Source organism: Arthrobacter sp. Z4-13, assembly GCF_054792705.1.
On sequence record NZ_CP096459.1, the window covers coordinates 1,309,474 to 1,366,945 of the forward strand.

A 57,472-nucleotide genomic window follows, 5' to 3' on the forward strand; every position below is an offset into this window, starting at 1 on the left:
GCACGGCTTCCATGACTTCAAAATTTCGGTTAAGCACAACGATCCCGTGATCATGGTGGCGGCTTACGAGATGCTGGCAGAACAAGGCGACTGGCCGCTGCACCTCGGCGTCACCGAGGCCGGCCCGGCGTTCCAGGGAACCATCAAGTCCGCCACCGCCTTCGGTGCGCTCCTGTCCCGAGGGATCGGCGACACCATCCGCGTTTCCCTCTCGGCTCCGCCGGTAGAGGAAATCAAGGTGGGCAACCAGATTCTCCAGTCGCTCAACCTGCGTCCGCGAAAGCTGGAGATTGTCTCCTGCCCGTCCTGCGGCCGCGCCCAGGTGGACGTGTACACACTCGCCGAGCAGGTCACTGCAGGACTTGAAGGCATGGAGATTCCGCTGCGGGTTGCCGTCATGGGCTGCGTTGTAAACGGTCCCGGTGAAGCCCGCGAGGCTGATCTTGGCGTTGCTTCCGGCAACGGCAAGGGCCAGATCTTTGTGAAGGGCGAAGTCATCAAAACTGTGCCCGAGAGTCAAATTGTTGAGACACTGATCGAAGAGGCCATGCGTATCGCGGAAGAGATGGGGGAGGCCGATGGCGAAGATGCTGTCAAGGGTAGCCCCGTGGTTAGCGTCTCGTAAGGACGTCCCCGACCCTCCGGGAATTTCCGTCCGCACGCTGGACGGGACGGATACTGCCGCGCTTCGGCATCTGGCACAGCAGGATCCGGTGACCAATGTATTTATCCTCGCCCACCTGCGGGCTTCCGGCACCGCCGCACCCACCAGCGGCGGCGCCGGCGTCATTGGCGTCTTCGACGACGGCGTCCTGGTAGGTGCGTGCTGGGCAGGGGCTAACCTGGTTCCGGTCCAGTTGGACCCGGAGTTTGCCGGAGCCGTGGCCGGGGCGGCCAACAGGTCCGGACGCCGTTATGCCTCCGCCTTCGGCCCGGCCCAGTCAGTTCTTGCCCTCCATGCTGAACTGGTGGAATTGGGCCACCGGGCCCACGAAGTGCGCGCCGAGCAGCCCCTGATGACCATCGAGGGCCCGTCGCCGATCACGCCGGACCCCGGCGTTGGGCCCGGAAACCTTGCCGACTTTGACCGCATCCTTCCTGCCTGTGCCGCCATGTTCGAGGAAGAAGTGGGTTATTCCCCCTTCCTGGGTGGCAGGGAGTTCTACAGCCGCCGGGTGGAAGGACTGATCCGCCAGGGCCATTCCCTGGTTCACCTCAACAATGCCCGTGAAGTGGTGTTCAAGGCCGAACTCGGTGCCGTCACTTCGGAGGTCACCCAGATCCAGGGTGTCTGGATGAATCCGCTCTACCGGGGCCAGGGCCTCAGCTCCGGATACATGGCCGCCGTAGTAGAGCAGGCCCGGAAGATCGCTCCCGTCACCAGCCTCTACGTCAACGGCTTCAATGTGCGCGCCCGCGCGACCTACGAGCGGGTCGGCTTCCGGCAGGTGGGGACGTTCGCGACAGTTCTTTTTTAGCCGGCGGTTGCCTCTCGAAAACTTGTCATGGGGGGACCGACGGGCTTTCGGCACAGACACTACAGGCACTTGAATTGGACATCGAGCGGATCTACCGCATGCGGCTCCTGTGCGGACACCCTCCTGAAGCAACCGTCAAAGATCAACGCTGTCGGCATTTTCTTGACCCGACTGATCAGCCCTGCGGATGAATCTTTTGGCTTCCGGGTGGAGATTTGGCAGTTTCGGCGAAACCGGCTGGTTCGGCTGGATACTGTGGCAGGCATGGAATCAGTTTTGAACTTCGGACGGCGTTGGGGCGCACCCGTGGCGGCTGTCGTGTTCTTCGCCTTGTGGTGTGTTGCTGAAGCCGGGCGCATGAGTGGCATTGGACCTGATGGGGTAGTGAATGACGCAGGCTTGTTCAGCTGGTCCGGAACGTGGCCGCTCGTGCTGATGACCTTGGCCATTGCTGTGGCCGTGTGGCAACCATTGGTTTCTTTGGCTTTGGTGACAGCGCTTCTCGCAGGGCAATTGACGTCTGATATCCCGGCGATGTACGCGAATCACTGGCCTATCTATTTCGGGTCCTTTATCGCGCTCGGGTTTACCGTGTGGACCGCGGGGCGCCGCATGCGGATAACCGCGGGACTGGCGAATCTTGTGTTTGCGGGAATCATGACGTTCCTGCTGATTTCATGGAGGTACGGCGCGGGTGTTGGTTGGCTCTACCCCATGGAGGGCGGGGACGGCTACCTGTTGAGCAGGTATGGGTGGCAGGTCTTCTCGGTACTGGCTTTAGTTGCTGCAACCTTTTACATTATTGGTCTCCTTCTTGCCCTCTACCAGGAACGCGGTCATCTGTTCCGCTCGAGAGAGCTGGCACAGAACACTCTCAAGGAAACCGAGGTTGATCTGATCGTTGAACAGGAGAGGACCCGAATAGCCCGCGACCTTCACGATGTTCTCGCACATTCCCTGGCGGTGATCGCGGCTCAGGCAGATGGAACCCGCTATCTCAGCAAAGACCAGCCAAAGCCTGTTCTCAATGCTCTGGAAAATATCGCCGGCTCTGCCCGTACCGCTTTGATCGACGCCCAGCGCGTTATCGAGGGAGTCCGGGACGATGGACAGTCAACCCCGCAGCCCCGGCTGATTGATATCAAGCCCCTGATTGAGAGGATGCGGGGGAGCCTGAAAATCACGGCCACCGAAGCAGGCAGTCCGGCGTCCCTTTCGGACGGGCAGCAGGTCGCCGTATTCCGGATAGTTCAGGAATGCCTGACAAACGCCCTCAAGCATGGAGGCCGAGGAACCGCGGTAAGAGCCCACTTTGACTGGAGCGGACCGGGCCTGACACTGCACGTGGCATCGGCGACGAAAAACCCTTCCCAAGGAAATCAGGTCGCTTTGGAGCCGCAACGGCTGGGAAGAGGTCTCCCCGGCATGCGGGAACGCGCCCACCTGGCAGGCGGCTGGCTCTCAGCGGGGCCGGACGGCGAAGAATTCCGCGTTGCAGCCTTCATACCGTACCTGACTGGTGAGGAGCGCCCTGTCAACCAAGACAGCAGCGCGGCTGAATCAATACTCGGTGGCAAGGAACATCCGGGGCATCCCGCAGCGGCAGGAGCCGACGATCGTGACTGACGCTGCCGCCGGCATCAAGGTCTCACTGGTCGATGACCAGCCGCTGTTCAGGTCCGGGATTCGGATGCTGATCGAAAGCCAGAACGACATGGAGTTCTGTGGTGAGGCCAGCGACGGCAAGGAAGCTGTCGCTCTGGCTGCTGACTTGCGCCCGGATGTGATGCTGATGGACCTGCGCATGCCCGTCATGGACGGTGTTACCGCCACCCGCAACATCGTCGAGTGGGCGGACACGAACAAAAGTGATAGGCCCAGGATCATCGCGCTCACTACCTTCAACAGGGATAAGACCGTCATGGACGCGGTCCAGGCAGGAGCCAGCGGGTATCTGCTTAAGAGCGCCGAACCGGAGTTTTTGCTGGCAGCTATCAGAACGGTGCACTCGGGCTATTCAGTATTAGCGCCTGGCTCTGTGCATTCCCTGTTCGCCCATGCCGGCCAGAGCCTGCCTGCCGACCCCGACCTCTCAGTCCTCAACGTGCTCTCACCAAGGGAACGTGACGTCTTCCTGCTCGCCGCTAAAGGGCTCAGTAACGGGGACATGGCGGAAGCTCTCTTCGTTTCTGAGGCCACCATCAAAAGCCACCTGCGCAGTGTCCTGGACAAGTTGACCCTGCGCACACGCCTGCAATTGGTGGCCTTCGCCCACGAGCGCCGGCTCCTGGGCGGCTGATGTACATCACCTCGGCAGCGGCCATGAAGCTGGTATTCCTCACCATTCTCGGATGAGGCTTTGCGCTCATGCCACCCGGCTACTCCGTGAGCCCAGTGCCGCCCCACAGTTCACTATCGTCATCAACGTCAGCGCTGCAGGATTTACGGTCGAGGGCTGTGGTTTCCGTTGGATCGGCGGCTAGTCGACATGTCTCTGTGATCAGGGTTGCAGGCGGAGCGGTTAGGCCTGGATATGTGGCTAATCAACGCCCTTTTGAAGAAAAATAGTTGGTATTTGTGGCCGTCATCACTTAGGTTCGATTTAGCTGCGCTGGAGTGGCCTGGGCGGTCTCACCAGTCCTCACCAGTACTTAGGCGATAACGGCGTTGAGCCACGCCCGGATGCGATGACCAGCCCTTTTTTGGGGGGGCCAGGGGCTTTGTATTCCCGGGCGTGGCTCTACTGCGCTTGCCGGTAGATTAGTACCCAGACGAAATGCCCGGCCTGCTGTTGCTCCAGCACCTCCCCAGAAACGGATACCCACCCGTGGTTACAAGACTGTCCCAGCTATTCCTGCGCACCCTGCGTGAAGACCCCGTCGACGCTGAGGTGGCCAGCCACCGCCTGCTGGTCCGCGCCGGCTACATCCGCCGCGCGGCCCCCGGTATCTACACCTGGTTGCCGCTGGGGCTGAGTGTCCTGCGCAAGGTCGAAGCCATCATCCGGGAGGAAATGGCGAACATTGGGGCGCAGGAAGTCCACTTCCCGGCGCTCCTGCCGCGTGAACCGTACGAGGTCACCAACCGCTGGACCGAATACGGCGAGGGCCTGTTCCGCCTCCAGGACCGCAAGGGCGCTGACTACCTGCTGGCCCCCACCCACGAGGAAATGTTCACGCTGCTGGTCAAAGACCTCTACTCCTCCTACAAGGACCTGCCCCTCAGCCTTTACCAGATCCAGAACAAGTACCGCGACGAGGCCCGCCCCCGCGCCGGCCTCCTGCGCGGACGCGAGTTCATCATGAAGGACTCCTACTCGTTCGACGTTGACGACGCCGGCCTGGACGCCAGCTACGCCGCCCACCGCGGCGCCTACCTGCGCATCTTCGAGCGCCTCGGCCTGGAAGTCATCCCGGTCACTGCAACGGCCGGTGCCATGGGCGGCTCCAAGAGTGAAGAATTCCTGCACCCCACGGAGATCGGCGAGGACACCTTCGTCCGCTCAGCCGGCGGCTACGCCGCCAACGTCGAGGCCGTCACCACAGTGGCGCCGGCGGAAATCGACTTTTCCGCCGCTCCCGCCGCCGAGGTCCTCGACACCCCTGATACGCCCACCATCGAAACGCTGGTGACAGCCGCCAACCAGCTCGCTCCCCGCTCCGAGGCCGACGGCGGCGCCTGGACTGCCGCGGACACCCTCAAGAACGTTGTACTCGCCGTCACCCTGCCCACCGGGGAACGCCAGCTCGTGGTCATCGGCGTCCCCGGTGACCGCGGCGTGGACCTCAAGCGCGTCGAAGCGAACATCGGGTCCTTCCTGCCCATCGCAGGCGAGATCGGCCTGGAAGCAGCCAACGACGAGGACCTCAAGAAGCAGCCGTTGATCGTCAAGGGCTACCTCGGACCCGGGCTTGCGCTGGAAGAACCGCTGCTGGGCAGCGAAAGCGCGTCGAAGCTTCTCTACCTGGTGGATCCCCGCATCGTTAGCGGCACCACCTGGATTACCGGTGCCAATGAGGCCGGCAGGCACGTCTTCGGCCTGGTGGCAGGCAGGGACTTCACGTGGGACGGTGTCATCGAATGCACCGAAGTCCGTGAAGGCGATCCCGCCCCGGACGGCTCCGGCCCCCTGGAAACGGCCCGCGGGATCGAGATGGGCCACATCTTCCAGCTCGGCCGGAAGTACGCCGAAGCACTGGAGCTGAAGGTCCTGGACCAGAACGGCAAGCAGGTCACCGTGACCATGGGCTCCTATGGTGTGGGTGTAACCCGGGCTGTTGCGGCGCTGGCCGAATCCAACAATGACAGCAAGGGCCTGGTGTGGCCGCGGGCCGTGGCGCCCGCGGACGTCCACGTTGTGGCTGTGGGCAAGGGCGAGGACATCTTCGCCACCGCAGAGCAGCTGGCAGCAGACCTGGAAGCGGCGGGCCTTGATGTCCTGCTTGACGACCGGCCCAAGGTCTCGCCCGGCGTCAAGTTCGGCGATGCCGAACTGCTCGGCGTACCCACCATCCTTGCGGTGGGCCGCGGCCTGGTGGACGGCGTGGTGGAGATCAAGGACCGCCGCAGCGGTGGTGCCGAGAACGTCGCCGTGGACAAGGCAGTTGACTACGTAGTCAACGCTGTCAGCGCCAGCTGATTCGCAGAGGTGCTCCCAGGGCTTGAGTCCATCCAGCTGGCAACGCTGGTATTGATCGTGCTGGCGGGTTTCGCCGCCGGCTGGGTGGACGCCGTGGTGGGCGGGGGCGGGCTGATCCAGCTCCCCGCCCTGTTGCTGGTCCCGGGCATCACGCCCGTGCAGGCGCTGGCAACGAACAAAATGGGGTCCATTTTCGGGACCGCAACCAGCGCCGTCACATACTACCGGCGGGTGGGACCGGATCTGAGGACGGCTCTCCCGATGGCCGTGATCGCCCTGGCAGGCAGCTTCGGCGGCGCCGTACTGGCCGCCACGCTGCCGTCCAGCGTGTTTAAGCCCATCATCGTGGCCGCCCTGGTGGCAGTAGCTCTGTTTACGGCCCTTAAACCGGACGCGGGCCACATCACCGCGTTGCGGCACAACGGCCACAAGCACTATGTGGTGGCGTGCCTGATCGGTGCTGTCATCGGCTTCTACGACGGCCTCATTGGTCCAGGGACCGGCTCCTTCCTGGTGATTGCCCTGGTTTCCGCGATGGGTTATGCATTCCTGGAAGCCAGCGCCAAAGCCAAGATCGTGAACATGGCAACCAATGCGGGCGCCTTGATGTTCTTCCTGCCGCACGGTTCCATCCTGTGGGGTTTGGGCCTCCTTCTGGGTGTTGCCAACATGGCCGGCGGGTACCTGGGCGCCAGGACGGCGGTAGCGCAGGGGAGCCGGTTTGTCCGGGTGGTCTTCCTTGTGGTGGTGGCCGCCCTGATCCTCAAGCTCGGCTACGACGTCTGGCAGGAAAACTTCGCCCAACAGGGGTAGAAGAGGGCTCGTGGGCGCCAGACGCGGGGCGTAGCATGCAGCTATGCCACATGGTGAGGACGAGTACGCCCGTGCTTTAGCTGCCGCAGCAGGCCACGCCAGTGACTGGCTCCGCAGCCTTCCACGCCGGCCCGTCGGCCCCCGCGTGCCCGCCCAGGACCTCGTCCGCGCCTTTGGCGGACCGCTTCCTGCCTCTGGCATGCCTGCCGAGGATGTCGTCAACCTCCTGGCGCAGGGAGCCGAGCCAGGGCTTATGGCCATGCCCTCCGGCCGCTTCTTCGGCTGGGTGATCGGCGGAACCCTGCCTGCTGCACTTGCCTCCGACTGGCTGGTCAGTGCCTGGGACCAGAACGCCGGCCTCCGCTACGCCACCCCCGCCATGGCGGCGATCGAGGAAAGCGCCGGGACATGGCTGCTGGAGCTGCTGGGTCTTCCCCCGGAGTCGGACGTCGGATTTGTCACCGGCGCTACCATGGCCAACTTCACCGGGCTGGCCGCCGGACGGTGGCGGCTCCTCGCCGACGCCGGCTGGGACCTCGACGGCGACGGACTGACCGGCGCACCTCGAATCAGATGCTTCGTGGGCCGGGAACGGCATGAGACGGTGGACCTTGCCCTCCGATACCTGGGGCTGGGCAGGCCTACCGTGGTTGACGCGGACGATCAAGGGCGGTTGATTCCCGCAGCCCTCGAGGCGGCGCTGGCTGAAGGTTCCGGGCCGGCCCTGGTGTGCCTGCAGGCAGGAAACCTTCACTCCGGGGCGTTTGATCCCTTCCCCGAGGCAATTCGCACCGCCCGGAAGCATGGCGCCTGGGTCCACGTCGACGGCGCGTTCGGTCTCTGGGCGGCGGCGGTGCCCGAACTGCGGGACCTGACCCGGGGCTATGAGGACGCCAACTCGTGGGGGACTGACGCGCATAAGACCCTGAATGTTCCCTACGACTGCGGCATCGCCATTGTGCGCGACGCGTCCGCCCTTCGGTCCGCCATGGGCCTGCACACCAGCTACCTCATCCAGGACGCGGAAGGTCCTGGCGACCCGTTCGAGAAAGTGCCGGAGTTGTCCCGCCGTGCCCGGGGCGTCCCGGTGTGGGCTGCGCTGAAGAGCCTGGGCAGGGATGGCGTGGCAGCCCAGGTGCGGGGACTGGTGACCGCAGCTTCGGAGATCGCGGCAGGGCTGGCACGCATCGACGGCGTGGAGGTCCTGAACGACGTCGGCTACACCCAGGTCTGCGTGTCGTTTGGCGACGACGACACGACCCGTGCGGTGACAGCACGCATTATCGCGGACGGCAGGGTGTGGATGTCCGGCTCCCGCTGGCGTGAGCGGGAAATCCTGCGCGTTTCCGTCAGCAACTGGCAAACGGTGGGGGAAGAGGTGCACACTGCAGTGGCCGCCGTCGGCTCTGCCCTCGCCGCCGTGCGCGGAACCTGACCTGCCAGGGGGACAAGCGTCAGCGTGCGCTGAGCGCCTCTCCCGGTTCGGGCAGGCGGTGTGCTGACGGAAGCCCGTTGAGGGTTCTGCCGGCCAAAGTGCTGGCCACCCACAGGGACCGGGCAAGGTCGCCCCGGTGATCCGGATTCCCTGCGTACGCAAGAGCGTTCTCCACTTCCCGTGCAATACCCCATTGCCGTGCAACCTCGGGATCCAAGCCCGCAGCGGAGCTGAAATCAGCACAGCGCTGCAGGAGGCCGGCTCCGGCGCTGTTCAACGGCAAGTCGGACAGGCGGTTCCACAGCAGTGGCGCCACTGCGAACTCCGGCTCGCCGATCATGGGCTGCGGGTCGATGGCGGCGAAGCCTGCCTCCGCCGGAAGTGCCGGCGGGGTTGGAAGGCCTGCCGGCACGGGCGCAGCGGAACGGGCCAGGACGTTGAGGAAGTGCAGGTCCGTGTGGACCAGGACGTCGCGTGCCGAACGCCGCCCCACGGCCCCGCGGGTCTGGCACACCTCAAGGGCAGCTTCGAGAAGCCAACGCGGAAAGGGACGTCCCAGCTGTTCCCATTCCAGAGGCAGGTCATCGCTCCATCGCTCTGCCTGCGCGGCGATGTGTTCGAACTCCTGCCACTGTGGCCGGTCATCGGGGGTGAGGCTCAGCTGCCGCACCAGGCCTCCCCACACCGCCACAGCCTCATCCACCGGGACAGCGGCAAGTGAACGTGCGCCGTCGAGCAGTTCCAGGAGCATTGCGCAGGTACCCGCGTCGGAGGCCAACAGCGCCACGGCGCCCCGTCCCTGCCACAGGGCAAGGGCGTGCCGCTCAATCCGGGCTTCTTCGTGGGGGAAAGCGATCTTGAGGGCAGCGGGGGCGCCTTCCGGCTGCCGCACCGGGATGACCACCCCGCCGTGGCCGCTCCAGGGCAGGGCGCCGGGAGGCAGGTTCGGCGTCAGCTGCCAGTTCTCCAGCCGGCCCTGGATGAGGCCCGGCAAGGACGCGAGCCACGCACGCCCTGCACTGCTGCGGCTGTACCGCGCAGTGAGGGCGGGTGGGATTGGTACTGCCGCCGGTTCGCTCATCGCTTCCAGCGTAGGCGCACGAAGCGGTGGGTGTGGCAGGGTGCTTCTTCAGGCGGCCCCCGCGCTTACCGCCCCGCAGCAGCTGTCCAGGGAATACGGTCGAGGGAAGACGGCGGGGGCTAGGCTGCCCTACCTGGGCAATTGGGGTAGTTGTGCTTCGTCCAGGACAAGGCCAGGCAGGGGGTTTGCATCCGCGCCCCAGTGTTGGGCGCGGCGGACTGCGCCCTCCAGTGCTGACAGGGCCCAGGCTCGCGTGGTTCCGTCTGCCACTGCCACGAGGTCCCCATAGGCGGGCAGGATGTCCGCCTCCAGCCGGGCAAGTCCCGCCCCTGGAGCATCGAGGAACACCTGGTCCAGGACATAACCCGGCGGTTGCGGGGCCGGGACGCCGCAGTGCGCCAAGGTGAAGGCTTCGGCCTGGACCGCGAGGTCCTGGTGCTGTTGGAGGAAGTCCGCCGCCGGGCGTGCGCCTTCCGGGGGAAGGCGGGTGAGGGCGGCCTGGTACCCGTAAACCGTTTCCAACTCCGCCTCAGCCGCGGCGGCGAGGGCGGCCCCCACGCTGGCGGCGTCGGCGCCGGCGTCGGGCGTGGCCGACGTGGCCGGGCAGGCGGACGTCGTCGACAGAGCTGTGGCGCCCGGCGTGCCTGCCGTCCCGTCCAGCGCCGTCCCGTCCAGCGCCGTCCCGTCCTGCCCGTCCTGTGCTGTGTCCTCCTGCGCCGTTCCGGGCGGTGCAACTGCGCCCTGCGCCCCAAGCTGTTCGGCTGCCAGAACCTGCGCGATGCCGCTGCCGGCCAGCAGGCGCGCCATTCCGCCGTCGGCCGTTTCTGCGTCCTGCAGGCGTTGCTGCCCGCTGACGGCGAGGGCGGCGGCGAATTCCGCCGCAGTCACTTGGGCTGGAGGGTTCGACGACGGGGGAGCAGCTGAAGGCGGGGTGCCGGCGGGAAGCGACGCACCTGCTGAAGCTGTCGCCCCAGCCTCCGTGGACGCCGGGCTGGCGGAAAGGAGCTCTGCAGGAAGCAGCAGCGCCCGGGACTGGATGGTCAGCAACGTCACAACCTGGTTTAACAGGGCCGCAGGCATTCCACCGGCGGCCGCGTTCCCTCCGGCAGCGGCGAGATCCACCGCTGCTGACCGGAGCCGCAGAGTCTCTTCCAAAGCGGCTGCACGGGCCTGTTCGGAGAACGGCGGTTCCGCGGGTGCAGGCGGTTCAGGCGGGATCAGCGCAAAACCCAGGCTGAGGACCAGGAGGGCTGTGAGCGAAGAAACGGCGTACCGGAAATAGCGCTTCCGCGGGCCGTTTTCCTGATTGTCGTCGTTCACAACAGACCATGGTGTCACGCCGAGGGGGGACTTCGTGCACCAATGAACCGCTAAAATAGCTACGCTAGTACACACAACATCATCTAACGGGAGGCGGCCGGCATCGTGAGCAATGCAGAAGCCACGGCTTCATCAGACCAGGCCGGTTCGGGCAAGGCTGAGGGCGCACATAATCCGGAAGCTGCACGGCTCAGGGCGCTCCTCGAACCCTCGGTCCGGGCCAACCGCCTCCACCTCGAGGACGTAACCATCATCCCCGGCTCCCATCGTGTGGTTCACGTAGTGGTGGACCTGCCGCAGGAGGAGACCGGCGGTGTGAGCCTTGACGTCATTGCTGACATCTCCAAGGTGCTCTCCGATGTGCTGGACAACGATCCCGGCGATGACGGCCGTCCCTACGACCTTGAAGTCTCCTCGCCCGGCGTCGGCCGGCCGCTGACGGAGGCGCGCCACTGGCACCGTGCCAGGGGACGCATGGTGAAGGTCAACGTTGTCCAGGGCGACAACGTTATGGGCCGCATCCAGTCGGTGGATGCCGGCGGCGTAACCATCGTGCCGGAGATCGCCGTCAAAAAGGGGATGAAGCCCAAGCAAGGCGACCCCCTCAAGCTTCCTTTCGACAGGATCCGCAACGGAAAAGTCGAGATCGAATTCAGCCACCTCAACGAGGACGGTCTGGAAACTGCACACAATGGACCTTCTGAGGAGGCCTGATGGATATTGACATGAGCGCACTGAGACTTCTGGAGCGTGAGCGTGAAATCCCGCTGGACCTCCTGATCCCCACCATCGAGCAGGCGCTCCTGGTGGCGTACCACAAGTCGCCGGGCGCCTTCGAGAAGGCGCGCGCGGAGTTGGACCGCAAGAGCGGGCACGTGACCATCTGGGCTGTGGAAATCGACGACGACGGCGCCCCCATCGGCGAGTTCGAGGACACCCCGGAAGGGTTCGGCCGCATTGCCGCCAGCACCGCCCGCCAGATCATCCTGCAGCGGCTGCGTGACGTCGAGGACGACAACGTCCTGGGCGAGTTCAAGGGCCGCGAGGGCGAACTCGTGGCCGGAACGATCCAGCAGGGCCACAACCCGCACATGGTCCAGGTAAACCTGGGCGCCGTTGAAGCACTCCTGCCGCCGCCCGAACAGGTTCCGGGGGAGAAGTACATTCATGGCAACCGCCTGCGCGCCCTGGTCATCGATGTCCACCGCGGCTCCAAGGGCCCCTCCGTGACGCTGTCCCGGTCGCACCCGGGACTTGTCCGGAAACTCTTCGAACTGGAAGTACCGGAAATCGCCGACCGCTCCGTCGAGATCGTTGCCCTGGCCCGGGAAGCAGGCCACCGCACCAAGATTGCTGTCAAGGCAAACGCCCCCGGCATCAACGCCAAAGGCGCGTGCATCGGCGAAATGGGCTCGCGCGTGCGCGCAGTGATGACCGAACTGAATGACGAAAAGATCGACATCGTCGACTTCAGCGAGAATCCGGCCACGTTCATTGCCAGTGCATTGTCCCCGTCGCGGGTGAATTCGGTCACCATCACCGATGAAGCCACCCGGTCCGCCCGCGTGGTGGTACCGGATTTCCAGCTGTCTTTGGCGATCGGCAAGGAGGGCCAGAACGCCCGCCTGGCCGCCAAGCTCACCGGCTGGCGCATCGACATCGTTTCCGACGCCGCAACCGCCCGCGAAAACTAGCCCCGCACGTTTGGGGCTTGCCACGCCTGAACCGCAGCGGGGTTTCGGGCAGAACGGCCCGGAGGGGCTAGAATAGAAAAGGCCGCGCCCAACGGCCGGCAGTTGTGTGCCCTGTGCGTGCCCCCCTTCGCTGACCAGCGGAGGCAAAGGCACTGCAGGGCCAGCAGATATGAACGTCAGGAAGATAACCGTGGCAGTGCTTTCCAGCGGGAATCAACCGGAACGTACCTGCATCGGCTGCCGGAAAAAGGGCAAGCGGCATGAATTACTCCGGCTCGTCGCCGAAGGCAGCGGCTCAACCGCTGTTCTGGTGGATGAACGACGCCGGATGGCTGGCCGGGGTGCATGGTTGCACCCCAGCGAATCGTGCCTGGCTCTGGCGATGAAACGGCGGGCTTTCGGACGTGCCCTTGCGGGCGCAACCGGAACGGCCGCCGTTGAACACTGGATCAAGTCGGGAGCGAGCGTTGCAGCCACGGCAACTGCAACACCAACCGTCCAACCTGAAAGCGGGTCAGAAATCTGATGGAAACCCGATGAGTTCCCAGCGATGAGTGCGCAACGATGACAACTTTGTTGCGCTCTGCAATGGGCCCTTCTGCAGTAATCGCGGCTTGGGCCCGCAGTAAGAAGTAGACGGTTCGTGCCTGGCTCGGTGCGGACCGAGACAGGAGAAATGTGGCCAAGGTCCGCGTACACGAGCTCGCCAAAGAGCTCGGTATTACTTCCAAAGATGCAGTGACAAAACTGCAGGAACTGGGCGAATTTGTTCGCTCCGCCTCTTCCACCATTGAGGCCCCCGTTGTGCGTAAACTGCGCAACGCCTTCCCCGACGCTGTTGCCAAGGCATCAGCTCCGGCTGCGGCGCCCAAGGCAGCCGCTCCGGCCGCTCCCGCGGCGGAGTCGCGTCCTTCAACCCCCGCTCCCGGTCCGGCAGCGCCCAAGGCCCCGGCCCCCAAGGCGCAGGCACCGGCCCCCGCAGCTCCGGCTGCACCGGCTTCGGCACCCGCCCCGGCAGCACCCGCCCCGGCAGCACCTGCTGCCAGCGCGCCCGCGGCTCCGGCTGCCCCCGCAGCTCAGTCCACCGGCGCAAAGCCGGGCGCACGCCCGGCCCCCAAGGCAGAGACCCCGGCTGCACCCACCCGCTCCGGCGGATCACAGGGTGGTTCGGCTCCCCGTCCCGGCGGTCCCCGTCCGGGCAATAACCCCTTCGCTACTTCGCAGGGCATGCCCCGCGGCCGTGGCGGCGATGGCGAGCGTCCTCCCCGTCCGGGCAACAACCCGTTTGCCACCTCGCAGGGCATGCCCCGCCCCGGTGGAAGCCGCACCGACGGCGACCGTCCCGGCGGGCCCCGTCCCGCAGCCGGTGCCGGTGGGCCCCGTCCCGGCGGGCCCCGTCCCGCAGCCGGTGCGGGCGGTCCCCGTCCCGCCGCAGGTGCCGGTGGACCCCGCCCGGGTGCACCGCGTCCCGGTGGCGCCGGTGGAAACCGTCCCACTCCGGGTATGATGCCCAACCGTACTGAGCGTCCCGCACCCGCTGGTGCAGGCCGTCCGGGTGCCGGCGGCCGTGGCCCCGGACGCCCGGGTGGCGCTCCCGGAACCGGTGGTCCCGGTGCCGGCGGCGGCGCTCCCGCCGGTGGTGGCTTCGGCAAGGGTGGCCGCGGACGCGGTGGCACCCAGGGTGCCTTCGGCAAGGGCGGCGCAGGCCGCGGCAAGCAGCGCAAGTCGAAGCGTGCAAAGCGCCAGGAACTTGAGCAGATGAGTGCCCCGTCGCTGGGTGGCGTGAGCGTACCCCGCGGCGACGGCAACACTGTGATCCGCCTCCGCCGTGGCTCGTCCATCACGGACTTCGCCGACAAGATCGAGGCGAACCCCGCCGCACTGGTAACCGTGCTGTTCCACCTCGGTGAAATGGCAACGGCCACGCAGTCACTGGACGAGGAAACCTTCGCACTGCTGGGCGAGGAGCTTGGCTACAAGCTCCAGGTTGTGTCGCCGGAGGACGAGGAGCGCGAGCTGCTTTCCACCTTCGACATCGACTTCGAAGCCGAGCTTGAAGCCGAAGGCGACGAGGACCTGGAGGCACGTCCCCCGGTTGTCACCGTTATGGGCCACGTGGACCACGGTAAGACCCGCCTGCTGGATGCCATCCGCAAGTCCGACGTTATGGCGGGCGAGCACGGCGGCATCACGCAGCACATCGGTGCCTACCAGGTTACGCACAACCACGAAGGCAACGACCGGAAGATCACCTTCATCGATACCCCTGGCCACGAGGCGTTCACCGCCATGCGTGCCCGTGGTGCGAAGGTCACCGACATCGCCATCCTGGTGGTCGCAGCGGACGACGGCGTGATGCCGCAGACCGTTGAAGCCCTCAACCACGCCCAGGCAGCCAACGTGCCGATCGTGGTGGCCGTGAACAAGATCGACAAGGAAGGCGCCAACCCGGACAAGGTCCGCGGCCAGCTGACCGAGTACGGCCTGGTTCCCGAAGAATACGGTGGCGACACCATGTTCGTGGAGGTCTCTGCCCGCCAGAACCTCAACATCGACGAGCTGCTCGAGGCAGTCCTGCTCACCGCAGACGCTGCCCTGGACATGCGCGCCAACCCGAACAAGGACGCCCGCGGTATCGCCATCGAAGCCAACCTGGACAAGGGCCGCGGTTCCGTGGCCACCGTCCTGGTGCAGTCCGGCTCGCTGCGCGTCGGCGACACCATCGTTGCAGGCACCGCCCATGGCCGTGTCCGTGCGATGTTCGACGACGACGGCAGCGCACTGACCGAGGCCGGCCCGTCCCGCCCCGTCCAGGTGCTGGGTCTGTCCAACGTGCCGCGTGCAGGCGACACCTTCTTCGTGACCGCTGACGAGCGCACCGCCCGCCAGATCGCCGAGAAGCGTGAAGCAGCCGACCGTAACGCCGCCCTGGCCAAGCGCCGCAAGCGCATCAGCCTGGAAGACTTCGACCAGGCAGTGGCCGACGGCAAGATCGACACCCTCAACCTCATCCTCAAGGGTGACGTGTCCGGTGCCGTGGAAGCCCTCGAAGACGCCCTGCTCAAGATCGACGTCGGCGAAGGCGTGCAGCTGCGCGTCATCCACCGCGGTGTTGGTGCGATCACGCAGAACGACGTCAACCTGGCGACGGTCGACAGCGCCGTCATCATCGGCTTCAACGTCAAGCCTGCGGAGCGCGTTGCCGAACTGGCAGACCGCGAAGGCGTGGACATGCGCTTCTACTCCGTCATCTACTCCGCAATTGATGACATCGAGATGGCGCTCAAGGGCATGCTCAAGCCGGAATACGAAGAATTCCAGCTGGGCACCGCCGAGGTCCGCGAAGTCTTCCGTTCCTCCAAGTTCGGAAACATCGCCGGCTCGATCGTCCGCTCGGGCATCATCCGACGCAACACCAAGGCACGTATCAGCCGCGACGGCAAGATCATCGGTGACAACCTCACCGTTGAGACGCTCAAGCGCTTCAAGGACGACGCCACCGAGGTCCGCACGGACTTCGAGTGTGGTATCGGCCTCGGCTCGTACAACGACATCACCGAAGGCGACATCATCGAGACCTTCGAGATGCGTGAGAAGCCGCGCGTCTAGTCTGAAGTCAGTTTCATAAAGGTGCGGGGCCGTTGGAATTTTCCGGCGGCCCCGCCCCTTCGCTGGGTGGCCAACGTCTTACGACGTCGGCCACCCAGCTTCGGCAGGCCCGATGCCACTCCCTGGCCGCCGGAAAAATCCCAACGGTGCGTCGTAGACTCGCCTTCCGTGCGTGGCATCAATCCAATCTGGGTACGTCTGCTGCATCTGGTCGTTGTACCCCCAAATTTTTTTAGGAGTGGAAATGGCTGATCCGGCACGTGCTGCCAAGTTGGCGCAGCGGATTAAGGTTGTTGTTGCTGAGGCCCTGGGCCGGAAGGTTAAGGATCCTCGGCTGGAGGGCATCACTGTTACTGATGCCCGGGTGACCAATGATCTGCAGCACGCCACGATTTACTACACAGTTTTCGGTGACGAGGCTGTTCAGGCTGATGCCGCCAAGGGCCTGGAGAAGGCCAAGGGTGTGCTTCGGCAGGAAGTGGGGCGCAATCTCAGCATTCGCCTGACTCCCACCCTTGAATTCGTCTCCGACGAGATTCCCGTGATCGCGTCCAACCTCGAGGAGCTGCTCCGGGAGGCCAAGAAGCGTGACGCCGAAGTGGCAGCCCTGGCGGCGGAGGCCCGGCATGCCGGGGACCCCGATCCCTATAAGAGTGATGCGTCCGCCGATGTGGACATCGATGATGACGATTTTGATGAAGAGGACTTCGACGTCGCAGACGACGAGGAACTCGAGGAAGACGGCAAGAAGCAGTAGCCGGCATGACGGCAGAAACCCCGGACCACAATTGCGGTCCGGGGTTTCTGCTTTCCGGAACTGTTTCCCGTACTACCGGATGCCGGCTCTGATCACCTTGCCCACGAATCGGAAAACCCCGGCGCCAGCCTACGCTTGCAACGCAACTGTGTCGCCGGAGTTTTCCCCCTATCCACCCCCTAATTTTGTCCCCTAATGCCAACCCCTTGGCTAGGATCTAGCTATGACTCAGGCGGACCACCAGCAGCGCGATGCCACCCATTACCTGGAACGGGCCGTAGCCCTCGCCACCCGAAACGTCGAGGACGGGGGCGGGCCGTTCGGCGCACTGGTGGTGACGAGGGACGGGCAGGTGCACGAGGGCGTCAACCGTGTCACCCGCGACAACGATCCCACCGCCCACGCCGAAGTGGTGGCCATCCGTACGGCTGCGGCTGCGGTCAGGAGCTTCGACCTGCGCGGCGCGATCCTCTACACCAGCTGCGAGCCGTGCCCGCTGTGCCTGGCTTCTGCCCTTTGGGCGCGGATAGACCGCGTGTATTTTGCAGCGGACCGGTATGGTGCCGCTTCCGCAGGCTTTGATGACGCAGTCTTCTATGACTACTTCTCGGGGACCCGGCCGGAACTGTTGCCGGTCAGCAGGGGCGACGTCCCGGCGTCGGACGCTCCTTTCCAGGCGTGGGGCGCTCATAAAACCAGGAAAGACTACTAAGTATGGATGCCACCCTCGTCCAATGTCCGCACTGCGGGAAGACCAACCGAATCCCCGCCGCCGCCGCTGCTGGCCGGCCGCGCTGCGGCAGCTGCCGGGGCGGGCTGCCCTGGATTGTGGACGCCGGGGATACTGACTTCAGTACTGTGGCTGAGCAGTCGCCGGTTCCGGTGCTGGTGGACTTCTGGGCGGCGTGGTGCGGGCCCTGCCGCATGGTGAGTCCTGTCCTGGACAAACTGGCGCGTGAACGCGCCGGCGAAGTGAAACTGGTGAAGGTCGACGCCGACAAATCCCCGGGCCTGTCCCGGCGTTTCGACGTGCAGGCCATTCCCACCCTGATGGTTCTTGTTGACGGGAAGGTGGCTGCCCGGCAGGCCGGAGCAGCCCCGGCGGAGGTCGTGCGCCAATGGCTGGACGGGGCTCTTGCCGGAAGCTGCCGCTAACGAAGGACAGCCGACAGTTCGGCCTGGACGCGCTCCGGCAGCCGGGCCAGGCCGTCCAGCAGATCCTGCTTCTTGCCGCACAGCGCGATCCGCACCCAGCCCTCGCCGATGGAGCCGAAGGCTGTTCCCGGTGCAAGTGCCACGCCCGACTCCGCCAGGAAGCGCCGCACCCAGGCGCGCACGTCACCGCCGCTGACGTGGGACACGTCCGCCCAAAGATAGAACGCTCCGTCGGCCTTCAGGTAGGGAATACCCTTGGCGTCGAGCACGGCGGACGCCGCGTCACGGTTGGACCGGTAGTGCGCGTGTGCATGCTGGACGTAATCCTGCGGCCCAGTGAGGGCAGCGAGCGCGGCGTACTGCGACGGCGATGCCACGCAGGAGACGATCGATTCCATGACGTTGTTCATCTTCTGTTCCAGGCCCGGCGGGCATACCAGGGCGCCGATGCGGAGCCCGGTGAGGCCATAGGTTTTGGACAGGGTCAGTGAGGTGAAGACGCGCGCCTCACCCGGCAGAACGCCGTCGAACCTTGCAGGGCTCACATGCGGGACGTCATAGGTGAACGCTTCGTAGCACTCGTCAGAGATGACCCACAGGTCATGCCGGCGGGCCAGCTCCACGAGTTCGCGGGTCACCTCCTCGCTGAGGACCGCGCCCAGCGGGTTGGAGGGTGAGTTCAGGACCAGCACCCGGGTACGGTCCGTGATGAGGGCCTCGATATCTCCGGTCCTGGGCTGGAAGCCGTGCTCAGGGTAGAGCGGGTAACCCACCGGCACGGCGTTCAGGAGGCGGCTGGTCATGGCAAACGTGGGGTAGCCCGGGTTGGGGATCAGGATTTCATCGCCGGGGGAGAGCAGCAGGCTCATGGCGAAGTGCAGGCCCTGCTGGGCGCCGTCCACCACGTACACCCGGTCCGCGCCGATGTCGTTGTTCTGGCCGGCACCCGCTCGCTCCCTGAACCTGGCAGCAAACGCTTCGCGCAGCGCAGGAATGCCCGCGTTGGGGGTGTAGTTGGTTTCGTCCCTGTCCAAACAGGCTATGCCGGCGTCGAGGACATGGCGGGGGAGCGGGAACCCGGGCTCGCCGATGCTGAGGACCAGGGCGCCGGGGGTGCGCCACGCGGCTTCGGTGATTTCCCTGATCTGGTTGACGGGGACGTTGCGGACGTGGGCGGCAAGCTCAGGCATGCCTGCCATCCTAACTGGCGGATTCGGTGCGCTGGCGTTGCTCCCTTGGCCCCATCGGACGTGGGCGGGCGGCGGGACCGGCGTCGATATACTGGGAGGCGTGCTTTCTGGACTGGTGATAGTGGACAAACCGCAGGGATGGACCAGCCATGATGTGGTTGGCCGAATGCGGCGCCTCGCCGGTACCCGGAAAGTGGGGCATGCCGGCACGCTGGATCCGATGGCCACCGGCGTCCTGGTAGTGGGCATCAACAAGGCCACCCGCCTGCTGACATACATCGTGGGCACCTCCAAGACCTACACCGCCACCATCCGCCTGGGCCAGTCCACAGTGACGGACGATGCCGAAGGTGAGGTCACTGCCACGGCCGGCACTTCCGGGGTTGCCGAGGAGGCAATCCACGACGGCGTTGCGGCCCTCACCGGCCAGATCCAGCAGGTGCCGAGCAGCGTGAGCGCCATCAAGGTCAACGGGGAACGAGCGTACGCCCGGGTCCGCTCCGGCGAAGAGGTGAAGCTCGCGGCACGCCCGGTCACCATCCACCGGTTTGAGGTGCACAGCATCAGCAGGGACCCTGTGGCGGACGTCGTGGACCTGCATGTCACGGTTGAATGCTCCTCCGGGACGTACATCCGGGCCCTTGCCAGGGACCTCGGCAACACACTCGGCGTCGGCGGCCACCTTACAGCCCTCCGCCGGACGCACGTGGGCCCCTATTCACTGGAACAGGCGCGCACCCTGGAACAGCTTGCGGACGAGCTCAACGTCCTTGAGATGTCCGAGGCCGCCCGGGCGCTGATGCCCAACCGCGAGCTCAGCCCGGAAGAAACCACTGAGATTTCCTTTGGCCGGCGGATTTCCGCTGGTGCCGCCCCCGGCAGCCCGGGGGCGGCCACAGCCGAACACCCCGCAGCAGCCTTCGCCCCCGACGGAAGCCTGGTGGCGCTGCTTGCCGACGCGGGCAGCTTCGCCAAGCCCGTGCTGGTATTTGCCCCCGGTACCGGTACCGGCGCTTCCGGGGTGGCCTAAGGGTGGACGCCTATTTCTACATCATCCTGGTGGTGGGGCTCCTGTCCAGCGGGATCTGCCTCCTGGCCGGCATCCTGAAAAAAGCACCGAACGACATCACCATCCTCTCGGTCGCCGCCGTCGAGGTGGCGCTCCTGGTGTACCTGGTCGGATCCATCGTGCGCGTCATAGCCGGAGAGCCCATCGCCGGGGAGGCGTGGGAATTCTGGGGCTACCTCGCCACCGCGATGCTCCTGCCGCCCGCCGCCGTCTACTGGTCCATTCTGGAACGTACCCGGTGGAGCAACTTTGTCCTGGCCGCCGTCGGTGTCACCGCGCTGGTGATGGCCGCCCGAATGAATCAGATCTGGTACTGAAGTGGAAGAAGCACGCAACGTGAAAGACCAGCACTCCGCCCTGCCCGGCAAGGTCCAGGACGCAGCCGCAAACGGAACCGGGTCGGGGAACACCCGCAACACGGGGCCCGGACGACTGCTCATCGCCGTCTATGCAGTCTTCGCCATCTCGGCCTCGGCCCGCGCCGGCTATCAGATCCTCACCAAGTTTTCCGAGGCGCCGCTGGCGTACCTGCTCTCAGCGTTCGCGGCACTGGTTTACGTCATTGCCACCGTCTCCCTTGCCCGGGCCGGCAGTACATGGTTCAAGGTGTCCGTCGCGGCCGTCCTCGTGGAACTGGTCGGCGTGCTCGTTGTTGGCAGCCTGAGCGTCTTTGACCCGGTCCAGTTCCCGCATGAGACGGTTTGGTCCCTCTTTGGCCGCGGCTACGCGTTTATTCCCCTGCTGCTGCCGATCCTGGGCCTGGTGTGGCTCTACCGGCGGCGGCCGTCCCGCAAGTCCTGACGCCGGGCGGCGGGCGGATGGCATCGCGCCGCCTGGCAAAGGTGCCGGGGTGAATGCGGGTAATCTTTAGAGAGTTCCGCGGCCGGCAGGGCCCGGAGCGTTGATATTTGCAGGCAGTAAAAGGCGAGGGTGATGGTACACATCTGGAACGATCCGTCCGAGGTCCCGGCGGACTTCGGCCCATCTGTTGTCACCTTTGGGAACTTCGACGGCGTTCACCGCGGCCATCAGCAGGTGCTGTCCCAGTTGATCCGCACCGCCCGCCTCAACCGTTCCAGGTCGGTGGCCGTCACGTTCGATCCCCACCCGGCCCTGGTTCACCGCCCCGAATCCGCGCCCGAGCTGATCATGGGGCTGCCAGACAAGCTGGAGGCGCTGGGGGAGTTGGGCCTGGACGCCATCCTGGTGATGAAGTACTCGCTGGATCTCGCCAGCCTCACCGCTGAAGAGTTTGTGGAGCAGTTCCTGGTGGACTGCCTGCATGCAAGCCACGTGGTGATCGGCCACGACGCCCGGTTCGGCCGCGGCAACTCCGGCGACCTGGACACCATGAAGGCGCTCGGCGGGAAATTCGGGTTCGAGGTCCAGGTCATCAGTGAGTTCGGCTCGGAGGGCTACCCCTTGCATGACGACGACGGCACGGACCGCCGCTGCTCTTCCACCTGGGTGCGCGAGGCGCTGCAGGAAGGCGACGTCGCTACGGCCGCGGCAGTGCTGGGGCGCGCACACCGGATGCGCGGGGAAGTTGTACATGGCGCCGCCCGCGGCCGTGCCCTCGGATTTCCCACGGCCAACCTCGCAAGCAGCGCCAGCGGACTCATCCCGGCGGACGGCATCTACGCCGGCTGGCTGGTGGACCAGGCCGGGACGCGCTGGCCCGCAGCGATTTCCGTCGGCTCGAATCCCACGTTCGACGGCGTGAGCAGGCAGGTGGAAGCGCATGTCATCGACCGGCCCCACGAGGCCGTGGAGGACTTCGATCTGTATGGCCAGACAGTAGTTGTAGAATTCGTGGCCCGGCTGAGGGGCATGGTGGCATACCGTGGGCCTGAGGCGCTGGTGGACCAGATGCGCCTGGATGTGGTCCAGGCGCACCACCTCCTCGCCCGGCGCTGAACTGTCCGCAGGGACAGCGCCCCAGGGAAAGGCAGTTCCGTGTCCGTTGAGAAGAACACCAGGAAACTGGACGAAGGCATTGTCCGTGATTTCAGCTCACGGATGAGCTACGCCTCGTACCTGCAGCTGCCAACCCTGCTGAGTGCGCAGCAGCCCGTCAGCCAGCCGGAACACCACGATGAAATGCTCTTCATCATCCAGCACCAGACCACCGAGCTGTGGCTCAAGCTGGTGCTGCATGAATTGCGGAGCACCGCCGCCTGGCTGCGCTCGGATGATCTCGGGTCCGCACTCAAGGGCATTGCCCGGGTCAAGCACATCCAAAAGACCCTTACCGAGCAGTGGTCCGTGCTAGCCACACTGACGCCCACCGAGTATTCGCAGTTCCGCGGCTTCCTGGGCAATTCCTCCGGTTTCCAGTCGAGCCAGTACCGGGCCGTTGAGTTCGTTCTGGGCAACAAAAACCGCAAGATGCTTCCGGTGTTCGAGTCGGATCCGGAAGCCCACGCAATGCTGGATGAACTGCTTCACGCGCCCAGCATTTATGACGAATTTTTGGCCTACCTCGCCCGCCAGGGGTTGGCTGTGCCCCAGGCAGTGCTTGAGCGGGACGTCACCCGGGCCCACGAATTTACGCCCGAGCTGGTGCCCCTGTTCAAGCACATCTACGAGAATGCCGCGGACAACTGGGGCGCGTATGAGGCGTGCGAGGAACTGGTGGATCTTGAGGACAACTTCCACCTGTGGCGCTTCCGGCACCTGCGCACCGTGCAGAGGACTATAGGCATGAAAACGGGAACCGGCGGCTCGAGCGGGGCCGCGTTCCTGCAGAAGGCCCTCGAACTGACCTTCTTCCCGGAGCTTTTCGCCGTCAGGACGGAGATCGGCCAATGACCGCACAGGAGCAGCTAACCGTGGGAAACGCAGAGGACAGGGAGGCGGCCCTGCAGCAGCGGGCGGCCGGGCTGGACCGGCAGGACCCCCTGGCGCACTACCGCAGCCAGTTCATCGGTACAGATACACCGCTGTCCTACCTGGACGGCAACTCCCTGGGCCGGCCGCTGGTGCGAACGGCAGAGGACATCGGCGTTTTCATCCGCGAGGGCTGGGGCGGGCGCCTGATCCGGGGCTGGGACGAGGAATGGCTGGACCTGCCCCAAGCCATCGGCGACCAGCTGGGCCGGGCTGTGCTGGGCGCGGCATCCGGACAAACAATCATCGCGGACTCCACCACCGTGGTGTTGTACAAGCTGATCCGTGCCGCCCTTGCGGCCGTGACCGACCCGGACCGCAATGAACTGGTCCTGGACACCGAAAACTTCCCCACGGACCGCTACCTTGTGGAAGGCATCGCCCTTGAGGAAGGCCTGACGCTTCGCTGGATCGAAACGGACCCCGCCTCCGGGGTGACCGTTGACCAGGTGCGCGAAGCTGCCGGGCCGCGCACCGCCGTCGTACTCTTGAGCCACATCGCCTACCGGTCCGGCCATTTGGCCGATTTGCCGGGCATCACGGCAGCAGTGCATGACGCCGGTGCGCTGGTGGTGTGGGATCTTTGCCATTCCGCCGGTTCAGTCGAGATTGGCCTCGACAGTGCGGGCGTGGACTTCGCTGCGGGATGCACCTACAAGTACCTCAACGGAGGGCCGGGCTCGCCGGCCTTCGCTTACGTCAACCATCGCCACCTGCCCTCGCTTAATCAGCCAATTTGGGGGTGGATGGGCCGCAAGGACGCTTTCGAGATGGGCCCCGGCTATGAACCGGCTCCGGGCATCCGCGGTTTCCTCAGCGGAACGCCGGCGATCTTCGGGATGCTCGCCATGCGGGGGACGCTCGACCTCATCGAGGAGGCAACCATGGCTGCCGTCAGGGAGAAGTCGGTACAGCTGACCGCCTTCGCCGTCGAGATCTTTGAAGCCTGGCTGGCACCCTTGGGTGTGGAACTCGCCTCGCCGCGGGAGCCGGGGGACCGTGGCGGCCACATCACCCTGGACCATCCCGGGTTCGCCAAAGAGACGGTGTCGGACCTGTGGGACGAGGACATCATCCCCGACTTCCGCGCACCGCACGGCATCCGCGTGGGACTCTCGCCGTTGAGCACCAGCTTCGCTGAGGTCCTGCAGGGGATGGCGGTAATCCGGGACCGGCTGCGGCGCTGACGAAGAGGCTACCTCACCCAGGCCGCCCTGTTTCGACAAGATTGGGCGGGGGCCGGTAAACTGGGGGATGGATCCGGCTGCAGTCCGTGGTGGCTGGTTCCTGTTGCGTGTGGCACTGTCCGGGTTTCCCGTACCGCCGCGGCAGCAGACCCGGCAGTGAGTTACTGACCTGGGCCCTCACGGCACATCCCTAGGAGTTATTGTGGCACTTGACGCCGCTGTAAAGCAGTCCATCATCACGGAATACGCAACCGTAGAAGGCGACACCGGTTCACCGGAAGTCCAGGTTGCAGTCCTGACCCAGCGGATCAAGGATCTGACTGAGCACATGAAGGAGCACAAGCACGATTACCACACCCAGCGCGGTCTGCTGGCCATGGTTGGTCGTCGCAAGCGCATGCTGAGCTACCTCAAGAAGACCGACATCGCCCGCTACCGTTCGCTCATCGAGCGCCTCGGCCTGCGCCGCTAGTCGCACTTAGGGGCGGCCCATTCCAGCATGGAACGGGCCGCCTCCTACAAATGAAAAACTAAAAAGGAGGATCAACCGCATCACGCATTCGCGGTCCTCGGTAGTGATCCCCGGGAAGGGCTTCGTTGACTGAAGCCCTGGCCCGTGGGTCTCGATCGATGACCGGGTGCAGGGCCAGTAGACAGATGCTGGGCTGGGTTGATGCGGCTGGACTTCCGTAAAACAGAAACGGAGGTGACTCTCTTGGAGGGTCCCGAAATCCAGTTCTCAGAAGCAGTCATTGACAATGGCCGTTTTGGCAAGCGTGTAATCCGCTTCGAAACCGGCCGCCTCGCCAAGCAGGCAGCCGGCGCAGCCATGGTGTACATCGACGATGACACCGCGCTGCTCTCCGCCACCACCGCCGGCAAGCACCCGCGTGAAGGCTTTGACTTCTTCCCGCTGACCGTCGACGTCGAAGAGCGTATGTACGCTGCCGGCCGCATTCCGGGCTCGTTCTTCCGCCGTGAAGGACGCCCGTCCACCGAAGCCATCCTGGCCTGCCGCCTGATGGACCGCCCGCTGCGTCCGGCCTTCGTCAAGGGCCTGCGCAACGAGGTCCAGATCGTGGTGACCGTCCTGGCCATCAACCCCGACGAGCTGTACGACGTGGTGGCCATCAACGCCTCTTCCATGTCCACCCAGCTTTCCGGCCTGCCGTTCTCCGGCCCCATCGGTGGCGTCCGCGTTGCCTTGGTCGCCGACGAAAACGGATCCCAGTGGGTTGCTTTCCCGAAGCACTCCCAGCTGGAAAACTCCGTGTTCAACATGGTCGTTGCGGGCCGCATCGCCGGTGATGACGTCGCCATCATGATGGTCGAAGCCGAAGCCACCGACAACTCCTGGAACCTCATCAAGGAACAGGGCGCCACCGCACCCACCGAAGAGGTTGTCTCCGAGGGCCTCGAGGCTGCCAAGCCGTTCATCAAGGCACTGTGCGACGCCCAGGCCGACCTCGCCGCCCGCGCTGCCAAGCCGACCGTCGAGTTCCCCGTTTTCCTGGACTACGAGGACGACGTTTACGCCGCTGTTGAGGCTGCTGCCGTTGAGAAGCTGACGGCTGTCTTCCAGATCGCGGACAAGACGGAGCGCAACGACGCGTCTGACGCGCTGAAGGACGAAGTAACCGCTGCCCTGGCCAGCCAGTTCGAGGGCCGCGAGAAGGAGCTGTCCGCAGCATTCCGCTCGGTCACCAAGCAGGTCGTGCGCCAGCGCATCCTCAAGGACCAGATTCGCATTGACGGCCGTGGCCTGACGGACATCCGCCAGCTCACCGCCGAAGTTGAGGTCCTGCCCCGCGTCCACGGTTCGGCCATCTTCGAACGCGGCGAGACCCAGATCATGGGTGTCACCACGCTGAACATGCTGAAGATGGAACAGCAGATCGACTCGCTGTCGCCGGTGAAGACCAAGCGCTACATGCACAACTACAACTTCCCGCCGTACTCCACCGGTGAAACCGGCCGTGTGGGTTCGCCCAAGCGCCGCGAAATCGGCCACGGTGCACTGGCAGAGCGCGCACTTGTGCCTGTACTGCCGTCCCGGGAGGAATTCCCGTACGCCATCCGCCAGGTGTCTGAGGCTCTCAGCTCCAACGGTTCGACGTCGATGGGCTCCGTCTGCGCCTCCACCCTGTCGATGCTGAACGCCGGTGTGCCCCTGAAGGCCGCCGTCGCCGGTATCGCCATGGGCCTGGTCTCCGACCAGGTGGACGGCCAGACCCGCTACGCGGCACTGACCGACATCCTTGGCGCCGAAGATGCCTTCGGCGACATGGACTTCAAGGTTGCCGGTACCTCCGAGTTCGTCACGGCCATCCAGCTGGACACCAAGCTCGATGGCATCCCCGCCTCGGTCCTGGCAGCAGCCCTGAAGCAGGCCCGCGAAGCACGCCTGCACATCCTTGAGGTTATGGACTCGGCCATTGACACCCCGGACGAGCTCTCCGAGTTCGCCCCGCGCGTCATCGCCGTGAAGATCCCCGTGGACAAGATCGGCGAGGTCATTGGCCCCAAGGGCAAGATGATCAACCAGATCCAGGAGGACACCGGCGCCGACATCTCGATCGAGGATGACGGCACGGTCTACATTGGCGCCACCGACGGCCCGTCTGCCGATGCAGCACGGTCCGCGATCAACGCCATCGCGAACCCGCAGGTTCCGGAAATCGGCGAGCGTTACCTGGGTACGGTCGTCAAGACCACCACCTTCGGTGCCTTCGTTTCGCTGACCCCGGGCAAGGACGGCCTCCTGCACATCTCCGAGCTGCGCAAGCTGGCCAACGGCAAGCGCGTGGACAACGTCGATGACGTTGTCTCGGTGGGCCAGAAGGTCCAGGTGGAAATCACCAAGATCGACGACCGTGGAAAGCTCTCGCTTGCCCCGGTCGTTGCCGAGGAAGAAGGCGCCGAGGCAGAGACCGAGCGCGCCCACACCACGGAACCTGCTGAAGGCGCTGACATCTAGCAGTTCCGGTTTCCGGCACACAAGCATGAATCGGCGGGGCCGGTGGATGATCCACCGGCCCCGCCGCTGTTACGATGGCAGCCAGATCCCGGCTGCCCTTTTGAAAGGCCTCAATGACTGTTGTACCCCTGCCGCTCGAGCAGAACCACCGCGGCGACACGCTGGTCCACGGTTCCGACGGCGGCTCCGAAGTCCGGCGCTCGGTGCTGCCCGGGGGAGTGCGGGTGCTGACCGAGGCCATGCCTGGACAGCGGTCAGCAACCATCGGTTTTTGGGTTGGCGTCGGGTCCCGGGACGAGGCTCCGGGGCAGCACGGCTCCACGCACTTCCTCGAGCATCTCCTGTTCAAGGGAACCAAGCGCCGTACCGCCTTGGAGATCGCATCGGCCTTCGACGAAGTGGGCGGCGAGTCGAACGCGGCCACGGCCAAGGAGAGCACGTGCTACTTCGCGCGGGTCTTGGATTCTGACCTGCCCATGGCAATCGACGTCATCGCCGACATGATCACCGGAGCGGTCCTCGACCCGGCAGAGATGGAGCAGGAACGGGACGTCATCCTCGAGGAGATCGCCATGGACAGCGATGACCCCACCGACGTCGCCCATGAACACTTTGTCGCAGCCGTGCTCGGCAGCCACCCGCTGGGCCGCCCCATTGGCGGTACGCCGGACGCCATCAAGGCCGTAGCCCGTGACTCCGTCTGGGAGCACTACCAGCGGTATTACCGGCCAGACGAACTCGTGATCACCGCGGCCGGTGGCCTGGAGCACCACGTTGTCTGCGACCTGGTAGTGGATGCCCTGGAGTCTGCCGGCTGGTCGCTGAAGGGTGACGCCGCGCCGGTGGAAAGGCGTTCCACCGACCGGGCCCTGATCACGGGGACGGCGGGACTTCACGTGGTCAAGCGCGCCGTGGAGCAAGCAAACATCATCATGGGCTGTCCCACCATCGTTGCCACCGACGAACGGCGTTACGTCATGAGTGTCCTGAACGCCGTGCTGGGCGGAGGCATGTCTTCGCGGCTGTTCCAGGAAATCCGCGAGAAGCGCGGCCTGGTGTATTCCACCTACTCCTTCGCTTCCTCCTACGCGGACGCCGGGTATTTCGGCATGTACGCAGGCTGCACGCCGTCCAAAGTGCGGCAGGTCCTGGACCTGCTCGGCGTGGAATTGGACAAGCTCGCGGAGCACGGAATCACCGAGGACGAGCTGCGCAAGGCTGTGGGCCAGCTCGGCGGCGGTATCGTCCTGGCACTGGAGGATACCGGGTCGCGGATGTCGCGGCTGGGCCGTGCGGAACTCGTTTCCGGCGAGTACCAGGACATCGACGAAACGCTCCGGCTCATCAAGTCTGTTACGGCAGAGCAGGTCCAGGACCTTGCGGCGGAACTGGCGGCGGCACCTCGGACTGTGACCGTCGTAGGGCCATTCGAGGAGACGGAAACGTTCGGACTCTGACTTGGCAAGCGGCAAGACTTAGCGCGTAGACGGCAGGACTTAGTTCTGGAGGTGAGGGGACGTGGAACGGACCTCGCCGGGCCGCGCGCCAAAGGCCCTGGCTGGCTTCCTGGGCCACTGGCGGGGGAGTACCCGGCTCGCTGCCGGTGCTTGGGGGCCCGAACGGACCGTTGACGCCGAGGTGACCTACACGCCGGTGGCCAGCGGGTCTGCCGTCGTGCAGAGCTACCGCCATCTGGAACCGGACGGGACACATTTCGAAGGCCACGGGATTTTCACTGTTGATCCGGATCACCAGGACGTTTTCTGGTACTACGTCGACAAGGTGAACCCGGGCCCTGGCGCACCGGCCCGCTGCACCTGGCATGACGGCGCCCTTCGGGTGGAACGTCGTGGCGGTGTCGGCTGGACCCGCCATACATTGCGCGTGGATGGCGACCTGCTGACGCATGTAACTGAGCTTCGTACCCGGCGTGAGGAGGCTCCAGAGGAGAAGCGCGGCGTGGCTGACGGGACTGGCTCGGCCTATGTACCGTTTATGACCTCATCATTCCAGCGGGGCTGACGGACCGGGTCCGGAGTGAGTAGCCGACTTCAACGCGCGGGTGGGCATGGTGACCAGGCAGCCGTCGCGTACTCCGCCGTCTCGATGTCGCTGCCGGCGCGGATGCGGAACGGCCCCTACGAGGTTGACGATGAGCACCGTCGACGGCATCGGCGCCAGCGTCAGCGGGGCGTGACGACTTCAGGAGTGCGACATGTCCCATTCCCACTCCCACTCCTTGAGTGGGTCCTCGGGCAGTTTTGGGGGCGTGGCGTAGAAGTCGTCCCAGACGTGGTCGTCGGGCGGTATGTCATCGGCATCCACAAGACTGTCATCAACTGGTTCTTCAAGGGGCGGGTCAACGTGCAGGAAGTCCAGGAATGCGGGCGCCTCGGCAGGCTGGAACTTGGACATTTCAGCCGGCAGGAGTCCGGGTGGCCATTGTGGTGGTTCCCGGTCGGGTTGTTCGGGTTTGTAGTGACGGCCGGTGGGTGAGGTCCAGCCGGGTGGTTCGTTGTTGTTGGCTGGTGTGGGGGTCCAGGGTTTGTGGTGCTTGAGGCGGTGGTGCTTTGGGCAGAGTTGGGCCAGGTTGCTGATTCCGGTGGTTCCGCCGTGGTGCCAGGCGGTGAGGTGGTCGGTGTCGTTGTCGAGGGAGTGGTTGTTGCAGCCGGGGAAGGTGCATTTGCCGTCTCTGAGGCGGATGGCTTGTTTCATGGCTTTGGTTAGGCGGTAATTGGTGCGTCCGATTTCCAGTGGTGCCCCGTCCCGGGGGTCGACGAGCACCCGGTAAAAGGAGCTGGCCCCATCGGCGACGAGTTTGCGGGCCATGGAGGCGGGGATGGGTCCGTGGCCGTCGAGCGTTGCGGGTTCGTCGGTGAGGCCGAGGAGTGCAAACACCGGCACGGTGACGAGGACTTGGGCGCCCGGGACTGGGACACTGGCGAGGTCGACAGGGTGGGTGTTTGTAGCCTCCTGCCCGGTGGAGCCGGTAGAGGTGCCGTCTTCGGTGACACCGGTGCCGGAGGCGTCATCGGGCCGGTCATTGACGGAGAGGAAGGCCACTCCGATGGGGGCGTCGGTGTTCCCTTGGGTGGTTTCTGTGTTGGCTTCGCCCGTGTTGTTTTGTCCTGGGCTGCTTTTCGGGGCGGGGCCGAGGGCTGGTCCTGCGGTGAGGAGTAGGTGGGCGGCGATGTCGGGGCGTAATTGTGTCATTGACCGGGGCTCGTCGGGGCCCTGAAGGCCGCGGGCGAGGGCGGTGGTGCGGTTCCATATGGCGGATGCGGTGTCGGCGGGCAGGTAGAGCGAGACACATGCCATGCCGTCCCTGTCTGGGGTGTATTCCATCCGCCGGTCCGCGGCGCACTTGGTGTGGCGTTTTTCGAGGCTTTCGGGGTGGTGGCGTTCGCGCCAGCCACGGACTTTGGCCCGGAAGCGTGCGGGGACGAGGTCGCCGGCGGCGGCTCCGCGGGCCGGGTTGGGCGCGTCCGGGTCCAGGAAATGCGCGGCGAGGTTGCTGGCGCCGGTGGGGCCGAGGCCTTCGGTTTCGTCGGCGATGATTCTGGCGTGCTGCCAGGAGATGGCGCCCGAGGACAAGGCTTCGAACGCCAGCGGCAGGGAGCAGATTTGCCGGGAGTGGGTGACGAGTGCCCCCGCCGAGGCGGAGCTGATAGTCAGGACGCCGGCGATCTCCTCGACTGCTGACATCTCGTTGAACGTCCGCTCATGCACTGGCGCTTCCGGCGGGGTCATGGCGTGCTGGATTTCGACGGCCTCGGCCGCGTCCCGGGCCTTGACCGCGGCGAGCTGGGCTTCGAATTGCTTCACTACCGCCATCCGGTCCAGCCGGATCTCATACTGCCGCTGCAACACATCCACAACAGGGCCGGCACTGGCACCGGTGCCCAGTGCAGCATCCTCAAGGAACAGGGCATTCAGGCCGGCGACGGAGGCGCAAATGCCCTCCATCACTGTTTCTGTGGCCGCGCCGTTTCCCATAGAAACATCATCCATCGAGGCACTGACATCCTGATGGAGAGCGGCTGATGGGCGAACCGGCGCAGCAGGCGCGGCAGGAAAAAGCGCGCCCGCGCTAATCCCGTGGACCCCTGCGCGTGTCTGCATACCAACATCATCAATGGAGGCACTGACATTTCCTGCGCACTGACATTTCCGGAGCACCGGAACTAAACAAGGCCGGCGAACCGATTCGGGAAGCTGCTCCTACCCCCCGGCGAACGGAGGCAACACATCCACCACGTCGTCCGCCTCTAGAACGACGGCGCGGTCCCGCACGGCCACCTCATTCAGCAGGAAACTACTGCGTGACAGGATCCTCGGGAGCGGGGGAGTGCCGGCGGGAGGCTCGGGGCGCTGCACGGACAGAACGGTCTCCAGAAGATCAGCAACAGTAGCGCCCGGCGCCAGGTCGAAGCTCTCTTCCTCCAGGCCTGCGGCGGCGCGTGCGGCAGCGAAGTAACGTACGTTCAAAAGTTTCAGCCCCCGATGGCGCTCATGCTGCGGTCCGGCTGGACGAAGTCCGGAGCGTCTAGTCCCACGTGGTCCATTCCATGGGCTTTGGGTTTGAGCCACATCGCGTCCTGCCACCGCTGGGCAAGGGCATCATCGGTAGCTCCGGAGCGCAGCAGGCCCAGCAGGTCGAATTCTTCCCGGGAGAACAGGCAGCTCATGATTTTGCCCTCTGCCGTGATCCGGGTCCTGCGGCAGTCAGAGCAGAACGGTTCGGTCACGGAGGCAATAATCCCCACCGTTCCGAGCACGGGGCCGGGCGCACCCGAAGCGCCGCTGCCGGAGCCAGCCGCCCGCCGTCGTACTTCAAAACGCTCCGCCGGGGCGCCGTCACGGGCGCGGGGATCGGGGCTGAGGACAAAATCGGTGGAGAGGATCTGACGGATCTCCGCGGCTGTGATCATGTTCCGCCGGGTCCAGCCGTGGTCCGCGTCCAGCGGCATCTGCTCAATGAACCGGAGTTCGTAGCCGCGCTCGAGAGCCCAGGCGAGCAGTGACGGCGACTCGGCGTCGTTGATGCCGCGCATCAGAACCGCGTTGAGCTTGACCGGGCCCAGGCCTGCAGCCCAGGCGGCGTCCACCCCGGCCAGTACCTGGTTCAGGAAAGGCCTGCGGGTCAGCTGGGTAAAGGTTTCCTCATGCAGCGAATCCAGCGACACGTTGATGCGGGTCAGTCCGGCAGCCTTCAGCGCCGCCGCCTTTTTCGCCAGGCCGACAGCGTTGGTGGTCATGGAGATGGGCAGGCCGGGGTGGTTGCCGCGAAGGGCTGAAATGATGTCCACCAGGTCATGCCTCACCAGAGGCTCGCCACCGGTAAGCCGCAGTTCGCGGACTCCCAGCTGCTCCACGCCGATCCGCACAATACGGACAATTTCCTCCGCTGACATCACTGCCTGTTTCGCCAACCACTCCAGGCCCTCAGCAGGCATGCAGTAGGTGCAGCGAAGATTGCATTTGTCCGTCAGGGACAGCCTCATGTCCGTGGCGCGGCGGCCATAGCGATCGGTAAGCCCGGGCGGAGCATCCTCCGGGCGGGCAGCGGGAACGGACGGCAGGGGTGCTGCTTCCTCCCGCGGCTGGGGCATGCCTAGCTGGACACTCATGAATTCAGGCTACGCCACGTTGGGTTGCGCATCACACCCGTGACGGCCGCAAGGGAGGCAGCAGGAGATCCGGCAGAACCTGGGACAGGGCCGGCGTCACAGGTACTTTGCGAACCTATGCTGGAGGGGTGGACACCACACGGCCAAGGCAGGCGATGCACGACGGCGGGTCGGGGCTGCAGGAGCACCCGGCACCTTCGCTGCCGAACCAGTCAGCGCCACACCGGAACGGGTGGTGGGCGGCGGCCGCAGGGGCTGCTGCGGTGGGCAGTGCAGTGGTGCTGGGCGAACTGTTGGCAGGCTTGTTCAGTCCGTCGTTGTCGCCCATGACCGCTGTTGGCGGCGCCGTCATCGATGCCGTTCCTCCCGGGGTCAAGGACTGGGCCATTGCGCTGTTCGGCGCGGCGGACAAGGTTGCTCTCCTGGTCGGACTGGGCCTTGTGATGGCTGCACTGGCCGCGCTGGGGGGAGTCGTGGAGGACCGCCACCCCTTGAGGGGCGTCGCGGTGATTGCCGCATTTGGGATCGTGGGCCTGGCGGCCGTCCTGACCCGTGCCCAGTCGACTTTTATCGCGGTGGCGCTGCCGGTACTCACCGCCGTCGTCGCCGGCGTCCTGCTTCGATTCCTGATCCGCCGGCTTCAAAGATGGGGGAGCGAGGAACCGCAGGCAGCGGCCGATGCCGCGCCAGCCCGCCGTCGCTTTCTGCAGGCTCTGACGGGCGGAGCCGTATTCACTGTCATCGGCGGAGCGCTGGCGGCAAAATGGCGCGGTGCTTCAGTAGCGGTCAGCGAAGCCAGGAGCCGTGTGGCTCTGCCAACCCCCGTTTCACCGGCGCCGCCCGTCCCGCCAACCGCTGAGGCGGGAGTGGAGGGTATACAGCCGTTGGTGACGCCCAATCCGGACTTCTACCGAATCGACACGGCCCTCACGGTTCCCTCTGTCGACCCGGACACATGGGTCCTGAAAGTCACCGGGATGGTGGACAGGGAGGTGGAGCTGACCTTCGCCGAACTCCTGGCCAAACCCCTGACTGAACGCCATGTGACCATTGCCTGCGTGTCCAACAACGTGGGCGGAGACCTCATTGGCAACGCGCGCTGGCTGGGATGGCCGGTCCGCGACCTGCTCGCCATTGCCGGGCCGCAGCCCGGCGCAGATATGGTGCTCTCAAGAAGTGTGGACGGCTGGACGGCCGGGACGCCGCTGGAAGTCCTCACCGACAACCGTGATGCCCTGCTCGCCGTCGGAATGAACGGTGAGCCGCTGCCGCTCGAGCACGGCTTCCCGGTCCGGCTTGTGGTGCCAGGACTCTATGGCTACGTATCGGCCACCAAATGGGTCACCGGGCTAAAAGTCACCAGGTTCGCGGACGACGCCGCCTATTGGACGCCACGGGGCTGGTCTGAGCGGGGTCCCATCAAAACCTCCTCAAGGATCGACGTGCCGCGAAGCGGCCGGACAGTGAAGGCGGGAGCGGTGATGTTCGGCGGCGTCGCCTGGGCGCAGCACAGGGGCATCGAAAGGGTGGAGCTCCGCGTGAACCGTGGTCCGTGGCAGCAGGCGGAACTGGCGGCAGGCATCTCGCTGGACACCTGGTACCAATGGAAACTGGGCCTTGAACTCACGGCAGGCCAGTACGAGGTTCAAGTCCGTGCCACAGATATCGCAGGCAAGGTGCAGGACGAGCAGAACAGGCCCGTTGCGCCCGACGGAGCCACGGGGTTCCACACGATTAGAGTGGACGTGCAACCCTGATGGCTTACTGAAGGCGGAACCATGACCAGCACGCAACCGCATGGAATGTCCCCGCAGACAATTTCAGCAGATCCACCAGGGCACTACACCCAGCACCATGGCGGGCACGAGGCAAGGTCCGTGGCTGAGCATGCCGCCGCCGTCGAGGAACTCTTGCGTCCGTTGCGTTCACAGGACCGGACCGAGGTGCTGCCCCTTCGCGAGGCGCTGGGCCGGGGCCTGGTCAGCGACATCCGCGCTCCCATCAGCCTGCCGCCCTTCGCGAACTCGCAGATGGACGGGTATGCCATCCGTTCCGCGGACGTGCCCGACGGCGGAGCGGAGTTGCGCATTATGCCGCCCGTTCCAGCGGGCGCAAGGCCGGCAGCCCACGAACCCGGAATGGCCGTCCCCATCATGACAGGGGCGATGCTCCCTGAGGGGACAGACGCCGTCGTACCCATTGAGCGGGCCGTTCCGGACCGTTTCCTGCCACACACGGAGCAGGCAAAGGTGAAGCTGCCTGCGGCAGCGACCGGGACCTTTGTGCGCGCAGCGGGCAGTGACGTCCAGGCCGGTCAGGCAGCGTTGGCAGCAGGAACGTGCCTTGGCCCTGCCCAGCTGGGCCTGCTCGCGGCGCTGGGCATCCCGGAGGTACCGGTCTACAACGCTGTGACCGTCCTGCTGGTCACCACCGGGGACGAGGTGGTGGAACCGGGCCAGGCACTTCCTGCCGGCAAGATTTATGACTCCAACGGAACCCTCCTGGAAGCAGCGATGAAGCAGGCTGGACTGCAGGTCCGCCGCGCCGGCATCGCCACCGACAACCCGGACGGGCTTCGCATGCTGCTGCGGACCGAGGGCGACGCGGCGGATCTCATCGTCACTACCGGCGGAGTCAGCAAAGGCGCGTACGAGGTGGTACGGCAGGCCATGGCGGACCAGCCGGTGGAGTTCCTGCATATAGCCATGCAGCCGGGCGGTCCGCAGGGAATCGGCAGCTTCGAAGGGCGCCCCTTCCTGGGCTTCCCCGGCAACCCGGTCAGTTGCCTGGTGTCGTTTGAGATGTTCCTCCGTCCCGTCCTGGCAGGCCTGCTCGGCGCTCCGCCGCCGCGCCTGCCCCTCCGCGCCCGCCTGGGCCATTCCCTCACCTCGCCCGGGCACAAGCACCAGGTCCGCCGCGGCACCCTGCAGCCCGATGGGACCGTGGAGCTGCAGGGCGGGGAAAGCTCGCACCTGATGCATGCGCTCGCGGGCTCCAACGTGCTGGTTCACGTACCGGTTGGAGTGGCCGCGCTCGCGGCAGGGGCGGAGGTGGAAGTATGGATGCTGTGAATGCAGAACAATTCCCTCCCGCGCTGACGCACCTGCGCCAGGACGGCAGCGCCCAGATGGTGGATGTCTCCGCCAAAGCCGAAACCACCCGCGAGGCCACCGCCACCGCCACGGTCCACACCACGGCAGAAGTCGTGGCCCTGCTCGGCTCCGGCGGCCTGCCCAAGGGGGATGCCCTGGCCGTGGCACGGGTTGCCGGAATCATGGCGGCCAAGAAGACCCCGGAACTGATTCCACTGTGCCATCAGCTTCCGCTGTCCAAGGTCACCGTGGATTTCGAGCTCGCATTGGACTCTGTCTCGATCCTCGCCACGGTCAAAACCCGGGGCGTTACCGGGGTGGAGATGGAAGCGCTGACGGCAGCCTCCGTCGCGGCGCTGAGCGTCTACGACATGATCAAGGCCGTGGATAAACACGCCGTCCTGAACGACATCAAAGTGCTGGCCAAAAGCGGCGGTAAGAGCGGGGACTGGACACTGTGACCACTCCCAGCACCGTGAACGCGCCCGAACCGCACCGCCACGGCGACGTGCAGGGCCGGAAGGCCGGCGTCGTCATCGCCTCCACCCGGGCCGCCGCCGGGATTTACGACGACGAAACCGGCCCCGTGATCGCCGATTGGCTGACCGAACACGGCTTCGACGTCTTTCCCGCGATGGTGGTTCCCGACGGCGAGCCGGCAGGTGCAGCCATCCGGGCCCTGCTGACCCAGCGCCCCGCCGTCGTCATCACCAGCGGAGGCACGGGCCTTAGCCCCGATGACCGCACACCGGACGTTACGCTGCCGCTGCTGGACCGCGAGATACCGGGCATCATGGAAGCTATCCGCCGCGCCGGCGCCACTAAAACACCGCTCGCGGCACTCAGCCGCGGCCATGCAGGCACCGCCGGACAAACATTTATCATCAACCTGCCCGGCTCACCCAAAGGGGTCATGGATGGACTGACCGTCCTTGACCCCCTGATCGGGCACCTTTGCGACCAACTGGAAGGCGGACATGGGCACTGAAACAGCATTCGAGGTTGTCAACGCTGTCCTGAGCGCGGAGCCCATTTCCGTTGACCAGGCCATCGCGGCAGTGGAAAGTGACACCGCCGGTGCGGTGGTCAGCTTCAGCGGCGTCGTGCGGAATCACGACGGCGGCAAGGCAGTTGATCGCCTCAGCTACAGCGCGCACCCCACGGCACACCAGGTGATGGCCGACGTCGTTGCCCGCCTCGTTGCCGAACAGGAGGCACAAGGGGGCGGCGGCTCTGCCTCCCAGCCAGTGCGGATCTGGGCGGCACACCGGATTGGCATGCTGGACATCGGGGACCCCGCACTGGTGTGTGCGGTGTCCGCTGCCCACCGGGGCCAGGCGTTCGCCGTCTGCAGCGAGCTGGTGGACAGGATCAAGGAGCAGGTTCCCATCTGGAAGGAACAGTTCTTCACCGACGGAACCGTGGAATGGGTGGGCGCGGGCAGCTGATGCTCATCCCGTGCGAAAGCGAAGTTCCTGCGAGGTAACGCACACTTCGCGGTTCCCGTGCGCTGCAGGCCCACCGGTAGGGTTAACGCCATGACCGAACAACTTTCTGCTCCCTTGCCCGTTGCCGTGCTGGGCGCGAACGGGCGCATGGGCGCCGAAGCCGTAAAAGCCATTGAAGCCGCCCCTGACATGAAGCTCGTGGCCGCCTTGGGCAGGGGCGACTCGCTGGACCAGCTCACTTCAGCAGGCGCCAGGTTCGTGGTGGACCTGACGGTCCCGGAGAGCACGGAAGCGAACGTCCGCTTCGCCGTCGAACACGGCATCCACGCCGTTGTGGGCACCACCGGCTGGGACGGCGGCAAACTGTCCGCGCTCGAGGACCTGCTGGCCGGCCACCCGGAGGCCGGTGTGCTGATCGCCCCCAACTTCGCCCTTGGCTCGGTGCTGGCCTCCGCCTTCGCCGCGAAGGCATCCAAGTACTTCGAATCCGTGGAGATCATCGAACTGCACCACCCGGACAAGGTTGACGCGCCGTCGGGCACGGCAGTCCGAACCGCAGAACTCATCGCCGCCGAGCGCAGCGCCGCGCAGGTGCCACCGGGCCCGGATGCCACCACCAGCGGACTTGCCGGTGCCCGCGGTTGCGAGGTGGACGGCATACGGGTCCACAGCGTGCGGCTCCGCGGCCTCGTTGCCCACCAGGAAGTTCTCCTCGGCAGCGCCGGCGAACAGCTCACCTTGCGCCATGACTCCTTTGACCGCGCGTCCTTTATGCCTGGCGTGCTGCTTGGCCTGCGCAACGTAGCCGCCCACCCCGGACTGACCGTGGGCCTGGACGGCTACCTGGACCTGGGGCTTTAGCCGTGAGCGGAGTGCTGGCCGGCTTCCGGAAGAACCGCACCAAGATCTGGGTGGGGGCTGTCACGCTGCTCCTGGTCTTTTACCTGGTGGTGTCCTTCCAGCGCTCGGTCCTGCTGCTGACAGACAGCAACCCGGCAGCGGTAGCCATCGGAGCGGCCTACCTCGTCTTGCCCGTGATCGGTGCCTGGGCGCTCGTCCGGGAACTGATGTTCGGTGCGCGCACCGAGCAGATGGCGAAGGTCCTCGAAGCCGAAGGCGGGCTTCCCGTGGATGAGCTGCCCAGGACGCCGGCAGGCCGGATTGTCCGTTCCGCAGCCGATGCCGAGTTTGAAAAGTACCGGGCGGAGGCTGAAGCAGCACCGGAGGACTGGCGTTCGTGGTTCCGGCTCAGCTGCGCCTACGACGCCGCCGGCGACCGCAAGCGCGCCCGGGCGTCCATGCGCGACGCCGTGAAGCTTTTCCGCGGCAACGTTCCGGCCTAGCCTCCATGGTTTAGCCCTCCACCGCTTGCGCTCCGCGCGAGCGGCGCACCTATCGGATAGCCTTGACCCCGCCGCGGCCCACCTGGTTTGCCGCGTGCCCCAGCCATTCCAGAGGCCCGCGCCATTTCAGCAGCACGAACACGATGCCTACGATCACGGCACCGGCCGCTTGGGCGAAGTACATGGCGTCCTCAGTCCAGCCGGCCGGGAGAGGCTTCAGGTAGAAGCCCGAAACCACCCACACGTGGACGGAGTACAGGGTCAGGGTCATGGCGCCCGCACCACGCAGGGGCAGCAGCAGGTCCAAAGCCACCCACTCGGCCAGCCTGCCCAGCAGGAGGAAGGCCCCGATCACCGCCGCTGCCACCGCGGACGTATGCAACAAGTCCAGCGGGGTGGCCGAATGGGGCGCCGCGGACGCCAGCCACCACCAGGACCCTGTCTGCGGAATGCCCGTCAGGTTGACCTGCAGGACGCTGTGCAGCGGGTAGCCGGGGGAGTCCAGCAGTTGTTCCAGGGCGGCCCGGCCGCCCCAGCTCTCCATCGCCGCGGTGCCCAGGGCCTTGGCCAGGAATGCAACAATGGTGCCGCCGATCAGCAGCACCCAGGGGACCAGTCGCTTGTGGAGCATCAGGCGGCCGACGACGAGCCCCACCAACAGGTAGGACAGCCACTGGAAGACGGGGTAATAACCCGTTAAAAAGAGGTCGGCCAGGAGCCGGGTGGGGGTGGACAAATCCTCCCAGGAGGGATTGTGGCCCAGCCTCAGTGGCGGGGTCGCAGCCAGCAGCCAGGGACGCAACAGGTACGCCAAAACGGGTGAGGCCACGATCCAGCCCGCGGCCCAGCCGCAGAGTGCCTTCAGCTTCATTCCCAGGAACGGCAGGATACACAGGAACAGCACTGCGTAATGGACCAGGATGATGGCCAGGTTGACTTCGAGGCCACCCAAACTGAGCCCGGCGGCAGCAATTACCAGGGCCCGCAAGGCCACTCCGCGCCTCGCTGCCGAAAGGTCGGAGCCATCCAGCGGCTTGTGCTTTCCGGTGGACAGGGCGAGGCCCACGCCTGCCAGTACTGCAAAGAGTGCGGCGGCCCTGCCCGAAAAGGCCAGGCCGACCCAGGTAGGGGTCAGGTCGGCGTTCGACTCGAACGTGGGAAGCAGATGGGTGGCCATCATGCCCAGCAGGGCCAGCCCGCGTGCTGCGTCAATGCCATGCAGCCGGCCCGGGAGGGACCGGCCGGCAGCCGTCCTGGCGGAGGTTGCGGCGTTTCGGGAGGTCATGACCAGATCGTCTCACACCTGCCTGTACCGAAGCTGTCATGAAGCTGCCCTTGTGTTCGAATATGTGTTCGAATAACATTGGCGGCATGCAAACCCCACCACCCCAAGTCCCCGCCCCGGAATCTCCCCACGCCGGTCCGCTGAAGGCCATGAGTCCCGGGGTGGTTGACTACCTTTTCCGCCAGCTGGTGCCGGAAAATCCCCGGAGGATATCCAGTGGGAGCGGGAGGGCGTCAGCCTGTCCGCACAACCGGAGGGGGCGGAACTCGCCCGCCGGCTCGGCGAGACTGATATCGACGCACTGACCCCGGTGGAACTGTTCCACTACGTCAGGGCGGCCCAACGGCTGGCCGCCTGGGCGGAGGGGCTGCGGGAGGCTGCGGTCGGCAGGTATGGCCAGCCCGGGCCTGGAGCCAGCCCGCGCTGAAAAAGGCCATCACGCTGAAGTGTGGCTTCGGGCGGCTGGACACCGGGATGTTCACGTTGCTCGCCAACCTGGGCGGCAGCCCCTTGGGAGAATCGTGCGGCTTTTGGGGCGCGGACAGCTACCTGCTGAAGCAGGCAGCGGGAACCCGCACGGAAATTGTTCCCTGCGTCCTGCAGCGAAGCCGCCTCGGACAATACCGCCGGCCAACAAGGAACGTCGGGGGGAGAATCCGGTATTTGACGTTCATCACGCCGTTCCTATTGTCCTAACCAGCCGGAGACAGGGTAACGTTTTTTCCATGGCTGACACTTCCGCGCGCATCCCTGCCCTTGGCACCCTCCTGACCGCCATGGTCACGCCGTTCACCAAGGACGGCACGGTGGATTACCAGCAGGCAGCGGAACTGGCGGGCAAGCTGGTGGATGACGGCTGCGATGGCCTGGTGGTCACCGGAACCACGGGTGAAACCTCCACCCTCACTGACGAAGAGAACCTCGGCATGTTCCGTGCCGTCAAAGAAGCAGTTGGGGGCCGGGCGGCAATCATCGCCGGCACCGGCACCAATGACACTGCCCACTCAGTGCACCTCTCCCAGCAGGCGGCAGCCCTCGGCGTCGATGGCATCCTGCTGGTGACGCCGTACTACAACAAGCCCAGCCAGTCCGGCCTTCGCGCACACTTCGAGGCCATCGCCACCGCCGCTGATGTGCCCGTGATGCTGTACGACATCCCCGGCCGGTCCTCGATCGCGATCGAACCCGAAACCATGATCCGCCTGGCGCAGCACCCCAACATCGTGGCCGTCAAGGACGCCAAGGCCGATTTCGTTGCGGCCACCCGCGTTATGGCAGAAACTGATCTGCTCTTCTACTCGGGCGACGACGGACTGACCCTCCCTTGGATGGCATTGGGCGCCGTAGGCCTTGTCGGCGTCACCACGCATGTGGCAACCCGCCAGTTCCGCGACCTCATCGATGCGGTCAACGCCAACGACCTCGAAACCGCGCGGAAGATCAACTTTGAGCTTCAGCCCGTGGTCCGCGCCACCATGACCAGGGTCCAGGGGGCCGTCGCGGCCAAACAGATTCTTAAATGGCAGGGAGTCCTGCCCAACTCGATTGTCCGCTTGCCCCTCGTGGAGCCGGACGAAGCCGAGATCGAAATCATCCGCGGGGATTTGGCGGAAGCGGGGCTGGTCTTTTCCTGAGGGCTGAGACCGGCACCCTTCCGCCTGGAAAGTAGTGCAATATGACCCAAATCGCCCTAACCGGCCTTGTCACCCCTCCGCGCCTGCCGCAGGGCACGCTGCGGATCGTTCCGCTTGGCGGACTCGGGGAGATCGGCCGGAACATGGCCGTGTTCGAAATCGACGGCAAACTGCTGATCGTGGACTGCGGCGTCCTCTTCCCTGAGGAAACCCAGCCCGGCGTCGACCTCATCCTGCCCGACTTCTCCTATATAGAGAACCGGATGGACGACATCGTGGCTGTTGTCCTCACCCACGGGCACGAGGACCACATCGGCGCTGTTCCGTACCTGCTGCGCCTCCGCAATGACATCCCGCTGGTGGGCTCGCAGCTGACGCTTGCCCTGATCGAGGCGAAGCTGCAGGAGCACCGCATCCGGCCCTACACCCTCACCGTCGAGGAAGGCCAGGTGGAGAAGTTCGGCCCCTTCGAATGCGAGTTCGTGGCTGTCAACCACTCGATTCCCGACGCCCTCGCGGTGTTCATCCGCACCGCAGGCGGCACCGTCCTGCACACGGGCGACTTCAAAATGGACCAGCTTCCCCTTGATGGCCGCATCACCGACCTGCGGCACTTCGCCAAGCTCGGCGAAGAGGGCGTGGACCTCTTTATGTCGGATTCCACCAACGCAGACGTTCCCGGTTTCACCACCGCGGAGAAGGAAATCGGCCCCACGCTGGAGCGCCTCTTTGGCCAGGCAACCAAGCGGATCATCGTTGCATCGTTCTCATCCCACGTGCACCGGGTCCAGCAGGTCCTGGACGCAGCCGCGAAGCACAACCGCAAGGTGGCCTTCGTCGGCCGTTCAATGGTCAGGAACATGGCCATCGCGGAGAAGCTGGGCTACCTGGATGTCCCGCCGGGCCTCATCGTGGACATCAAGAACATCGATAACCTGCCGGACAACCGCGTGGTGCTGATGTCCACCGGTTCCCAGGGGGAGCCGATGGCCGCCCTGTCCCGCATGGCAAACGGCGACCACCGCGTGGTGGTGGGCGACGGAGACACCGTCATCCTCGCGTCCAGCCTCATCCCGGGAAATGAAAACGCCGTCTTCCGGATCATCAACGGACTGCTCAAGCTGGGCGCCGACGTGATCCACAAGGGCAACGCCAAGGTGCACGTCTCCGGGCACGCCGCGGCGGGCGAACTTCTGTACTGCTACAACATCCTGGAACCGCTCAACGCCATGCCGGTGCACGGTGAAACCCGCCACCTGATTGCCAACGGCAGGATCGCCATCGAATCCGGTGTCCCGGAAGCGAGCGTTATCCTCGCCGACAACGGCACCGTAATTGATCTCAAGGACCACCGGGCAGACGTCGTGGGCCAGGTCGAAGTAGGCTTCGTCTACGTGGATGGATCCAGCGTTGGCGAGGTCACCGAGGCCGACCTCAAGGACCGCCAGACCCTGGGCGATGAAGGCTTCATCTCCATCATCACGGTGATCCACCGCGCTACCGGCAAGGTGGTGTCCGGGCCGGAGATCCACGCCCGCGGCGTGGCCGAGGACGATGCCGTGTTCGACGAGATCATCCCCAAGATCAACGCAGCCCTGGAAGAAGCCGTGCTGAACCGGACGGACCATACCACCCACCAGCTGCAGCAGGTAGTCCGCCGCGTGGTGGGCACCTGGGTCAACCGCAAGCTCCGCCGCAAGCCCATGATCATCCCCGTGGTGCTCGAGGCGTAACAGCCGCTGCCGGCTCCGGCCCGTACTGCCCCGCTTGGACGGGGAGTACGGGCCGGATGTGTTTAAGCGGTCCGAACCGGGACCGTCCGGCCCTCAAATCCCCGGACCGCAGGCGGATTTCCGGTACCGTGGCTGGTATGGCCACTCGTACTACTTCCGCGCCCAATGGTTCAAGCAGGGCCAGCTCCGGCAGCAAATCCGGCGGCCGCGGTTCCGGCTCTACGGCAGCGAAAACCACAGCAGCCAAGTCCGGACGCACCGGGAGCTCCGGTACGGCCCGGACCCGCCAGCTTCCCGCCGTCGAACAGCACCAGCCCTGGCTGATGCGGATAGTGGGCGGAGCGTGGCTGGGCATTGGACACCTCGTCGGCGGGGGAGTGCGGCGCATTGGCCATGACGTCAGCGACCTTCCGGCTGAGCAGCGCCGCGACGGCGCTGCCCTCTTCAACCTGGCACTGGGCGTCTTCATCGCCACCTTCGCCTGGTGGGGCCTCACCGGCTGGTTTCCGGACGCCGTCTACAGCGTGGTGAACGGTACGTTCGGCTGGATCTCACTGCTGCTCCCACTGATGCTCTTTGTGTGCGCCTTCCGGCTCTTCCGCCGTCCCTCCGACGGGCGGGGCAACAACAGGGTAGGCATCGGCTTCCTCATCATGACCTTTGCCGGCTGCGGCCTGGCCCACGTCCTGGGCGGCCAGCCCACCGTCGCCCAAGGTTTTGACGGGCTCCGCCAGGCCGGCGGAATGCTGGGATTCCTGGGCGCCTCGCCACTGGCCGCCATCCATCCGGCCGTCCCGCTGGTGCTCTACGGGCTCCTGGCCTTCGTCTCCCTGCTCATCATCACCGCCACTCCGTTCGCCGCCATCCCACGGCGGCTGCGCGGTGCCTACGAGCACCTCATGGGCATCGACCTCCTGGACGAGGAACAGGACAGGGACCGCCACGACCGCAGCTACCTTGAACGGACCACTCCTGCCGCGCCCAGGAAGAAGAAACGCCGGCTGTTCGGCAAGGACGAGGACGCCGACACCGGCCTGGAAGGCTATGTGGGCGACGAAGCCTTCGAGCATGCCGTCATCGACGACGACGAAGAGCCGCAGCCGCCGAGCCCCGCCCCGGGAGTACGGCGCCCCACCCAGGCGGAGATCGCCGTCGAGAAGATCAAGGCGGCCCAGGGGCTGGGCGCCGCTGCTTCCGCGTCGCCGGCGGAGAACGCCACCGAAGCCATCCCGATGATCACCCCGGGCATGTCCGCCTCCGGCCAGGCCGGTTCAGCGGCACCCACCGTGCCTTCCACCCCTGTGGCTCCGGCTCCGCCGCCCGTACCCATCCCGCAGCGGACCGAGCAGTTGTCCCTCGCCGGCGACGTGACGTACACGCTCCCTGCCTCGGACTACCTGACCCCCGGCTCAATCCCCAAGGAGCGCACGGAGGCCAATGACGCCGTCGTCGCGGCCCTGACCGACACCCTTCAGCAGTTCAACGTCGATGCCACCGTGACCGGCTTCAGCCGCGGCCCCACCGTCACCCGGTACGAGATTGAGCTGGCGCCGGGAACCAAGGTGGAACGGGTTACGGCGCTGTCCAAGAACATCTCCTACGCCGTGGCCTCCAGCGACGTGCGGATCCTGAGCCCCATTCCGGGCAAGTCCGCCATCGGCATCGAGATCCCCAACACGGACCGCGAAACTGTTTCCCTGGGCGACGTGCTGCGCAGCCAGAACGCCCGCCGCACCGACCACCCCATGGTCATGGGTGTGGGCAAGGACGTTGAAGGCGGCTACGTGGTGGCCAACCTCGCCAAGATGCCCCACCTGCTGGTGGCCGGCGCCACCGGTGCCGGTAAGTCCTCCTTCGTGAACTCCATGATCACGTCCATCCTCATGCGTTCCACCCCGGACGAGGTGCGCATGGTGATGGTGGACCCCAAACGCGTGGAACTCACCGCCTACGAGGGCGTCCCGCACCTCATTACGCCCATCATCACCAACCCCAAGAAGGCAGCGGAGGCGCTCCAGTGGGTGGTCCGCGAGATGGACGCCCGATATGACGACCTCGCCAATTACGGCTTCAAGCACATTGATGACTTCAACAAGGCCGTCCGCGCCGGCAAGGTCCAGCCGCCGGTCGACTCCAAGCGCGTCATCCGCCCCTACCCCTACCTGCTGGTGATCGTGGACGAGCTCGCCGACCTCATGATGGTGGCGCCGCGCGACGTCGAAGACTCGATCGTCCGCATTACCCAGCTTGCCCGCGCCGCCGGCATCCATTTGGTCCTGGCCACCCAGCGGCCGTCCGTAGACGTCGTCACCGGCCTGATCAAGGCCAACGTTCCCTCCAGGATGGCTTTTGCCACGTCCTCCGTCACCGACTCCCGCGTGGTCCTTGACCAGCCGGGCGCGGAAAAGCTCATTGGCCAGGGCGATGCACTCTTCCTGCCCATGGGTGCTTCCAAGGCCATGCGCGTCCAGGGCGCCTGGGTCACGGAGTCGGAAATCCACAAGGTGGTTGAGCACGTCAAGGGACAGCTCCAGGCGACCTACCGTGAGGATGTCGCCGTCGACGCGCCCAAGAAACAGATCGACGACGACATCGGGGACGACCTCGAGGTGCTGTTGCAGGCCACCGAACTTGTGGTCACCACGCAATTCGGTTCCACGTCCATGCTGCAGCGCAAGCTGCGGGTTGGTTTCGCCAAAGCCGGGCGCCTGATGGACCTGCTCGAATCACGGGGAGTGGTGGGCCCCTCCGAAGGTTCGAAGGCCCGCGATGTCTTGGTGAAGCCGGACGATTTGGCGCCCGTCCTCGCGGCGATGAAGGGCTGGGAGGCGCCGAAGGCGCCGGACGCGCAGACCGCAGCCCTCAGCGACAACGCCAACGCCAACATCGCCCGGGGCGGCTACGCCGAGGACCTGGTGGCTGCGGACCTGGACCAGCGGAAGCAGAACGTCGAATATTACGACGGCTCTGATTCCCCGCCGGGCGGCTATGACGACGAAGAGGGTTCTGAAGACGCCTGGTCCCTGACCGGGCGCTAGCCCAAAGAATGTAGCCTAGAGAGGTGACTAGCACCGATGCAACCGCCGCCGGCCCGGGCCGTGCCGGGGTCTGGAACCTTCCCAATATCCTGACCATGCTCCGCATCGCGCTGGTGCCGTTCTTCGTCTGGTTCCTGATCCTGGACGCGCCGGGCCTGCACAGCGAGGCAGGGCCCTGGCGCTGGGCAGCGGCGGCGGCATTCGCCGTCGCAATCTACACAGACAAGCTCGACGGCGACATCGCCAGGAGCCGGAATCTCGTGACCGACTTCGGCAAGATTGCCGATCCCATCGCGGACAAGCTGCTCATCGGTTCCGCACTGGTGATGCTGTCCGTACTTGGCGAACTGCCCTGGTGGGTCACCCTGGTGGTCCTGGTCCGTGAATGGGGCATCACCGCCCTGCGGTTCTTTGTTATCCGCTACGGTGTCATCCCCGCGTCGCGCGGCGGCAAACTCAAAACGGTCGTCCAAACCGCCGCCATTTTCCTGTACCTCCTGCCGCTGGCAGCCATAGCGCCCTGGCTTGGCTGGGTGGCGTTCGCCGTGATGATGGTGGCCGTGCTGATCACCGTATGGACCGGCGTCGAGTACGTTGTCGAGGCGCTGCGCCTGCGGTCCAAGGGGAAGCTGCAGGGAACGGCCAACGGGCAGGACCAGCCATGACAAACCTTCACCACCTGTCACTTCACCACCTGTCAGAGCAGGCCGTCAGCAGGGCGCTGGAGCTGAGCCGCACGGTCGCTACGGCAGAGTCGCTGACTGCCGGCATGGTCTCGGCCGTCCTCGCCGACACCGCGGGAGCTTCCGGAATGCTGCAGGGCGGCGTGGTGGCCTACCAGAACTCCGTCAAGGAAAACGTCCTGCAGGTATCCCCGGAACTCCTGGCCAACGTTGGATCCGTTGACAGCGACGTTGCCGCCGCCATGGCAGCCGGTGCCCGGACCACCCTTGGCGCCGATATCGGTATCTCTACCACCGGAGTAGCCGGACCGGACGCACACGATGGAAAGCCCGTGGGAACGGTATATATCGGTATAGCTACGGCTGCGGGAACAACAGGGTTTGGGTATTTGTTCTCGGGGAGCCGGGCCGAAATCCGCGGACAGGCATGCGGGGCTGCCCTGGAAAGGCTCCTGGAAGCACTGGCCTCCTGAAGTTACCCGCCTGTAAAGTTGGTGGGAACAAAAGGCGGTACCGATTAGTTATTACATTGTGTCGCTTCCGGAGAGCGGAGGCGCCTAGGATAAAACCACCACTATGGTTCGCACTACGGCGAATCGACTAAGAGGAGCAAGGCGATACAGATGGTAAAGCAGCCCGTATCCGTAAACGGCGTTGTCCGCTGGAAGGATGTGGGCCTCGCCGATCAGGCTAAGAGCGAACAGAAGGAGCGCAAGATGGTTGTACTTCGTCACGAAATCGGTGATGTCCTGCGCGATGTTCGCCAGCGTCAGGGGCGCACGCTCCGTGAAGTTTCGCACAGCGCCCGTGTCTCCTTGGGCTACCTGAGTGAAGTGGAGCGCGGCCAGAAGGAAGCATCCTCCGAGTTGCTTTCCTCGATCTGCTCGGCCCTGGACGTCCCGTTGTCCAGCATGCTTCGTGAGGTCAGTGACCGTGTGGCAGTTGCCGAAGGCGTTGCCGTTCCGGACACCGTACCCCAGGAATTCTCCCAGCGTTACGGCCGTGATCTCGATCGTGACCTTAACAATGAACTCAACGACGAACTTTCAACGGGCCTGTTCTCAGGCGCCCGCTAAGGGCTGATCCACCACAGGTGGCCCTGCAACTAATGAAGCCTCCGGCGGTATGCCGGGGGCTTCAGTTGTGTCTGGCCATTTCTTTCGGGGCTTGGCCTTCCTGCCCTGCTGGTCCATTACTGTTTGTCCTGCGCTGGTAGTCCTGTCCTGCTAGTCCCCGGAAGCGGCGGGGGCCGGCGGGCCGTCATGCGGGAAACCGTCGCGCTCGTACGTGGAGTTCAGCTTGGACATAAACCGGGCCAGTTCCTGCAGGTCCTCCACCGGCCATTCACCCAGGCGTTCCCGGAAGACCTGCCGCCGGGCATCCTGGACCTGGTGCATCTTTTCCTCCCCCTTGGGGGTCAGCCGGATGGCCTGGGCCCGCCCATCGAGCGGGTCAGCCTCCTTGGACACCAGCCCGATGCTTTCCAAAAAAGCGATCTGCCGGCTCACGGAGGGTTTGCCTACGCCGATATTCATCGCCAGGTCAGTAAGCCGGATGGGACCCTCCCGCCGGATGACCGTCAGCAGGCCGTAGGCTGCAGGTTCCATGTCCGGGTGGACCTGGCGGGAGAGTTGGTTGGAGATGGCCCTTGCGCGCCGCCAGAAAAGGCTGATCTGATGTTCGACGTTCTGCAGCGCGGCGTCCACGGTGGCGTCGTCTTCGCGGCCGTGCGCGGGCGGGACAGCGGGGGAGTTGCTCATGGCAACAATTCTAGGGTGCCGGATCGTGAGAGACTTTTCTGGTGCGAATCAGCGACTATTGGCGACTCATGGACGACGAATTTGGCGCCGGGTACTCCCGGGTCCTCAGCAACACCCTGGTTCTTGCCGGGGTGGGCGGGCGCACCGCGGACCAGGCACTGGCCGCGGGCGTGGAGCCGCGAAAGGTGTGGCTGGCGGTCTGTGATGTACAGGACGTTCCCGCCGAGAGACGCCTCGGCCGGGACATCAAACCGCGGGTGGAATAAGCGGTTTTCTCCTGACACGCCGCACGCTTGTTCGAATACCTGTTCGGGTAAAGCTATGCTTTTCCCAAGGGGTTTTCCACATAGCCGCCGTCATCAGGCCGGAATGTCAGTGGGTCCCATTAGCGTCAGAGATGACCAATAAACGGCCCCTGAGGCCACTCCAAAGCGAGAAAGCATTAGAGGTGTGAACCATGGCGGCAGCCCCGGATCGTGCAAAAGCGCTCGAAGCAGCGCTGGCCCAGATCGACAAGCAGTTCGGTAAAGGCTCGGTCATGCGGCTCGGGGACGAAGTCCGGGCCCCGATCGAGGTCATCCCTACCGGTTCCATTGCGTTGGACGTTGCTTTGGGAATTGGCGGCCTGCCCCGTGGCCGCGTCGTAGAAATCTACGGTCCGGAATCCTCCGGTAAGACCACCGTGGCGCTCCACGCTGTGGCAAACGCGCAGCGCCAGGGCGGCATCGCTGCGTTCATTGACGCCGAGCATGCACTCGATCCTGAATACGCTGCCAAGCTCGGCGTGGACACTGATGCGCTCCTGGTTTCCCAGCCGGACACAGGTGAACAGGCGCTGGAGATCATGGACATGCTGGTGGGCTCAGGCTCCCTGGACGTCATCGTCATCGACTCCGTCGCCGCCCTGGTGCCCCGCGCTGAAATCGAAGGCGACATGGGCGACAGCCACGTAGGCCTCCAGGCCCGCCTCATGAGCCAGGCCCTGCGTAAAATCACCGGGCGCCTGAGCCAGACAAAAACGACGGCGATCTTTATCAACCAGCTCCGCGAAAAGATCGGCGTCTTCTTCGGTTCCCCCGAAACCACCACCGGTGGTAAGGCGCTGAAGTTCTATGCCTCCATCCGTATTGACGTGCGCCGCATCCAGACCCTCAAGGAAGGCGCGGACTCGGTCGGTAACCGTACCAAGGCCAAGATCGTCAAGAACAAGATGGCCCCGCCCTTCAAGATCGCAGAGTTCGACATCATCTACGGCCAGGGCATCTCCCGCGAGGGCGGCATCATCGACATGGGCGTGGAACACGGCATCATCAAGAAGTCCGGCTCCTGGTTTACCTATGACGGCGACCAGCTGGGCCAGGGCATGGAGAACTCACGCAGGTTCCTCCGCGACAACCCCGAACTGGCCGCCGAGCTTGAGCGCCTGATCAAGGAAAAGCTCGGTGTTGGCGTGAAGCCGGCGGAGCCCGAGTCCAAGGACTCGCCGAAGCTGAAAGCCGTTGACGGGTTCTAGCCGTTGACCAGTGCTGAACGTGCGCGTCCCCGCCGGGCCAGAACCGGCGGGCGGCGCGCTGCTTCGTATTCGAACGACTTCCAGGACGGCCCCGAGCCCGGCTCGCCGGTTGGCGATGATCTTGAACCGGATCCCGTTTCCGTCGCCCAGGCCATCGTGTACCGGCAACTCGCAGCATCGGCGAAAAGCAGGCTCCAACTTGCCCGCAAGCTCGCCGAGCGGAATGTCCCGGAGGACGTTGCCGAGGCGGTGCTGGACAAATTTCAGGAAGCGCGGCTTATCAATGACGCCGAATTCGCAGACATGTGGGTGCGGAGCCGGTCGCAGTCCCGGAAGCTGGCGAAGGGGGCGCTCCGGCGGGAACTCGCGGAGAAGGGCGTGGACCAGGAAACCGCCGCCGCAGCACTCGAGCAGCTCTCCGACGCTGACGAGGAAGCTGCCGCAAGAGGCTTGGTGGAGCGGAAGCTGCGTCCCGGGACCGAGCTGGGGGACAAAATGGAGCGGGACAAAGTGACGCGCCGGCTGGCGTCCATGCTTGCCCGCAAGGGCTACCAGCCCTCCCAGGCGTTCCGCATCGTCACCGAGGTCCTGGAAGCCCACGCTGCTCCCGACAACGATCAGCCACTGAGCCGGTACCCTTAACAGGTGAGTTTGACCATTCCTTCCCCACTTTCCGGCACCAACACGTCTTCAGGGTCCAGTGCCGTGGCCCAGCCTGCCCCTGCGCCGGAACCCGGCCAGGGGAAGGCCCGTACCTATGAGGTGCGGACCTTCGGCTGCCAGATGAACGTCCACGATTCAGAGCGCATGGCGGGCATGCTGGAGGACGCGGGCTACGTGCCGGCAGATGGTGCGCAGGCGGACGTGGTGGTGTTCAACACCTGCGCCGTCCGCGAGAACGCTGACAACAAGCTCTACGGCAACCTCGGCATCCTCGCCCCCGTCAAGGCAGCCAACCCCGGTATGCAGATCGCCGTCGGCGGTTGCCTGGCGCAGAAGGACCGGGAAACCATCCTGAAGAAGGCGCCCTGGGTGGACGCCGTCTTCGGTACCCACAATGTCGGCGCTTTGCCCGCCCTGCTGGACAGGGCCCGGCACAACGATGAGGCACAGCTGGAGATCCTGGAATCCCTGGACGTTTTCCCGTCCACGCTGCCCACCAAGCGCGACTCCGTGTACTCGGGCTGGGTTTCCATCTCGGTGGGCTGCAACAACACCTGCACGTTCTGCATCGTTCCGGCCCTGCGCGGTAAAGAGAAGGACCGTCGGCCCGGGGACATCCTCGCGGAAATTCAGGCCCTGGTTGATGACGGTGCCATCGAAGTGACCCTCCTGGGCCAGAACGTCAATTCCTATGGCGTGGAGTTCGGTGACCGGCAGGCCTTTTCGAAACTCCTGCGCGCGTGCGGGGAGATCGAGGGCCTGGAACGGGTTCGATTCACCAGTCCGCACCCTGCCGCTTTTACGGACGACGTCATCGATGCCATGGCGGAAACACCCAACGTGATGCCGCAGTTGCACATGCCGCTGCAGTCGGGGTCGGACAAGGTCCTGAAGGACATGAGGCGGTCCTACCGGTCCACGAAGTTCCTTGGCATTTTGGAAAAGGTCCGGGAAAAGATTCCCTTTGCCGCCATTTCCACCGACATCATCGTCGGTTTCCCGGGTGAAACCGAGGAGGACTTCCAGGCAACCCTGGACGTCGTGGAACAGTCCCGGTTCGCGACGGCCTTTACTTTCCAGTACTCCAAGCGCCCTGGCACGCCGGCAGCGGACCTGCCGGACCAGCTGCCGAAAGCCGTGGTGCAGGAGCGTTTCGAGCGGCTCACCGCCCTGCAGGACCGGATCGCGGCGGAAGAAAACCGGAAACAGCTCGGCCGTCGGGTGGAGGTCATGGTCACCGCCCAGTCAGGCCGCAAAGCGGGAGAAACCCACAGGCTGTCCGGACGCTCCCAGGACCAACGGCTGGTGCATTTCTCCGTACCCGATGGTGCCACTGCGCCGCGCCCGGGCGACCTCGTCACCGTCACCATCACCGAGGCCGCCTCCTTCCACCTCGTCGCCGATCCCACCCTCGAGGAATACAGCGTGCGCCGTTCACGTGCCGGTGACGCCTGGGACAGGTCCCAGGCAGATTCCTGCGGAGCACCCGCACCGGGTACTGCCAACGGCCGGGGCGGCGTTTCCCTCGGGATGCCTTCGCTGCCAGTCCGCAGCCGCTGACCCATGGGCTCTCCGCCGGTTATCGCCGTCGTCGGTCCCACGGGTTCCGGTAAGTCCGACCTCGCAGTTGGCCTCGCCCTTGAACTGGACGGCGAAGTCATCAACGCCGATGCCATGCAGTTCTACCGCGGCATGGACATCGGCACAGCGAAAATCACAATGGCCGAACGCAGGGGAGTGCCGCACCACCTCCTGGACATCCTGGACGTCACTGATGAAGCCAGCGTCTCCCAGTTCCAGCGGCAGGCGCGTGACGTTATCGCGGACATCCACGCACGCGGCAAGCGCGCCATTCTCGCAGGCGGCTCAGGCCTGTACGTTCGAGCTGTCCTGGACGTCCTTGAATTTCCGGGCACGGACCCGCGCCTGCGGCAGCAGCTTGAGGATGAGCTGGCGGCCCATGGCAGTGGCGCACTGATGGCCAGGCTCCGGACCGTTGACCCAGTCTCTGCCGGCAGGCTCTCGGACGACAGACGCATCATCCGTGCCCTGGAGGTCCATCAACTCACCGGCCGGCCGTTCAGCTCCTTCATGCCGCAGCGCGAGTACGTCCAGCCCGCAGTGCAGATAGGCCTCACTGTTGACCGCGACCAGCTCCGCGACCGTCTTGCCCACCGGGTGCGCCGGATGGTGGAGAACGGCCTGCTGGCCGAGGTGGAGCGGCTTGAAGAGCAGGGGCTCCGGCAAGGCAAAACAGCGCCCCGCGCCCTGGGCTACTCGCAGTTCCTGCGGGTCATCGACGGCGTGTCAACAGTCCCCGACGCTGCCGAGGAGACAATCGTGGCCACCCGTCAGTTCGCCCGCCGCCAGCTGACTTGGTTCCGTGCCGATCCGAGGATCAGGTGGCTCGACTGGCAGGATCCGCACCTGGTATCCGCTGCAACGGCACTCAGCCGGTAAGCACGTAGCCACGTTTCGGGCGCGCTGGGCCCGGCCGGTACCCTTGAGACATGAACGCAACCCTTGCCGCGACAACAGAGCACGCCTTCCGTACACTGGGCGGGCTCCGCTTCTCCAAGGGGCACGGCACCGGCAACGATTTTGTCCTGGTTGCCGATCCCGAGGGCATGCAGACCATAGCGGCGGAACAGGTTGCAGCGCTCTGCGACCGCCACCGCGGCATTGGCGCAGACGGACTGATCCGCGCCGTTCCGTCGCGCTTCCTGCCCGAGGGCCGGGAACTGCTGGCCGCTGCCCCCGACGCCGCATGGTTCATGGATTACCGCAACGGCGACGGATCGCTGTCCGAAATGTGCGGCAACGGCGTCCGGGTCTTCGTCCACTTCCTCCGCACCGAGGGCCTGGTGGACCTGCCCGACGGCGGCGCGCTCACCATCGGCACCCGCGGCGGGGCAAAAACCGTCGTACGGACCGGTGAGGACTACGCCGTCGACATGGGCCCGTGGGAGTTTATCTTCCCCGGTGAGGCAACCGCCAAGGCGATGGATTCGCTGGTCACAGCGGATGGACTGGAAGTTCCCCGCCCCGCGTTGTCCGTCAGCATGGGCAACCCCCACACCGTGGTTGCCCTCGCGGAACTTTCGGAACTCGCAGGCACCCGCCTCTTTACCGCACCCGCGGTTGACCCGGTACCGGCCAACGGCACCAACGTGGAGTTCGTGGTTCCCTCCGAACCACTGGTGCACGACGGCATTGGGTCGATCACCATGCGCGTGCACGAACGGGGAGTAGGGGAAACGCAATCATGCGGAACGGGTGCCTGCGCCGCAGCCGTGGCCATCAGGCACTGGGCAGGGGCCGAAGCGCCCGACACGTGGCAGGTGCACGTCCCAGGGGGCGTGGTGGGCGTCAAATTCTTCGCCGGCCCCGGGGGACATGAACACGTGGAGCTCAGTGGGCCCGCCGTTATTGTGGCAACAGGGACGCTTTCCTGACCTTCAGGATTCGGAATGACTTGGACGTCGATTCCCGGCTCACCCTGAAGGACTCATCCAGTTCAGCCGCCAGCCAGCGCTGAAGCGAGTCCGAGCCCAGGTTCTTCTGCACCACCAGCCACGCAGTTCCCCCCGGTGCCAGGCGCGGCAGCCACAGCTTCAGGAGCGAGTGCAGTTCATCCTTGCCGATCCTGATGGGCGGGTTCGACCATATGGTGTCGAAACGCACGTCCGGATCCACAGCATCGGGGGTACTGGCCACCACGTTGGACAGGCCCAGTGCAGCCGCGTTCTCGTTGGTGAGCGTGACGCACCGTTCATTCACATCCACGGCGTAAACGCGGGAGTGCGGCGCCCGCAGTGCCATGGTGAGCGCAAGCGGACCCCAGCCGCAGCCGATGTCGAGCAGGTTCCCGGTAGGCGCGGGTGCGGGAACCTCGGCGAGGAGCACAGCGGTTCCCTTGTCGATCCCGTCCGGGCTGAAGATGCCCGAGGAGGTCTGCAGCCTGCGCGTTTCCCCCGCAAGGTCAACCGTAAGGGGCTTTCGCGTGAACGGGCCGGCGGGGGATGCGCTGAAATAGTGTGCGGACTCCATAACTCGCCAGAGTAGTTCCCCTTGCAGCGTAAAGTGAAACTTCGCCCTTTGCTCCTCTGCTAGGGTTGAACCCATGTTCCTGATCTTCGAGTAGCCGGCACGGGCCTTGCCCGTCCCGCAGCCATGTCCCACAGCGACGCAGGCATCAAGCCTTCCGCACAGTGCACCGGACCACGCACGCGCGTCTGTTCCGGCCGCCGGACAATATTCGAAGGTCAGCTTCCCGCTGTCTCTTTCGCCGATTCTCCGGCTCCTAACAACTTCGCCACCTCCCCTGGATGTGGCTGCCACCGCCGTCCCGTTTCCCCGGCCCGGCGAAACAAACCAGGAGAACCGCATGACCGCAGGCCGTCAGCCCAGCGCGAATACTTCCCCAAGCACCAGCAATCGGCACTATTCTGGAAATGCCGAATCTTCAAAGGAGACCATGACCAGCCAGCCCAACACCGGATCCGATCCAGCCGCCCAGGACATGAGCCCTGAGGAAATCCAGGCCGTGATCGACCGGATTCTCTCCAAGGACGTACCGGCCAAGAGCGTCAGCACGGCCGGCGATGCCAGCCGCGGCGACGGGAAGGGTGTGCTGGGCAAGGCCCAGGCCATATCCCGCCTGGATGAAGAACATTCAACGTACGACGGCGACCAGCAGGACCTCGAGGAACGGCGCGCCCTGCGCCGCACGGCAGGCCTTTCCACGGAACTGGAAGACGTCACCGAAGTCGAGTACCGCCAGCTTCGCCTGGAACGCGTAGTCCTCGCCGGCATATGGTCGGAGGGAACCCTCGCAGACGCAGAAAACTCGCTGCGTGAACTTGCCGCCCTCGCCGAAACAGCAGGTTCGGAGGTTTTGGACGGACTCGTGCAGCGCCGTGACAAGCCGGATCCGGGCACCTTCCTGGGCTCAGGCAAAGCGCTGGAACTGAAGGACATCGTAATGTCCACCGGCGCGGACACCGTCGTGGTGGACGCCGAGCTGGCTCCATCCCAGCGCCGTGGGCTTGAGGACATCGTCAAGGTCAAGGTGATTGACCGGACGGGGCTGATCCTGGACATCTTCGCCCAGCATGCAAAGAGCCGGGAAGGCAAGGCGCAGGTGGAGCTGGCGCAGCTCGAGTACCTCCTGCCGCGCCTCCGCGGCTGGGGCGAATCGATGTCCCGCCAGGCCGGTGGCCAGGTGGGTGGCGCAGCGGCCGGTATGGGCTCGCGTGGTCCCGGTGAGACGAAGATCGAGCTGGACCGCCGAAGGATCCGTACCCGCATGGCCAAGCTCAGGCGCGAGATTGCCGCCATGAAGCCTGCCCGCGAGACGAAACGCGCCAACCGTCGTCGTAATGAAGTGCCCTCCGTGGCAATCGCCGGGTACACCAATGCCGGCAAATCCTCGCTTCTGAACCGCCTGACGGACGCCGGGGTGCTGGTGGAGAACGCACTGTTCGCCACTCTTGATCCCACGGTCCGGAAGGCCGAAACTGCTGACGGTCTCGGCTACACGCTGGCGGATACCGTCGGTTTTGTCCGCTCGCTGCCCACTCAGCTGGTGGAGGCGTTCCGCTCCACCCTCGAGGAGGTGGCGGACTCCGATCTGATCCTGCACGTGGTGGACGTTTCACACCCGGACCCCGAGGGCCAGATCGCTGCAGTCCGCAAGGTCTTCAGCGAAGTGGACGCCCGCAAGGTGCCGGAGATCATCGTCCTTAACAAGGCTGACGCTGCCGATCCTTTTGTGGTGGAACGGCTGAAGCAGCGCGAAGCGCGGCACGTTGTGGTCTCGGCGCGCACGGGGGAGGGCATCCCCGAGCTGCTGCAGGCGATCAGCGAGGCGATTCCGCGTCCGTCGGTCAAGCTCGAACTGCTGATTCCGTACGACCGTGGGGACCTGATCAGCAAGCTGCACGAGTCCGACGCCGAGATCATCAGCGTTGACCATGATGAAGCCGGTACCCGGGCAGTTGTTAAAGTCCGGGAAGGCCTCGCGGCTGAACTGGAACCATTCGTCAGCAATGACTGACCTCGTGGCTGACGAAGCCACAGGCACGGCCGGCGAGCAGTTCGTGATCGAGCTGCTCGACCGCGCCGTTGCCGGCATGGGCGGCCAAAGCCGCAGCGGACAACATGAGATGGCCAGGCAGGTGGCCCGGGCCATTGAAACCGGCGACCACCTGCTGGTTCAGGCCGGAACGGGTACCGGCAAGTCGCTGGCGTACCTGATACCCCTGATAGCCCACGCACTGGAGAGCGACAAGCCTGCCCTGGTGTCCACCGCAACGCTTGCCCTGCAGACACAGATTGTGGGCAGGGACATTCCGC

54 protein-coding genes (2 of these 54 running past the window's edge) are annotated in these 57,472 nt (G+C 65.2%); 45 read left to right on the plus strand and 9 right to left on the minus strand.

The genetic code is table 11. The features are described 5' to 3' along the window. The 7 genes from ispG to M1E07_RS07855 form a co-directional block, all read left to right on the plus strand. Positions 1–625, plus strand: partial view of a flavodoxin-dependent (E)-4-hydroxy-3-methylbut-2-enyl-diphosphate synthase gene (gene ispG / locus M1E07_RS07825; RefSeq protein ID WP_461189683.1) — the 3' portion only. 542 nt of this gene lie to the left of the window's left edge; only the last 625 of its 1,167 coding nucleotides appear in the window; its start codon lies off the left edge, out of view; the stop codon is at positions 623–625. Further along, complete coding sequence (locus tag M1E07_RS07830) at positions 588–1,478, plus strand: GNAT family N-acetyltransferase (RefSeq protein WP_461190352.1); 891 nt, start codon at positions 588–590, stop codon at positions 1,476–1,478. The genes ispG and M1E07_RS07830 overlap by 38 nt, the downstream gene beginning before the upstream one ends. A 162-nt stretch (positions 1,479–1,640) precedes the next feature. Beyond that, positions 1,641–3,104, plus strand: a complete 1,464-nt coding sequence (locus M1E07_RS07835; protein ID WP_461189684.1) for a sensor histidine kinase — start codon at positions 1,641–1,643, stop codon at positions 3,102–3,104. Continuing rightward, positions 3,097–3,777 carry a response regulator gene (locus M1E07_RS07840; RefSeq protein WP_461189685.1) on the plus strand — a complete coding sequence of 227 codons (681 nt, stop codon included), beginning with the start codon at positions 3,097–3,099 and terminating at the stop codon, positions 3,775–3,777. Before M1E07_RS07835 ends, M1E07_RS07840 begins: the two co-directional genes overlap by 8 nt. 528 nt (positions 3,778–4,305) lie before the next feature. Beyond that, positions 4,306–6,117 (plus strand): proline--tRNA ligase, encoded by a 1,812-nt coding sequence (locus tag M1E07_RS07845; RefSeq protein ID WP_461189686.1) that lies wholly within the window; start codon positions 4,306–4,308, stop codon positions 6,115–6,117. Between the two features lie 9 nt (positions 6,118–6,126). Beyond that, positions 6,127–6,930: a sulfite exporter TauE/SafE family protein gene (locus tag M1E07_RS07850; RefSeq protein WP_461189687.1), complete on the plus strand. Its 804-nt coding sequence runs from the start codon at positions 6,127–6,129 to the stop codon at positions 6,928–6,930. 43 nt (positions 6,931–6,973) lie between these two features. Next, the gene (locus M1E07_RS07855; RefSeq protein WP_461189688.1) at positions 6,974–8,365 is read left to right on the plus strand and encodes a pyridoxal phosphate-dependent decarboxylase family protein; all 1,392 of its coding nucleotides are present in this window, start codon (positions 6,974–6,976) and stop codon (positions 8,363–8,365) included. Between the two features lie 19 nt (positions 8,366–8,384). Here the strand turns inward: M1E07_RS07855 and M1E07_RS07860 are convergent, their stop codons facing one another. Both M1E07_RS07860 and M1E07_RS07865 read right to left on the minus strand, forming a co-directional pair. Next, positions 8,385–9,446, minus strand: a complete 1,062-nt coding sequence (locus M1E07_RS07860) for an aminoglycoside phosphotransferase family protein (RefSeq protein ID WP_461189689.1) — start codon at positions 9,444–9,446, stop codon at positions 8,385–8,387. 129 nt (positions 9,447–9,575) lie between these two features. Further along, positions 9,576–10,766, minus strand: a complete 1,191-nt coding sequence (locus M1E07_RS07865; RefSeq protein ID WP_461189690.1) for a DUF4439 domain-containing protein — start codon at positions 10,764–10,766, stop codon at positions 9,576–9,578. A 105-nt stretch (positions 10,767–10,871) separates the two neighbouring features. Between M1E07_RS07865 and M1E07_RS07870 the strand changes: the two genes are divergently transcribed. The 7 genes from M1E07_RS07870 to trxA all read left to right on the plus strand — a co-directional run bounded on the left by M1E07_RS07870 (position 10,872) and on the right by trxA (position 17,981). Next, positions 10,872–11,480, plus strand: a complete 609-nt coding sequence (locus M1E07_RS07870; protein ID WP_461189691.1) for a ribosome maturation factor RimP — start codon at positions 10,872–10,874, stop codon at positions 11,478–11,480. Further along, the gene (nusA, locus tag M1E07_RS07875) at positions 11,480–12,460 is read left to right on the plus strand and encodes a transcription termination factor NusA (RefSeq protein WP_461189692.1); all 981 of its coding nucleotides are present in this window, start codon (positions 11,480–11,482) and stop codon (positions 12,458–12,460) included. Before M1E07_RS07870 ends, nusA begins: the two co-directional genes overlap by 1 nt. A gap of 169 nt (positions 12,461–12,629) precedes the next feature. Then, on the plus strand, positions 12,630–12,986 hold the full coding sequence (locus M1E07_RS07880; RefSeq protein WP_461189693.1) for a YlxR family protein: 357 nt from the start codon (positions 12,630–12,632) through the stop codon (positions 12,984–12,986). Positions 12,987–13,138: 152 nt separating this feature from the next. Beyond that, positions 13,139–16,069 (plus strand): translation initiation factor IF-2, encoded by a 2,931-nt coding sequence (gene infB / locus M1E07_RS07885; RefSeq protein ID WP_461189694.1) that lies wholly within the window; start codon positions 13,139–13,141, stop codon positions 16,067–16,069. A 244-nt stretch (positions 16,070–16,313) separates the two neighbouring features. After that, positions 16,314–16,826: a 30S ribosome-binding factor RbfA gene (gene rbfA, locus M1E07_RS07890; protein ID WP_461189695.1), complete on the plus strand. Its 513-nt coding sequence runs from the start codon at positions 16,314–16,316 to the stop codon at positions 16,824–16,826. A gap of 223 nt (positions 16,827–17,049) precedes the next feature. Continuing rightward, positions 17,050–17,538: a nucleoside deaminase gene (locus M1E07_RS07895; protein WP_461189696.1), complete on the plus strand. Its 489-nt coding sequence runs from the start codon at positions 17,050–17,052 to the stop codon at positions 17,536–17,538. A gap of 2 nt (positions 17,539–17,540) precedes the next feature. Further along, the gene (gene trxA, locus M1E07_RS07900; protein ID WP_461189697.1) at positions 17,541–17,981 is read left to right on the plus strand and encodes a thioredoxin; all 441 of its coding nucleotides are present in this window, start codon (positions 17,541–17,543) and stop codon (positions 17,979–17,981) included. Here trxA and M1E07_RS07905 read toward each other — a convergent pair. Continuing rightward, positions 17,978–19,171 (minus strand): pyridoxal phosphate-dependent aminotransferase, encoded by a 1,194-nt coding sequence (locus M1E07_RS07905; RefSeq protein WP_461189698.1) that lies wholly within the window; start codon positions 19,169–19,171, stop codon positions 17,978–17,980. The genes trxA and M1E07_RS07905 overlap by 4 nt on opposite strands. 100 nt (positions 19,172–19,271) lie before the next feature. Between M1E07_RS07905 and truB the strand changes: the two genes are divergently transcribed. The 10 genes from truB to M1E07_RS07955 all read left to right on the plus strand — a co-directional run bounded on the left by truB (position 19,272) and on the right by M1E07_RS07955 (position 29,315). Next, positions 19,272–20,201, plus strand: a complete 930-nt coding sequence (gene truB, locus M1E07_RS07910) for a tRNA pseudouridine(55) synthase TruB (protein ID WP_461189699.1) — start codon at positions 19,272–19,274, stop codon at positions 20,199–20,201. 2 nt (positions 20,202–20,203) lie between these two features. After that, a complete protein-coding gene (locus M1E07_RS07915; RefSeq protein WP_461189700.1) occupies positions 20,204–20,557 on the plus strand; it encodes a hypothetical protein in 354 nt (117 codons plus the stop codon). 40 nt (positions 20,558–20,597) lie between these two features. Further along, complete coding sequence (locus M1E07_RS07920; protein WP_461190353.1) at positions 20,598–21,041, plus strand: hypothetical protein; 444 nt, start codon at positions 20,598–20,600, stop codon at positions 21,039–21,041. 132 nt (positions 21,042–21,173) lie between these two features. Then, positions 21,174–22,157, plus strand: a complete 984-nt coding sequence (locus M1E07_RS07925) for a bifunctional riboflavin kinase/FAD synthetase (protein WP_461189701.1) — start codon at positions 21,174–21,176, stop codon at positions 22,155–22,157. A 39-nt stretch (positions 22,158–22,196) separates the two neighbouring features. Beyond that, complete coding sequence (kynA, locus tag M1E07_RS07930) at positions 22,197–23,051, plus strand: tryptophan 2,3-dioxygenase (protein ID WP_461189702.1); 855 nt, start codon at positions 22,197–22,199, stop codon at positions 23,049–23,051. Then, a complete protein-coding gene (locus M1E07_RS07935) occupies positions 23,048–24,316 on the plus strand; it encodes a kynureninase (RefSeq protein ID WP_461189703.1) in 1,269 nt (422 codons plus the stop codon). The genes kynA and M1E07_RS07935 overlap by 4 nt, the downstream gene beginning before the upstream one ends. A gap of 202 nt (positions 24,317–24,518) precedes the next feature. Beyond that, positions 24,519–24,788 (plus strand): 30S ribosomal protein S15, encoded by a 270-nt coding sequence (gene rpsO / locus M1E07_RS07940; RefSeq protein WP_461189704.1) that lies wholly within the window; start codon positions 24,519–24,521, stop codon positions 24,786–24,788. Positions 24,789–25,031: 243 nt separating this feature from the next. Further along, on the plus strand, positions 25,032–27,293 hold the full coding sequence (locus M1E07_RS07945) for a polyribonucleotide nucleotidyltransferase (RefSeq protein ID WP_461190354.1): 2,262 nt from the start codon (positions 25,032–25,034) through the stop codon (positions 27,291–27,293). Between the two features lie 113 nt (positions 27,294–27,406). Further along, on the plus strand, positions 27,407–28,750 hold the full coding sequence (locus tag M1E07_RS07950) for a M16 family metallopeptidase (protein ID WP_461189705.1): 1,344 nt from the start codon (positions 27,407–27,409) through the stop codon (positions 28,748–28,750). A gap of 61 nt (positions 28,751–28,811) precedes the next feature. Next, positions 28,812–29,315: a DUF1579 domain-containing protein gene (locus M1E07_RS07955; RefSeq protein WP_461189706.1), complete on the plus strand. Its 504-nt coding sequence runs from the start codon at positions 28,812–28,814 to the stop codon at positions 29,313–29,315. 180 nt (positions 29,316–29,495) lie between these two features. On the opposite strand, the gene M1E07_RS07960 is transcribed toward M1E07_RS07955, so the two are convergent. The 3 genes from M1E07_RS07960 to moaA all read right to left on the minus strand — a co-directional run bounded on the left by M1E07_RS07960 (position 29,496) and on the right by moaA (position 32,923). Next, positions 29,496–31,304, minus strand: a complete 1,809-nt coding sequence (locus tag M1E07_RS07960) for an HNH endonuclease signature motif containing protein (RefSeq protein WP_461189707.1) — start codon at positions 31,302–31,304, stop codon at positions 29,496–29,498. A gap of 210 nt (positions 31,305–31,514) precedes the next feature. Beyond that, a complete protein-coding gene (locus tag M1E07_RS07965) occupies positions 31,515–31,781 on the minus strand; it encodes a MoaD/ThiS family protein (RefSeq protein ID WP_461189708.1) in 267 nt (88 codons plus the stop codon). Between the two features lie 5 nt (positions 31,782–31,786). Next, the gene (gene moaA, locus M1E07_RS07970; RefSeq protein ID WP_461189709.1) at positions 31,787–32,923 is read right to left on the minus strand and encodes a GTP 3',8-cyclase MoaA; all 1,137 of its coding nucleotides are present in this window, start codon (positions 32,921–32,923) and stop codon (positions 31,787–31,789) included. A gap of 326 nt (positions 32,924–33,249) precedes the next feature. On the opposite strand from moaA, the gene M1E07_RS07975 reads away from it, so the two are divergent. From M1E07_RS07975 to M1E07_RS08005, 7 genes are all read left to right on the plus strand, one after another. Next, positions 33,250–34,680, plus strand: a complete 1,431-nt coding sequence (locus tag M1E07_RS07975) for a molybdopterin-dependent oxidoreductase (protein WP_461190355.1) — start codon at positions 33,250–33,252, stop codon at positions 34,678–34,680. A 21-nt stretch (positions 34,681–34,701) separates the two neighbouring features. Then, the gene (locus tag M1E07_RS07980; protein ID WP_461189710.1) at positions 34,702–35,994 is read left to right on the plus strand and encodes a molybdopterin molybdotransferase MoeA; all 1,293 of its coding nucleotides are present in this window, start codon (positions 34,702–34,704) and stop codon (positions 35,992–35,994) included. Further along, the gene (moaC, locus tag M1E07_RS07985; RefSeq protein WP_461189711.1) at positions 35,982–36,476 is read left to right on the plus strand and encodes a cyclic pyranopterin monophosphate synthase MoaC; all 495 of its coding nucleotides are present in this window, start codon (positions 35,982–35,984) and stop codon (positions 36,474–36,476) included. Before M1E07_RS07980 ends, moaC begins: the two co-directional genes overlap by 13 nt. Beyond that, positions 36,473–37,003 (plus strand): MogA/MoaB family molybdenum cofactor biosynthesis protein, encoded by a 531-nt coding sequence (locus M1E07_RS07990; RefSeq protein ID WP_461189712.1) that lies wholly within the window; start codon positions 36,473–36,475, stop codon positions 37,001–37,003. Before moaC ends, M1E07_RS07990 begins: the two co-directional genes overlap by 4 nt. Beyond that, complete coding sequence (locus tag M1E07_RS07995) at positions 36,993–37,463, plus strand: molybdenum cofactor biosynthesis protein MoaE (RefSeq protein ID WP_461189713.1); 471 nt, start codon at positions 36,993–36,995, stop codon at positions 37,461–37,463. The genes M1E07_RS07990 and M1E07_RS07995 overlap by 11 nt, the downstream gene beginning before the upstream one ends. 90 nt (positions 37,464–37,553) lie before the next feature. Beyond that, entirely contained in the window at positions 37,554–38,324 is a 771-nt protein-coding gene (dapB, locus tag M1E07_RS08000; RefSeq protein ID WP_461189714.1) for a 4-hydroxy-tetrahydrodipicolinate reductase, read from the plus strand. A 2-nt stretch (positions 38,325–38,326) separates the two neighbouring features. Then, complete coding sequence (locus M1E07_RS08005; RefSeq protein WP_461189715.1) at positions 38,327–38,806, plus strand: hypothetical protein; 480 nt, start codon at positions 38,327–38,329, stop codon at positions 38,804–38,806. Positions 38,807–38,855: 49 nt separating this feature from the next. Here the strand turns inward: M1E07_RS08005 and M1E07_RS08010 are convergent, their stop codons facing one another. Continuing rightward, entirely contained in the window at positions 38,856–40,091 is a 1,236-nt protein-coding gene (locus M1E07_RS08010; protein WP_461189716.1) for a heparan-alpha-glucosaminide N-acetyltransferase domain-containing protein, read from the minus strand. Positions 40,092–40,816: 725 nt separating this feature from the next. Between M1E07_RS08010 and dapA the strand changes: the two genes are divergently transcribed. The 6 genes from dapA (at position 40,817) to M1E07_RS08040 (ending at position 48,255) form a co-directional block, all read left to right on the plus strand. Continuing rightward, on the plus strand, positions 40,817–41,725 hold the full coding sequence (gene dapA, locus M1E07_RS08015) for a 4-hydroxy-tetrahydrodipicolinate synthase (RefSeq protein WP_461189717.1): 909 nt from the start codon (positions 40,817–40,819) through the stop codon (positions 41,723–41,725). Positions 41,726–41,766: 41 nt separating this feature from the next. Continuing rightward, the gene (locus tag M1E07_RS08020) at positions 41,767–43,458 is read left to right on the plus strand and encodes a ribonuclease J (protein ID WP_461189718.1); all 1,692 of its coding nucleotides are present in this window, start codon (positions 41,767–41,769) and stop codon (positions 43,456–43,458) included. A gap of 137 nt (positions 43,459–43,595) precedes the next feature. Beyond that, the gene (locus M1E07_RS08025) at positions 43,596–46,496 is read left to right on the plus strand and encodes an FtsK/SpoIIIE family DNA translocase (RefSeq protein ID WP_461189719.1); all 2,901 of its coding nucleotides are present in this window, start codon (positions 43,596–43,598) and stop codon (positions 46,494–46,496) included. A 23-nt stretch (positions 46,497–46,519) separates the two neighbouring features. Beyond that, positions 46,520–47,161: a CDP-diacylglycerol--glycerol-3-phosphate 3-phosphatidyltransferase gene (gene pgsA / locus M1E07_RS08030; protein ID WP_461189720.1), complete on the plus strand. Its 642-nt coding sequence runs from the start codon at positions 46,520–46,522 to the stop codon at positions 47,159–47,161. Continuing rightward, on the plus strand, positions 47,158–47,652 hold the full coding sequence (locus tag M1E07_RS08035; protein ID WP_461189721.1) for a CinA family protein: 495 nt from the start codon (positions 47,158–47,160) through the stop codon (positions 47,650–47,652). Before pgsA ends, M1E07_RS08035 begins: the two co-directional genes overlap by 4 nt. Before the next feature lie 150 nt (positions 47,653–47,802). Continuing rightward, a complete protein-coding gene (locus M1E07_RS08040; RefSeq protein ID WP_104042778.1) occupies positions 47,803–48,255 on the plus strand; it encodes a helix-turn-helix domain-containing protein in 453 nt (150 codons plus the stop codon). A 150-nt stretch (positions 48,256–48,405) separates the two neighbouring features. On the opposite strand, the gene M1E07_RS08045 is transcribed toward M1E07_RS08040, so the two are convergent. Further along, complete coding sequence (locus M1E07_RS08045) at positions 48,406–48,939, minus strand: MarR family winged helix-turn-helix transcriptional regulator (protein WP_461189722.1); 534 nt, start codon at positions 48,937–48,939, stop codon at positions 48,406–48,408. A 41-nt stretch (positions 48,940–48,980) separates the two neighbouring features. On the opposite strand from M1E07_RS08045, the gene M1E07_RS08050 reads away from it, so the two are divergent. The 6 genes from M1E07_RS08050 to dapF all read left to right on the plus strand — a co-directional run bounded on the left by M1E07_RS08050 (position 48,981) and on the right by dapF (position 54,570). Next, positions 48,981–49,205 (plus strand): DUF3046 domain-containing protein, encoded by a 225-nt coding sequence (locus tag M1E07_RS08050; RefSeq protein ID WP_461189723.1) that lies wholly within the window; start codon positions 48,981–48,983, stop codon positions 49,203–49,205. 191 nt (positions 49,206–49,396) lie between these two features. Further along, the gene (recA, locus tag M1E07_RS08055; protein ID WP_307095599.1) at positions 49,397–50,452 is read left to right on the plus strand and encodes a recombinase RecA; all 1,056 of its coding nucleotides are present in this window, start codon (positions 49,397–49,399) and stop codon (positions 50,450–50,452) included. Positions 50,453–50,455: 3 nt separating this feature from the next. Further along, positions 50,456–51,094, plus strand: a complete 639-nt coding sequence (locus M1E07_RS08060) for a regulatory protein RecX (RefSeq protein ID WP_461189724.1) — start codon at positions 50,456–50,458, stop codon at positions 51,092–51,094. 3 nt (positions 51,095–51,097) lie between these two features. Next, positions 51,098–52,675: a tRNA (N6-isopentenyl adenosine(37)-C2)-methylthiotransferase MiaB gene (gene miaB / locus M1E07_RS08065; RefSeq protein ID WP_461189725.1), complete on the plus strand. Its 1,578-nt coding sequence runs from the start codon at positions 51,098–51,100 to the stop codon at positions 52,673–52,675. A 3-nt stretch (positions 52,676–52,678) separates the two neighbouring features. After that, positions 52,679–53,575, plus strand: a complete 897-nt coding sequence (miaA, locus tag M1E07_RS08070; RefSeq protein WP_461189726.1) for a tRNA (adenosine(37)-N6)-dimethylallyltransferase MiaA — start codon at positions 52,679–52,681, stop codon at positions 53,573–53,575. Positions 53,576–53,625: 50 nt separating this feature from the next. Next, positions 53,626–54,570: a diaminopimelate epimerase gene (dapF, locus tag M1E07_RS08075; protein WP_461189727.1), complete on the plus strand. Its 945-nt coding sequence runs from the start codon at positions 53,626–53,628 to the stop codon at positions 54,568–54,570. Here the strand turns inward: dapF and M1E07_RS08080 are convergent. After that, positions 54,542–55,165: a class I SAM-dependent methyltransferase gene (locus M1E07_RS08080; protein ID WP_461189728.1), complete on the minus strand. Its 624-nt coding sequence runs from the start codon at positions 55,163–55,165 to the stop codon at positions 54,542–54,544. The two genes, dapF and M1E07_RS08080, sit on opposite strands and share 29 nt — an antisense overlap. 427 nt (positions 55,166–55,592) lie before the next feature. Between M1E07_RS08080 and hflX the strand changes: the two genes are divergently transcribed. Next, the gene (gene hflX / locus M1E07_RS08085) at positions 55,593–57,173 is read left to right on the plus strand and encodes a GTPase HflX (RefSeq protein ID WP_461189729.1); all 1,581 of its coding nucleotides are present in this window, start codon (positions 55,593–55,595) and stop codon (positions 57,171–57,173) included. Next, positions 57,166–57,472, plus strand: partial view of an ATP-dependent DNA helicase gene (locus M1E07_RS08090; RefSeq protein ID WP_461189730.1) — the start only. It continues 1,751 nt past the right edge of the window; the window shows 307 of its 2,058 coding nt (coding positions 1–307); its start codon is at positions 57,166–57,168; the stop codon falls past the right edge of the window. The genes hflX and M1E07_RS08090 overlap by 8 nt, the downstream gene beginning before the upstream one ends.

Excerpts from the sequence above, each read along its gene's own strand:
- M1E07_RS07855 (WP_461189688.1), top strand. The coding sequence starts at position 6,974 with ATGCCACATGGTGAGGACGAGTACGCCCGTGCTTTAGCTGCCGCAGCA.
- M1E07_RS07995 (WP_461189713.1), top strand. The coding sequence starts at position 36,993 with ATGGGCACTGAAACAGCATTCGAGGTTGTCAACGCTGTCCTGAGCGCG.
- hflX (WP_461189729.1), top strand. The coding sequence starts at position 55,593 with ATGACCAGCCAGCCCAACACCGGATCCGATCCAGCCGCCCAGGACATG.
- M1E07_RS07880 (WP_461189693.1), top strand. The coding sequence starts at position 12,630 with ATGAACGTCAGGAAGATAACCGTGGCAGTGCTTTCCAGCGGGAATCAA.
- M1E07_RS07935 (WP_461189703.1), top strand. The coding sequence starts at position 23,048 with ATGACCGCACAGGAGCAGCTAACCGTGGGAAACGCAGAGGACAGGGAG.
- M1E07_RS08025 (WP_461189719.1), top strand. The coding sequence starts at position 43,596 with ATGGCCACTCGTACTACTTCCGCGCCCAATGGTTCAAGCAGGGCCAGC.
- rbfA (WP_461189695.1), top strand. The coding sequence starts at position 16,314 with ATGGCTGATCCGGCACGTGCTGCCAAGTTGGCGCAGCGGATTAAGGTT.
- nusA (WP_461189692.1), top strand. The coding sequence starts at position 11,480 with ATGGATATTGACATGAGCGCACTGAGACTTCTGGAGCGTGAGCGTGAA.
- dapF (WP_461189727.1), top strand. The coding sequence starts at position 53,626 with ATGAACGCAACCCTTGCCGCGACAACAGAGCACGCCTTCCGTACACTG.
- M1E07_RS07980 (WP_461189710.1), top strand. The coding sequence starts at position 34,702 with ATGACCAGCACGCAACCGCATGGAATGTCCCCGCAGACAATTTCAGCA.
- trxA (WP_461189697.1), top strand. The coding sequence starts at position 17,541 with ATGGATGCCACCCTCGTCCAATGTCCGCACTGCGGGAAGACCAACCGA.
- moaC (WP_461189711.1), top strand. The coding sequence starts at position 35,982 with ATGGATGCTGTGAATGCAGAACAATTCCCTCCCGCGCTGACGCACCTG.
- M1E07_RS07950 (WP_461189705.1), top strand. The coding sequence starts at position 27,407 with ATGACTGTTGTACCCCTGCCGCTCGAGCAGAACCACCGCGGCGACACG.
- M1E07_RS08020 (WP_461189718.1), top strand. The coding sequence starts at position 41,767 with ATGACCCAAATCGCCCTAACCGGCCTTGTCACCCCTCCGCGCCTGCCG.
- M1E07_RS07895 (WP_461189696.1), top strand. The coding sequence starts at position 17,050 with ATGACTCAGGCGGACCACCAGCAGCGCGATGCCACCCATTACCTGGAA.
- M1E07_RS07975 (WP_461190355.1), top strand. The coding sequence starts at position 33,250 with ATGACCGCTGTTGGCGGCGCCGTCATCGATGCCGTTCCTCCCGGGGTC.
- recA (WP_307095599.1), top strand. The coding sequence starts at position 49,397 with ATGGCGGCAGCCCCGGATCGTGCAAAAGCGCTCGAAGCAGCGCTGGCC.
- miaA (WP_461189726.1), top strand. The coding sequence starts at position 52,679 with ATGGGCTCTCCGCCGGTTATCGCCGTCGTCGGTCCCACGGGTTCCGGT.
- M1E07_RS07925 (WP_461189701.1), top strand. The coding sequence starts at position 21,174 with ATGGTACACATCTGGAACGATCCGTCCGAGGTCCCGGCGGACTTCGGC.
- M1E07_RS08040 (WP_104042778.1), top strand. The coding sequence starts at position 47,803 with ATGGTAAAGCAGCCCGTATCCGTAAACGGCGTTGTCCGCTGGAAGGAT.
- M1E07_RS08010 (WP_461189716.1), bottom strand. The coding sequence starts at position 40,091 with ATGACCTCCCGAAACGCCGCAACCTCCGCCAGGACGGCTGCCGGCCGG.
- dapA (WP_461189717.1), top strand. The coding sequence starts at position 40,817 with ATGGCTGACACTTCCGCGCGCATCCCTGCCCTTGGCACCCTCCTGACC.
- dapB (WP_461189714.1), top strand. The coding sequence starts at position 37,554 with ATGACCGAACAACTTTCTGCTCCCTTGCCCGTTGCCGTGCTGGGCGCG.
- M1E07_RS07860 (WP_461189689.1), bottom strand. The coding sequence starts at position 9,446 with ATGAGCGAACCGGCGGCAGTACCAATCCCACCCGCCCTCACTGCGCGG.
- M1E07_RS07905 (WP_461189698.1), bottom strand. The coding sequence starts at position 19,171 with ATGCCTGAGCTTGCCGCCCACGTCCGCAACGTCCCCGTCAACCAGATC.
- M1E07_RS07830 (WP_461190352.1), top strand. The coding sequence starts at position 588 with ATGCTGTCAAGGGTAGCCCCGTGGTTAGCGTCTCGTAAGGACGTCCCC.
- M1E07_RS08080 (WP_461189728.1), bottom strand. The coding sequence starts at position 55,165 with ATGGAGTCCGCACACTATTTCAGCGCATCCCCCGCCGGCCCGTTCACG.
- M1E07_RS08035 (WP_461189721.1), top strand. The coding sequence starts at position 47,158 with ATGACAAACCTTCACCACCTGTCACTTCACCACCTGTCAGAGCAGGCC.
- M1E07_RS07960 (WP_461189707.1), bottom strand. The coding sequence starts at position 31,304 with ATGGATGATGTTTCTATGGGAAACGGCGCGGCCACAGAAACAGTGATG.
- M1E07_RS08045 (WP_461189722.1), bottom strand. The coding sequence starts at position 48,939 with ATGAGCAACTCCCCCGCTGTCCCGCCCGCGCACGGCCGCGAAGACGAC.
- moaA (WP_461189709.1), bottom strand. The coding sequence starts at position 32,923 with ATGAGTGTCCAGCTAGGCATGCCCCAGCCGCGGGAGGAAGCAGCACCC.